Origin of the sequence: Sphingomonas sp. 3-13AW, assembly GCF_049311085.1 — a bacterium.
Taxonomy (GTDB): domain Bacteria; phylum Pseudomonadota; class Alphaproteobacteria; order Sphingomonadales; family Sphingomonadaceae; genus Sphingomonas.
Map to the genome: position 1 here is coordinate 1 of NZ_JASNVZ010000003.1, position 57,027 is coordinate 57,027.

General features: G+C 67.3%; 52 protein-coding genes and 3 tRNA genes (1 of these 55 only partly in view). 31 read left to right on the forward strand and 24 right to left on the reverse strand.

Features of this window, described 5'->3' with window-relative positions; translation table 11 throughout:
- Positions 1-242 precede the first annotated feature (242 nt).
- Positions 243-1,715 (forward strand): lipopolysaccharide biosynthesis protein, encoded by a 1,473-nt coding sequence (locus tag QP045_RS05040; protein ID WP_422513878.1) that lies wholly within the window; start codon positions 243-245, stop codon positions 1,713-1,715.
- Here QP045_RS05040 and QP045_RS05045 read toward each other — a convergent pair.
- Together QP045_RS05045 and QP045_RS05050 are read right to left on the reverse strand one after the other, a co-directional pair.
- Positions 1,712-2,650, reverse strand: a complete 939-nt coding sequence (locus tag QP045_RS05045; RefSeq protein ID WP_422513879.1) for a hypothetical protein — start codon at positions 2,648-2,650, stop codon at positions 1,712-1,714. The two genes, QP045_RS05040 and QP045_RS05045, sit on opposite strands and share 4 nt — an antisense overlap.
- 66 nt (positions 2,651-2,716) lie before the next feature.
- Positions 2,717-3,142, reverse strand: a complete 426-nt coding sequence (locus QP045_RS05050) for a CBS domain-containing protein (RefSeq protein ID WP_422513880.1) — start codon at positions 3,140-3,142, stop codon at positions 2,717-2,719.
- A gap of 72 nt (positions 3,143-3,214) precedes the next feature.
- Here QP045_RS05050 and QP045_RS05055 point away from each other — a divergent pair, with 72 nt between their 5' ends.
- Positions 3,215-3,544 (forward strand): hypothetical protein, encoded by a 330-nt coding sequence (locus tag QP045_RS05055; RefSeq protein WP_422513881.1) that lies wholly within the window; start codon positions 3,215-3,217, stop codon positions 3,542-3,544.
- Between the two features lie 56 nt (positions 3,545-3,600).
- Here QP045_RS05055 and QP045_RS05060 read toward each other — a convergent pair whose 3' ends face one another.
- The 7 genes from QP045_RS05060 to QP045_RS05090 all read right to left on the reverse strand — a co-directional run bounded on the left by QP045_RS05060 (position 3,601) and on the right by QP045_RS05090 (position 8,516).
- Positions 3,601-4,476, reverse strand: a complete 876-nt coding sequence (locus QP045_RS05060) for a DUF4167 domain-containing protein (protein WP_422513882.1) — start codon at positions 4,474-4,476, stop codon at positions 3,601-3,603.
- A gap of 246 nt (positions 4,477-4,722) precedes the next feature.
- Positions 4,723-5,547, reverse strand: coding sequence for a peptide chain release factor N(5)-glutamine methyltransferase (gene prmC, locus QP045_RS05065; RefSeq protein ID WP_422513883.1), 825 nt, complete (start codon positions 5,545-5,547; stop codon positions 4,723-4,725).
- A complete protein-coding gene (gene prfA, locus QP045_RS05070) occupies positions 5,544-6,620 on the reverse strand; it encodes a peptide chain release factor 1 (RefSeq protein ID WP_422513884.1) in 1,077 nt (358 codons plus the stop codon). The genes prmC and prfA overlap by 4 nt, the downstream gene beginning before the upstream one ends.
- Positions 6,617-7,840, reverse strand: coding sequence for a histidine--tRNA ligase (gene hisS, locus QP045_RS05075; RefSeq protein WP_422513885.1), 1,224 nt, complete (start codon positions 7,838-7,840; stop codon positions 6,617-6,619). The genes prfA and hisS overlap by 4 nt, the downstream gene beginning before the upstream one ends.
- Before the next feature lie 80 nt (positions 7,841-7,920).
- Positions 7,921-7,994: transfer RNA gene (locus QP045_RS05080), tRNA-Gly, on the reverse strand.
- Between the two features lie 67 nt (positions 7,995-8,061).
- Positions 8,062-8,382, reverse strand: a complete 321-nt coding sequence (locus QP045_RS05085) for a YnfA family protein (protein WP_422514132.1) — start codon at positions 8,380-8,382, stop codon at positions 8,062-8,064.
- Positions 8,383-8,430: 48 nt separating this feature from the next.
- Positions 8,431-8,516: transfer RNA gene (locus tag QP045_RS05090), tRNA-Tyr, on the reverse strand.
- Between the two features lie 133 nt (positions 8,517-8,649).
- Here QP045_RS05090 and QP045_RS05095 point away from each other — a divergent pair.
- The 4 genes from QP045_RS05095 to QP045_RS05110 all read left to right on the forward strand — a co-directional run bounded on the left by QP045_RS05095 (position 8,650) and on the right by QP045_RS05110 (position 14,685).
- A complete protein-coding gene (locus QP045_RS05095) occupies positions 8,650-10,257 on the forward strand; it encodes a M20/M25/M40 family metallo-hydrolase (protein WP_422513886.1) in 1,608 nt (535 codons plus the stop codon).
- 2 nt (positions 10,258-10,259) lie between these two features.
- The gene (gene rlmB, locus QP045_RS05100; RefSeq protein ID WP_422513887.1) at positions 10,260-11,009 is read left to right on the forward strand and encodes a 23S rRNA (guanosine(2251)-2'-O)-methyltransferase RlmB; all 750 of its coding nucleotides are present in this window, start codon (positions 10,260-10,262) and stop codon (positions 11,007-11,009) included.
- Between the two features lie 75 nt (positions 11,010-11,084).
- Positions 11,085-12,845 carry a gamma-glutamyltransferase gene (ggt, locus tag QP045_RS05105; RefSeq protein WP_422513888.1) on the forward strand — a complete coding sequence of 587 codons (1,761 nt, stop codon included), beginning with the start codon at positions 11,085-11,087 and terminating at the stop codon, positions 12,843-12,845.
- Positions 12,846-12,894: 49 nt separating this feature from the next.
- The gene (locus QP045_RS05110) at positions 12,895-14,685 is read left to right on the forward strand and encodes an AMP-dependent synthetase/ligase (RefSeq protein ID WP_422513889.1); all 1,791 of its coding nucleotides are present in this window, start codon (positions 12,895-12,897) and stop codon (positions 14,683-14,685) included.
- Between the two features lie 82 nt (positions 14,686-14,767).
- On the opposite strand, the gene QP045_RS05115 is transcribed toward QP045_RS05110, so the two are convergent.
- Complete coding sequence (locus QP045_RS05115) at positions 14,768-17,674, reverse strand: M16 family metallopeptidase (protein ID WP_422513890.1); 2,907 nt, start codon at positions 17,672-17,674, stop codon at positions 14,768-14,770.
- 152 nt (positions 17,675-17,826) lie between these two features.
- On the opposite strand from QP045_RS05115, the gene QP045_RS05120 reads away from it, so the two are divergent.
- From QP045_RS05120 to QP045_RS05185, 14 genes are all read left to right on the forward strand, one after another.
- Entirely contained in the window at positions 17,827-18,645 is an 819-nt protein-coding gene (locus QP045_RS05120; protein ID WP_422513891.1) for an aspartyl/asparaginyl beta-hydroxylase domain-containing protein, read from the forward strand.
- Positions 18,646-18,676: 31 nt separating this feature from the next.
- On the forward strand, positions 18,677-19,249 hold the full coding sequence (locus QP045_RS05125) for a NifU family protein (protein ID WP_422513892.1): 573 nt from the start codon (positions 18,677-18,679) through the stop codon (positions 19,247-19,249).
- Complete coding sequence (locus QP045_RS05130) at positions 19,249-19,839, forward strand: malonic semialdehyde reductase (protein ID WP_422513893.1); 591 nt, start codon at positions 19,249-19,251, stop codon at positions 19,837-19,839. The genes QP045_RS05125 and QP045_RS05130 overlap by 1 nt, the downstream gene beginning before the upstream one ends.
- Positions 19,840-19,844: 5 nt before the next feature.
- Positions 19,845-20,462: a tRNA (adenosine(37)-N6)-threonylcarbamoyltransferase complex dimerization subunit type 1 TsaB gene (gene tsaB, locus QP045_RS05135; RefSeq protein WP_422513894.1), complete on the forward strand. Its 618-nt coding sequence runs from the start codon at positions 19,845-19,847 to the stop codon at positions 20,460-20,462.
- Positions 20,459-20,935: a ribosomal protein S18-alanine N-acetyltransferase gene (gene rimI / locus QP045_RS05140; RefSeq protein ID WP_422513895.1), complete on the forward strand. Its 477-nt coding sequence runs from the start codon at positions 20,459-20,461 to the stop codon at positions 20,933-20,935. Before tsaB ends, rimI begins: the two co-directional genes overlap by 4 nt.
- A gap of 127 nt (positions 20,936-21,062) precedes the next feature.
- A complete protein-coding gene (locus QP045_RS05145; RefSeq protein ID WP_422513896.1) occupies positions 21,063-21,476 on the forward strand; it encodes a MucR family transcriptional regulator in 414 nt (137 codons plus the stop codon).
- Positions 21,477-21,603: 127 nt separating this feature from the next.
- Positions 21,604-22,026 carry a Fur family transcriptional regulator gene (locus QP045_RS05150; RefSeq protein WP_129343272.1) on the forward strand — a complete coding sequence of 141 codons (423 nt, stop codon included), beginning with the start codon at positions 21,604-21,606 and terminating at the stop codon, positions 22,024-22,026.
- Between the two features lie 13 nt (positions 22,027-22,039).
- Positions 22,040-22,780, forward strand: a complete 741-nt coding sequence (locus tag QP045_RS05155) for a lysophospholipid acyltransferase family protein (protein WP_422513897.1) — start codon at positions 22,040-22,042, stop codon at positions 22,778-22,780.
- Positions 22,781-22,790: 10 nt separating this feature from the next.
- Positions 22,791-24,116, forward strand: a complete 1,326-nt coding sequence (gene miaB / locus QP045_RS05160) for a tRNA (N6-isopentenyl adenosine(37)-C2)-methylthiotransferase MiaB (protein ID WP_422513898.1) — start codon at positions 22,791-22,793, stop codon at positions 24,114-24,116.
- 243 nt (positions 24,117-24,359) lie between these two features.
- Entirely contained in the window at positions 24,360-25,361 is a 1,002-nt protein-coding gene (locus QP045_RS05165) for a PhoH family protein (protein ID WP_422513899.1), read from the forward strand.
- A 54-nt stretch (positions 25,362-25,415) separates the two neighbouring features.
- The gene (gene ybeY / locus QP045_RS05170; RefSeq protein WP_422513900.1) at positions 25,416-25,928 is read left to right on the forward strand and encodes an rRNA maturation RNase YbeY; all 513 of its coding nucleotides are present in this window, start codon (positions 25,416-25,418) and stop codon (positions 25,926-25,928) included.
- Positions 25,929-25,938: 10 nt separating this feature from the next.
- Positions 25,939-26,862 (forward strand): hemolysin family protein, encoded by a 924-nt coding sequence (locus QP045_RS05175; protein ID WP_422513901.1) that lies wholly within the window; start codon positions 25,939-25,941, stop codon positions 26,860-26,862.
- Positions 26,863-27,000: 138 nt separating this feature from the next.
- Positions 27,001-28,542, forward strand: coding sequence for a catalase (locus QP045_RS05180; RefSeq protein WP_422513902.1), 1,542 nt, complete (start codon positions 27,001-27,003; stop codon positions 28,540-28,542).
- A gap of 167 nt (positions 28,543-28,709) precedes the next feature.
- Positions 28,710-30,044 (forward strand): PQQ-dependent sugar dehydrogenase, encoded by a 1,335-nt coding sequence (locus tag QP045_RS05185; RefSeq protein ID WP_422513903.1) that lies wholly within the window; start codon positions 28,710-28,712, stop codon positions 30,042-30,044.
- Positions 30,045-30,108: 64 nt separating this feature from the next.
- Here the strand turns inward: QP045_RS05185 and QP045_RS05190 are convergent, their stop codons facing one another.
- From QP045_RS05190 to QP045_RS05200, 3 genes are read right to left on the reverse strand one after another with little or no spacing between them, the layout of a single operon-like run.
- On the reverse strand, positions 30,109-30,564 hold the full coding sequence (locus tag QP045_RS05190; RefSeq protein WP_422513904.1) for a hypothetical protein: 456 nt from the start codon (positions 30,562-30,564) through the stop codon (positions 30,109-30,111).
- Between the two features lie 60 nt (positions 30,565-30,624).
- Positions 30,625-30,927, reverse strand: coding sequence for a polyhydroxyalkanoic acid system family protein (locus QP045_RS05195; RefSeq protein ID WP_422513905.1), 303 nt, complete (start codon positions 30,925-30,927; stop codon positions 30,625-30,627).
- Positions 30,928-30,938: 11 nt separating this feature from the next.
- On the reverse strand, positions 30,939-31,361 hold the full coding sequence (locus QP045_RS05200) for a VOC family protein (RefSeq protein ID WP_422513906.1): 423 nt from the start codon (positions 31,359-31,361) through the stop codon (positions 30,939-30,941).
- Positions 31,362-31,442: 81 nt separating this feature from the next.
- Between QP045_RS05200 and lnt the strand changes: the two genes are divergently transcribed.
- The 5 genes from lnt (at position 31,443) to QP045_RS05225 (ending at position 36,067) form a co-directional block, all read left to right on the forward strand.
- Positions 31,443-32,981, forward strand: coding sequence for an apolipoprotein N-acyltransferase (lnt, locus tag QP045_RS05205; RefSeq protein WP_422513907.1), 1,539 nt, complete (start codon positions 31,443-31,445; stop codon positions 32,979-32,981).
- 70 nt (positions 32,982-33,051) lie between these two features.
- Positions 33,052-34,236: a methionine adenosyltransferase gene (gene metK / locus QP045_RS05210; RefSeq protein WP_422513908.1), complete on the forward strand. Its 1,185-nt coding sequence runs from the start codon at positions 33,052-33,054 to the stop codon at positions 34,234-34,236.
- Positions 34,237-34,334: 98 nt separating this feature from the next.
- The gene (locus tag QP045_RS05215) at positions 34,335-35,441 is read left to right on the forward strand and encodes a hypothetical protein (protein ID WP_422513909.1); all 1,107 of its coding nucleotides are present in this window, start codon (positions 34,335-34,337) and stop codon (positions 35,439-35,441) included.
- Between the two features lie 104 nt (positions 35,442-35,545).
- A tRNA-Arg gene (locus tag QP045_RS05220) sits at positions 35,546-35,622 on the forward strand.
- A 58-nt stretch (positions 35,623-35,680) separates the two neighbouring features.
- Positions 35,681-36,067 (forward strand): ester cyclase, encoded by a 387-nt coding sequence (locus QP045_RS05225; RefSeq protein ID WP_422513910.1) that lies wholly within the window; start codon positions 35,681-35,683, stop codon positions 36,065-36,067.
- Here the strand turns inward: QP045_RS05225 and QP045_RS05230 are convergent.
- Positions 35,992-36,648, reverse strand: a complete 657-nt coding sequence (locus QP045_RS05230; protein WP_422513911.1) for a phosphatase PAP2 family protein — start codon at positions 36,646-36,648, stop codon at positions 35,992-35,994. The genes QP045_RS05225 and QP045_RS05230 overlap by 76 nt on opposite strands.
- Before the next feature lie 105 nt (positions 36,649-36,753).
- Between QP045_RS05230 and trmB the strand changes: the two genes are divergently transcribed.
- Both trmB and QP045_RS05240 read left to right on the forward strand, forming a co-directional pair.
- Entirely contained in the window at positions 36,754-37,434 is a 681-nt protein-coding gene (gene trmB, locus QP045_RS05235) for a tRNA (guanosine(46)-N7)-methyltransferase TrmB (RefSeq protein WP_422513912.1), read from the forward strand.
- Positions 37,435-37,441: 7 nt separating this feature from the next.
- Positions 37,442-37,672: a hypothetical protein gene (locus tag QP045_RS05240; RefSeq protein WP_422513913.1), complete on the forward strand. Its 231-nt coding sequence runs from the start codon at positions 37,442-37,444 to the stop codon at positions 37,670-37,672.
- 24 nt (positions 37,673-37,696) lie between these two features.
- On the opposite strand, the gene QP045_RS05245 is transcribed toward QP045_RS05240, so the two are convergent.
- The 5 genes from QP045_RS05245 to QP045_RS05265 all read right to left on the reverse strand — a co-directional run bounded on the left by QP045_RS05245 (position 37,697) and on the right by QP045_RS05265 (position 45,955).
- Positions 37,697-37,963, reverse strand: coding sequence for a hypothetical protein (locus QP045_RS05245; protein WP_422513914.1), 267 nt, complete (start codon positions 37,961-37,963; stop codon positions 37,697-37,699).
- A 57-nt stretch (positions 37,964-38,020) separates the two neighbouring features.
- The gene (locus tag QP045_RS05250) at positions 38,021-39,541 is read right to left on the reverse strand and encodes an efflux transporter outer membrane subunit (protein WP_422513915.1); all 1,521 of its coding nucleotides are present in this window, start codon (positions 39,539-39,541) and stop codon (positions 38,021-38,023) included.
- Positions 39,538-42,762 (reverse strand): efflux RND transporter permease subunit, encoded by a 3,225-nt coding sequence (locus QP045_RS05255; RefSeq protein ID WP_422513916.1) that lies wholly within the window; start codon positions 42,760-42,762, stop codon positions 39,538-39,540. The genes QP045_RS05250 and QP045_RS05255 overlap by 4 nt, the downstream gene beginning before the upstream one ends.
- Positions 42,763-42,768: 6 nt before the next feature.
- Positions 42,769-44,004, reverse strand: coding sequence for an efflux RND transporter periplasmic adaptor subunit (locus QP045_RS05260; protein ID WP_422513917.1), 1,236 nt, complete (start codon positions 44,002-44,004; stop codon positions 42,769-42,771).
- Between the two features lie 187 nt (positions 44,005-44,191).
- Complete coding sequence (locus QP045_RS05265; RefSeq protein WP_422513918.1) at positions 44,192-45,955, reverse strand: M28 family metallopeptidase; 1,764 nt, start codon at positions 45,953-45,955, stop codon at positions 44,192-44,194.
- Positions 45,956-46,060: 105 nt separating this feature from the next.
- Between QP045_RS05265 and pepN the strand changes: the two genes are divergently transcribed.
- Entirely contained in the window at positions 46,061-48,667 is a 2,607-nt protein-coding gene (pepN, locus tag QP045_RS05270; protein ID WP_422513919.1) for an aminopeptidase N, read from the forward strand.
- Positions 48,668-48,699: 32 nt separating this feature from the next.
- Positions 48,700-50,373: a dipeptidyl-peptidase 3 family protein gene (locus QP045_RS05275; protein ID WP_422513920.1), complete on the forward strand. Its 1,674-nt coding sequence runs from the start codon at positions 48,700-48,702 to the stop codon at positions 50,371-50,373.
- Positions 50,374-50,420: 47 nt separating this feature from the next.
- Here QP045_RS05275 and QP045_RS05280 read toward each other — a convergent pair whose 3' ends face one another.
- Genes QP045_RS05280 through pyrE form a run of 5 tightly spaced genes read right to left on the reverse strand, consistent with a single transcriptional unit; the run spans position 50,421 to position 54,100 of the window.
- Complete coding sequence (locus QP045_RS05280) at positions 50,421-51,512, reverse strand: AI-2E family transporter (RefSeq protein ID WP_422513921.1); 1,092 nt, start codon at positions 51,510-51,512, stop codon at positions 50,421-50,423.
- The gene (gene lepB, locus QP045_RS05285) at positions 51,509-52,378 is read right to left on the reverse strand and encodes a signal peptidase I (RefSeq protein WP_422513922.1); all 870 of its coding nucleotides are present in this window, start codon (positions 52,376-52,378) and stop codon (positions 51,509-51,511) included. Before lepB ends, QP045_RS05280 begins: the two co-directional genes overlap by 4 nt.
- Entirely contained in the window at positions 52,375-52,794 is a 420-nt protein-coding gene (gene acpS / locus QP045_RS05290; RefSeq protein ID WP_422513923.1) for a holo-ACP synthase, read from the reverse strand. Before acpS ends, lepB begins: the two co-directional genes overlap by 4 nt.
- Positions 52,791-53,519, reverse strand: coding sequence for a pyridoxine 5'-phosphate synthase (locus QP045_RS05295; RefSeq protein ID WP_422513924.1), 729 nt, complete (start codon positions 53,517-53,519; stop codon positions 52,791-52,793). The genes acpS and QP045_RS05295 overlap by 4 nt, the downstream gene beginning before the upstream one ends.
- Positions 53,516-54,100, reverse strand: a complete 585-nt coding sequence (gene pyrE, locus QP045_RS05300) for an orotate phosphoribosyltransferase (protein WP_422513925.1) — start codon at positions 54,098-54,100, stop codon at positions 53,516-53,518. The genes QP045_RS05295 and pyrE overlap by 4 nt, the downstream gene beginning before the upstream one ends.
- 170 nt (positions 54,101-54,270) lie before the next feature.
- Here pyrE and coxB point away from each other — a divergent pair, with 170 nt between their 5' ends.
- The gene (gene coxB / locus QP045_RS05305; protein ID WP_422513926.1) at positions 54,271-55,473 is read left to right on the forward strand and encodes a cytochrome c oxidase subunit II; all 1,203 of its coding nucleotides are present in this window, start codon (positions 54,271-54,273) and stop codon (positions 55,471-55,473) included.
- 3 nt (positions 55,474-55,476) lie between these two features.
- A protein-coding gene (ctaD, locus tag QP045_RS05310; RefSeq protein ID WP_422513927.1) for a cytochrome c oxidase subunit I crosses the window boundary here: on the forward strand, positions 55,477-57,027 show its 5' portion. The gene runs 114 nt beyond the window's last position; only the first 1,551 of its 1,665 coding nucleotides appear in the window; the start codon lies at positions 55,477-55,479; the stop codon falls past the right edge of the window.

Below are 57,027 nucleotides of genomic sequence, written 5' to 3' on the forward strand. Positions count from 1 at the left end.
GTGGCCCGGTGCCTCGCGTTTCAGAACCGTCCCTGGCAGGCCGTGAAGGCCGCCCCGTCCGGTGAACAGGCCTCTACGGAACACCCAACAAACCGTCAAGCGATTCGATGACAGTTTTCTGAAATTTCTGAACGAGGGGCTTAAACCGCTGGGGAGGCCACCCTGCCGGCATAGCCCCGGATCGGGACGCCACCGCCGTGGTTCTTGTGGCGCGCCGCGCCCGCCCGGCATAGGCGAACCGCATGGAAGCCCGCGTTCAGAAAGCAGAGCCACCCGGCGGATCGCTGCGGCAACAGGTCCGCTCCGCGGTGCTTTGGCGCTCGGGCACGCAGATCCTCGGCCAGTTGATCGCCTGGGCATCCACCTTCCTGGTGATCCGGGTGCTGACGCCTTCGGACTATGGGCTCGTCGCGATGACGGGGGTCGTGCTGCTGCTGCTGAGCATGCTCAACGGCTATGGCCTCGCCAATGCCGTGATCCAGCATGCCGACGTCGGCCGGCGAGAGATCGCGCAAGTCTTTGGCATGCTGCTGCTGCTCAACGGGGTGCTGGCGGTGCTTCAGCTCGCCGCAGCGCCGCTGGTGGCCGACTATTATCGCGAGCCGATGGTGGCGCGGCTGCTCCAGGTGCAGGCGCTGCTGTATCTCCCCACCCCCTTTGCCTCGCTTGCCTATGCGCTCCTCGCCCGAAAGATGGAGTTCCGTCGGCAGGCCCAGGTCAATCTCGCGTCCTCGGTCGCGGGCGCGATTGCGGCATTGGCGGGGGCCTATGGCGGGCTGGGCGTATGGACGCTGGTTCTGGCGCCGGCAGTGCTGTTCTATACGCGAGCGATCGGGCTCACCATCGCGGCGCGGTCACTGATATGGCCGAGCTTCCGCTTCGCCGGATCGGGGCATCTCGCACGGTTCGGCGGATTGGTCGCCGCATCGGGGCTCCTCAACTTCGCGCAGAGCCAGGCAGATGTGCTGATCGCGGGGCGCTGGTTCGATGCGCACCAGGTCGGGATCTACACCACGGCGCTGTTCCTGACGCAAGTCTTCGCCAACAAGGTCGTGCCCCCGCTCAACGAGGTCGCCTTCTCCGCCTATGCCCGCCTGCGGCAATCGGGCGGCGACATCGCTGGGGCCTTCCCGGGAGCGGTGCGGCTGGTGATGCTGGCCGCAATGCCGTTCTACTTCGGCATCGCCGTCATTGCCGAGCCGCTGGTCCATGTCGTGCTCGGGCCCAAGTGGCTGGAGACGGCACCGCTGATCCGCCTGCTCGCGATCGCCATGCCCTGCTGGACGCTGCAGACATTGTTCCAGCCGGCGATCGATTCAGCGGGCCGACCCGGCGTCACGGCGAGCACCACCGCAATCGGCGCGGTCCTGCTGCCCGTCACGTTCCTGATCGGGGTTCAATACGGCATCGCGGGCATCGCCGCGGCCTGGATCGTCGCGCATCCGCTCCTGCTGGCGATCGTCGCGACCCGCGCCTTGCCGGTGATCGGCGTCCCTGCTGGCACCTATCTACGGGCGATCGCGCCGCCTGTCGTAGCCGCAACCGCAATGGCGCTGGTGGTGGGAGCGGTGGACACTGGCCTGCCACCACTCGCGCCTATCGGACGCCTGGGCGTGCTCGTGCTGGTGGGGGCCGCGGCGTACCTCGGCGGATTGATGCTGTTCGCCCGGGCTACCCTGCGGGACGCAATCGCAATGGTTCGAGCGCGGGGCTAAGCCCTTCCGCCTCGTTCCAGCGATGCGATGCTCGCGCGGGTTGCATCCCGATAGGCGGTGCCATGAAACCGGCACGTCCCGATGAAATGCGCAAAGCGCACGTCCGGCGGCAGCGGCCGGTCCTCATGATTGCAATAGCGATCGTACGGCAGCAGCAGGGGATCGCGGCCATTGGCCACCACCACGTTCGAGGTCACCTGCTCGCTACCCCACCGATCCCAGCGCTCGCGCCCGATCAGACAATCCATCTCCAGCGAGAAGGCTTCGGCCAGGTCCCTTCCCGGCCCGCCAGGCGAGAACCCGGCAAAGCCGGCGCAGCCACGCACGTACCGATGAAGCCGATCGCCCATGCCCTGCACCTGGCCCAGGGCGGTCTCTGCCGCTTCCTGGACATGCAGGCCGGGGCGGCGCGGATCCGCCCCGGCGTATCGGGCGCGAAGCTCCGCAATGTCGACAAGCTCGGAGTTCGCCTCGCCGCGGAGGGTGAAGTCCCGAGCGGCGTCGATGGCCCCGGCCACTTCCGGCACGTCGCCGAGCGTCACCGTGTCCGAATCGACCTGCACCACATAGTGATCGCGACGCAGTTCGAGCAGGTGAAGCAACCGTTCCCAGGCGCCGCCGGTTGGCATCGCGCCCGTATCGACCGCGTCGATATGAGTGATGTCTGGATCCCCCAGATGATGCGCGAAGATTGCGCGATCTGCGTCCGTCAGGGTGCCGTCATCGAGCAACGCGACGCGTCCGCGTCCAAGATGCGCGTGGAGAGACTTGAGCGCGACCAGCGCGGGCAGGACCGCCGCTGTTCCCACCATCGAGAACAGGATGACCCCGTCGTCGCGTGGCTGGATCGGGGCGGTGGACAGCACTGCTGCCGCCACACGGCGGTGGTGCAACCGCTTGGCATGCCAGACCAGGCGGCTCGCAAAGGACTTCATGCGCTCCAAACGCCCGCGGCGGGGAGGAAAGTCAACTGCTCGCCACCGTCTCCGCGGCGCGCCGGCTCAACTGCTGATATAAGCACGCATCGCCTGGGCTTCCGCCTCGATCAGTTCGATGCGGTGCTTCACGAGGTCGCCGATCGAGACGATGCCGACAAGCCCCCCATCTTCCACGACGGGCAGGTGGCGGATCCGTCGGCGGGTCATCAGCGAGAGCGCGGCGAGCACCGGCTCTGCCGGCGAAACCGTGACCGCAGGCGCCGTCATCGCCGAGGTGACGAGACGATCCAGGATCGCAGCCCCTTCGTGGTGCAGGCAACCGATCACGTCGCGCTCGGAAAACACGCCCAGGATGGCGTCGCCATCGAGCACCGGCACCGCGCCGATCCGCTGTTCGGCGAGGAGGTGAACCGCGTCCCCCACCGTTCGCGTCGCATCGATCGAGACCACGTCATGGCCCTTGCCGCTCAGGATCACCGCGATGGTCATCGGACCCTCCTATGGCGCCGCTATTGTTCGGCGGGGGTTGAGCATCCCATGTTTCGGTGGGAATGCAAGGCGATGCTGCAGGATGAACCCGATCCACTCGACGATCCCACCTATGCGCCGTTCGCGTGGCGCCGGTTTCGTCGACTGTTGGGCTGGATGGCGGTGCTTGCCGCAGGCGCAGCCGGCGCGGCGGTGGCGCTGCTGTGGCATTTGCTGGGGCCGCTGCCGATCCACATGATCATCGCGACCGTGCTGGGGGTGGGCCTATCCGTCCTGATGGCCGCGGCGCTGATGGGCCTGATCTTCCTGAGTTCCGGCAGCGGGCATGACGCGGCGGTGGATCGCTTCACCAGCAAGGATCCGCCCGACGAATCCCGGGGCGCGAGTAAAGGCCCAGAATAAAAGAAGGGCCGGAACCGCGGATGCGGCACCGGCCCATTTCTTTGTTCCGTCAGACTTCAGGCTGCCGGCGGCATTGCCTCGTCGTCGGTGCGGACACGGCGCCGACGGCGCGGACGCTCCTCTCCCTGAACGTCGACTGAGCCCAGTGCGGGCGGCAGCCGATCGGCCTCGATGCCATGCATTTCGGGGGCAGCCTCGACCGGCTGTTCCTCGTCCCGGCGACGGGCACGCGTACGGGTGCGGGGCGCGCGGACCTCGACTTCGCCGGAAGGTGCTTCGCCACCGTTGGCCGCGACTGGCGTCATCGGCTCTTCCTGCTCGACTGCGGCACCGTTCACCTCGGTCTGGGTGAGCTGCGGACGTTCGCCGCGCGGGGCACGATCCATCCGGGGACGCGCGTCACGCTGTACGCGATCCTCGCGCTGCGGACGATCCTCGCGCCGGGGGCGATCTTCGCGCTGGGCGCGCTCTTCACGCTCGGGGCGATCCTCGCGTGCTTCGCGATCGTCACGCTGCGCTCGCTCTTCACGCTGCGGGCGGCCGTCGCGCTGCGGACGATCCTCACGCTGAGGACGATCCTCGCGCTGGGAGCGCTCGCCGTTGTTCTCACCGTCGAACTCGAACTCCTCGCCCTCATCTTCCGAGTTGAAGTCGCCGCGTTGACGCTGATTCTCTTCGACGCGCGCCTTGTTGTCGTTGAGGACGCGGAAATAATGATCGGCAAACTGGAAATAATATTCCGAATTCACCCGATCGCCCTGCATCTGCGCGTCGCGAGCAAGGTTCCTGTACTTCTCCAGCAGCTGCGCGGCATTGCCACGTGCGCGACTGTCGATGCGATTGCCGTTATCAGAACGGCCCGGGTTTCCGCCACCCTGAGGGCGTTGTCCACCACGACCGCGACGGCGGCCGACTTGCCGGTTGTTTATCAACGTGTGTGTGTCCCGTTCAAAACTGTCCGTCGATCCTGTCGATCCCGGATGCTGCCTGTCGCAGAGACGCGCCGCTGCGCGACCCCGTCTGCCATGGCCACCGGACCGCAGTGGCGCGCATGACGCTGGAGGGAGCGATGCCCCGTATTCACCCTAGCTTTGGCCGAAGGTGGCTTGCCCCGCCCCGGTATTAGCGGCTGCGCAGGCGATCTCCAAGGGGAAATGTGGGCACCACGCATCCTCAATTCAAGCTGCCACCACGGCACGCGGATGGCCGGCAAGATCCGCCCTGATGCTCGTCGACATTCCCTGCTCGCGAAGCAGTGCGGATACTGCCTCCGCCTGAGTAGATCCTATCTCCACCACCGCAACGCCGCCGGGCGCAAGCAACCGCGCCAACTGCGGCGCCAGCAGCCGATAGGCGTTGAGCCCGTCGGGTCCTGCGAACAGCGCGCCCGCGGGCTCATGCACGGCCACTTCGCGCGGCAGCACCTCCTCCGTCCCGATATAGGGCGGGTTCGTCAGCACCAGGTCGAAACTCCCGTCGAGCCCCGCTGCCCAGTCGCCGAGCGCGAAGTCCGCGCGATCCGCCATGCCCAGCCGGGCGGCATTGCGACGCGCATAGGCCAGCGCCTCTTCCGAGCGATCGATCCCGAGCCCATGCGCCTGCAGCCATTGGTCAAGCGCCGCCAGCAGCAGCGTTCCTGGCCCCGTGCCGAGGTCGAGGATCGTCGCCGGAGCGCGGCTGCCGAAGTGCGCAACGGCCGCCTCGATCAGGGTCTCGCTGTCGGCACGGGGAACCAGCGCGCCGGGGCCCACCTCCAGCTCGATGGTCCAGAATGCGCGGCGTCCCGTCAGATAGGCGATCGGCGTGTGCGCAAGCCGCGCCTCGACGAGCGCGGCGAAGCTATCCGGCACGGCATGGTCCAGGCGGGCCAGCAACAAGGTGTCGCGTTCGACGCCCATCGCATGGGCCATCAGCAGCTCGGCATCGAGCCGCGGCGTGTCCGACAGGGCCGCGATGCGCCCTGCGGCTTCGCCGATCGCCTGCCGGGCGGTCGCGGAGGTCACGCCCCGTCGAGCGTCGCCAGTCGCTCCGCTTCGTCCTGGGCGATCAGCGCGCCGATCAGCTCGTCCATCTCGCCCTCCAGGATTTCCGGCAGGCGGTGCAGGGTCAGGTTGATCCGGTGATCGGTCACGCGTCCCTGGGGGAAATTATAGGTCCGGATCCGCTCCGATCGGTCGCCGGACCCCACCATCGCCTTGCGCGTACCCGAACGTTCGGAGGCAAGCCGCTCGCGCTCTGCTTCATACAAACGCGTACGCAGCACCTTGAGCGCCTTGGCCTTGTTCTTGTGCTGCGACTTCTCATCCTGCTGGATCACCACCAGCCCGGTGGGCAGATGGGTGATGCGGACGGCGGAATCGGTCGTGTTGACGGACTGGCCGCCCGGCCCCGACGAACGATAGACGTCGATCCGCAGATCCTTGTCGTCGATCTGCACGTCGACTTCCTCGGCTTCGGGCAGCACCGCGACGGTCGCCGCCGACGTGTGGATGCGACCGCCGCTTTCCGTCACCGGCACGCGCTGGACACGGTGCACGCCGCTTTCGAACTTGAGCCGGGCGAACACGCCCTGCCCCGTTACCGAGGCGACGACTTCCTTGAACCCGCCGGCGTCCGAGGGACTGGCCGAAATCATCTCGACCTTCCAGCCGCGGCTGTCGGCATAGCGCTGGTACATGCGGAACAGGTCGCCTGCGAACAGCGCCGCCTCGTCCCCGCCGGTACCCGCACGGATTTCCAGCATCGCCGGGCGCTCGTCGGCGGCGTCGCGGGGAAGCAGCGCGAGCGCCAGCGCGCGCTCTGCCTCGGCCAGCTGTTCGCGATTCTCGTACAGCTCCTCGGTCGCCATCCGGCGCAGCTCTTCGTCGCCGTCACTGGTCATCTGTTCCAGCGATACGGATTCGGCCCGCAGCCGCCGGACCTCGCCGGCAGCTTTGGCGACCGGCTCGAGTTCGGCATATTCCTTCGACACCGCGACAAAGCGGTCGCCGGGCAATTCGCCCGTCGCCATCAGCGCCTGCAACTCGTCCAGACGCGCCTCGATCTGCGCGATGCGGTCGGGGGAAATGGCGGTCATGCCGTCTGCAAGACCTGCTCGGCGCGCGGTTCCCCGCGCAGCGTCCGGAACGCCGTCACCGGCGCGTCGCCCTCGAAGCGGAGCGACATCGTCTCCGCGGGCTCCAGCTTAAGGGCCTTGTCGTAGCGCTTGCGCGGTGATCCGGTCGCGACGAGATCGGCGACCAGCCCCGCCCTGCGCAGACGAGCGACCGCCGCGACGCCCTGCGCCAGCGCACGCTCGTCCTCGACCACCACGGCAACGCCGAGCTGCGGGGCCGGGGCGCCATCCAACAGCATCGCCAGCCGCTCGATGCCCGCAGCCCAGCCCACGCCCGGCGTTTCCGGGCCGCCGAGCGAGCCGATCAGGCCGTCGTAACGCCCGCCGGCAAGCACCGTGCCCTGCGCGCCCAGCCGGTCGGTCACGAACTCGAACGCGGTGTGGCGATAATAGTCCAGGCCGCGCACCAATCGGTCATTACGCGTCCAGCGCACACCGGCGGCGTCCAGTCCGGCGGTTACGGCAGCGAAGAAGTCCGCCGCTTCGGCGGTGAGATAGGCATCGATGCCGGGAGCCGCGTCGGCGATCGGCCGGTCGCGCGGGTCCTTGGAATCCAGAATGCGCAGCGGGTTCTTGCCGAGCCGCTCCAGGCTGTCTTCGCTCAACGCATCGCGATGGGCTTCGAAGTGCGCGACCAGGGCCGCGCGCCAGGCATCGCGCGTATCCGCGTCCCCCAGCGTGTTGAGCTGCAACGTCACGCCCTCGATGCCGAGTTCGCGCAGCAGCTGGTCGGCGAAGGCGAGCAGCTCGACGTCGGCGCCCGGCTCGGCCGCGCCGATCACCTCGGCGTCGAGCTGATGGAACTGGCGATAGCGCCCCTTCTGCGGCCGCTCGTAGCGGAACACCGGGCCATGGGTCGCGATCTTGAGCGGGGCGTACTGCTGCCAGCCGTCGGTCAGATAGGCGCGCGCGATGCCGGCGGTGAATTCCGGGCGCAGGGTGAGCGAATCACCGCCGCGATCCTCGAAGCTGTACATCTCCTTGGAGACAACGTCGGTGGTTTCACCCAGCGACCGCGCGAACACCGCGGTCGATTCGAACACCGGCAGCTCGACCCGGCTGAAGCAATAGAGCCGGCGGATGCGCTCGAACGCATCGACCACCCGGCCAAAGCGGCGCTGGTCTTCGCCAAAGATATCCTGGGTGCCACGAATGGGGCGGGGCGTTTCGATGCGGGCCATGGCGGCGCTCTCTAGGGCTGGTCCGCAGCTCCCGCAATCGCGCGGCCAATTGGCCATGGCGGTCGGAGGCGGAAAGAGGATGGAGCGGGTAACGGGAATCGAACCCGTGTATTCAGCTTGGAAGGCTGCTGCACTACCATTGTGCTATACCCGCCCGATGCGCCGGAGGTAGCGGCGCCTTGCGAACGACGCAAGAGGGCGGATGCGCGACCTGCCCGCCTTCAGCGTGGCCCGAACAGGATGGCGAGGCAGCCCGCCACGCACAGCCCGCCGCCGATCAGGTCCCAGCGATCCGGCCGCAGGCCCTCTACCAGCCACATCCAGCCGAGCGAGCTCGCGACATAGATGCCGCCATAGGCTGCATAGGCGCGCGCCGCCGCGGGCGTATCGGCAAAGGTGAGCGTCCAGGCGAAGCCTGCGAGCGCCACCATGCCGGGCAGCAGCCACAGCGGCGAGCCGTCGAGGCGGGCCCATTTCCAGAACGCAAAGCATCCGCCGATTTCGAGGGCGGCTGCGATGATGAAGATCAAGGGGGTCGGCAGCGCAGGTGTCCCTTTCGAGGGAGGACCGATCCGCCGCGCCGGGGCGGATGGTGGAAGGGGCTGGATTCGAACCAGCGTACACTTGCGTGGGCAGATTTACAGTCTGCTGCCTTTAACCACTCGGCCACCCTTCCACGGGGCCGCTTCGCTGAAGCGAGGTGGCCCATTGCCGTCCGATCCGCTCGGTGTCAACGGGTTGCGCGGCTTTCCTGGCCCGCATAGCGTCGACTTGAACGCTTTTTCTCTACCTCGAACGAACGGAACCCGATGCGCGCGCTCACCATTGCCTTGTTTGCAACCGTTGCTGCCACACCCCTTGCCGCTCAGTCGGTCGATCGTGAAGCGGTTGCCCGCATCATCGACGAAGGCACCAACCAGTCCGAGGTGATGCCGATCGCGCAGCACCTCACCGATGTGATCGGCCCCCGCCTGACCAACTCGCCCGGCATGCGCCAGGCCGAGGAGTGGACCCAGGCGAAGTTCCGCGAATTCGGCCTGAAGAACGTTCGCAAGGAAGGGTTCGAGTTCGGCCGCGGCTGGTCGATCGTGAGCTCCAGCGTGCGCATGGTGACGCCGCGCCCGATCCAGCTGACGGCAATCCCGATCGCGTGGACGCCCGGCACCAACGGCACGGTCACCGCGCCGGTGATCGTCGCGCCGATCAGCAAGGAAGCCGATTTCGCCCGCTATCGCGGCCAGCTCGCCGGCAAGATCGTGATGGTGACGCAGCCCGACACCGGCTCCGAGCCGGAACGTGCGCCGTTCCGTCGCCTCAGCCAGCAGGAGCTCAACGACCAGGATTTCTTCGAGGCTCCGGTCAATGACCCGGCCGCCGCGGACCGCCGGCTTAAGCGTCTCGACTTCTCGATGAAGCAGGACGCCTTCCTCAAGAGCGAGGGCGCGGTGGCGATGGCGACCATGTCGAACCGCGACGGCAAGCTGCTGCATGGCAGCGGCTACCTGTTCGGCCGCGACCAGACCCCGGCGGTGCCGGGCATTGAGATCGCAGCAGAAGATTATCGTCGCCTCGCCCGCCTCGCCCGCGTCGGCAAGGCGCCGACGCTGGAAGTCACCAGCAACGTCCAGTTCGATGACAGCGACGTGCAGGCATACAACGTGCTCGCCGAGATCCCGGGCACCGACCCCAAGGCGGGCTATGTCATGGCCGGCGCGCACTTCGACAGCTGGGCCGCCGGTGACGGTGCCGCAGATAATGCCGCCGGCACCGCGGTGGTGATGGAGGCCGCCCGCATTCTCTCCCAGATGGGCGTACGGCCAAAGCGCACGATTCGCTTCGCGCTGTGGAACGGTGAGGAACAGGGCCTGCTCGGTTCGCTCGCCTATATCGAACAGCATATCGCGACGCGCGCGCCGGCAGCGACTGCCCCGACGACCGGCCTTGCCCGCTTCTACGGCTGGTCCTCGCGCTGGCCGATCACGAAGAAGCCCGGCTACGACCAGCTTGCCGCCTATTTCAACCTCGACAACGGCTCGGGCAAAATCCGCGGCATCTATGCGGAAAACAACGTCGCGGCCGTGCCGATCTTCAAGGAGTGGCTTGCACCGTTCCAGTCGATGGGCGCCAGCACCGTTGCCATGCGCCGGACGTCGAGCACCGATCACTATTTCTTCCAGTCGGTCGGCCTGCAGGGCTTCCAGTTCATCCAGGATCCGCTCGACTATGGCAGCCGTCTCCACCACACCAACGCCGATACCTTCGATCATTTGAAGGGAGACGACCTGCGCCAGGCGTCGATCATCATGGCCTCGTTCCTGCTGAACGCTGCGAACGCCGACAAGCCGCTGCCCAAGCCGCCCTTGCCGCGTCAGCCCAAGGTGACCGACCCCTACGCCTGGCCTGTACAGGAGGACTAAGCATGGCACGTCGTGGTCATCGACCCAGCCAGGGTTCCCCGCAGCGCCCCCGATTCTGGGGGCGCCATGCGGTGCTCGCCGCCCTGGCCAATCCCGAACGCACGGTCCGCAAGCTGTGGGGCACGCACGAGGCGATCTCCCAGCTCGACATCCCGTCGACGCTCAACGTCACCTACGCCGAGGCGGCGGATCTCGGCCGGCTCGTCCCCAATGACGCGCCCCACCAGGGGCTCGTCGCAGAGGTCGACCCGCTGGAGGACATCTGGCTGGGCGACCTGATCGAGCGCGGGCGGGGCGACAGCCGCCCGCTGCTGGTGCTCGACCAGGTGACCGATCCGCACAATGTCGGCGCAATCCTGCGCTCGGCCGCCGCCTTCGACGCGCTCGGCATCGTCACCCAGGATAGGCATGCGCCGCCGGAGTCCGGAACGGTCGCCCGTACGGCGTCCGGCGCGCTGGAAATCGTACCCTGGGTGCGGGTGGTGAATCTCTCCCGCGCGCTCGATGAGATTTCGGAGGCCGGCTATTGGCGGATCGGCCTCACCGGCAACACCGACCTGACGCTCGACCAGGCGATGGGTTCGGACAAGGTCGCGCTGGTGCTGGGTGCCGAGGGTGAAGGCATGCGCCAGAACACCGAGGCGCATTGCGATGTCCTCGCGCGGCTGCCGATCAGCGATCAGGTGGAAAGCCTCAACGTCTCCAACGCTGCCGCGGTCGCGCTATACGCAGCGTCGTTGCGCCGCAGCTGAAATACCGGGGGGTGCGGTCGTCGGCCGCACCCCCTCACCTTTGCACCCGCGGCAATCCCCGCTACTCCTGCGGCCATGAAGCGTTTTCTCAGTTGTGCCGCATTGCTGCTCACCGTGAGCGGCACCGCCAATGCCCAGACATCCCGCCCCACGAAGTCGCCCAAGCCCGCAGCACAGGGCATGGTCAGTGCATCCGATCCCCGCGCCGCGGCCGCAGGGGTAGAGATGCTGCGCGCCGGCGGCAGTGCCACCGATGCCGCCATCGCGACGCTGCTCGCCCTCAATGTGGTCGAGCCGCAGAACTCTGGCATCGGCGGCGGCGGATTCTGGGTCGGGCACGATGCCAGGACCGGCAAGCTCCTCACCATCGACGGACGCGAAGCGGCACCTGCGGCCGCCGACCCGCACTGGTTTTACGCACCCGACGGCAATCCGCTGAGCCATTCCGCAGCGGTTCCGGGCGGGCGCAGCGTCGGCGTGCCCGGCAACCTGCGGAACTGGGCCCTGGCCCACCAGCGTGGAGGCAAGCTCCCCTGGGCCAAGCTGTTCGAGCCTGCGATTCGGCTTTCCCGCGACGGGTTCCGCATCACCCAACGGCTCAACACCGGCATCAACAACTTCGGCTCCCATGTCGATGCCTGGACGCGCGCGCACTATCGCGGGCCCGATGGCAAGGCGCTGCCCGTCGGCACGCTCCTCAAGAACCCGGAACAAGCGGCCCTTTTCGAGCGCCTCGCGCGGCTGGGTCCGGACAGCTTCTACGTCGGGCCGGACGCGCAGAAACTCGTCACCACCGTCAATACCGCCGCCCGCAACCCATCCAAGATGACCACTGGCGACCTCGCCAGCTACGACGCGAAGGAGCGGGAGCCGGTCTGCGGAAGCTACCGCGTGTACCGCATCTGCGGCATGGGCCCGCCTTCCTCGGGCGGCGTCGCCGTGCTCACGATCCTGAAGCAGCTCGAGCGGTTCGACATGGCGAAGCTCGGCAAGGATTCGCCGGTTGCTTGGCACCTGATCGCCGAGAGCCAGCGGCTCGCCTATGCCGATCGCGACATGTATCTCGCCGACCCCGACTATGTGACGGTGCCGGTAAAGGGCCTGCTCGACCCCAAATATATCGCGGCGCGGTCCGCCCTGATCTCGCCCGAGCGCACCATGGCGACCGTCTCCCCGGGCACTCCGGCCGGTGCCCCCGCGCGTATCCGCGTACAGGCGAGCGAAGTGCCCGGCACGACCCATGTCTCGGCCACCGACGCGCACGGAAACGCGGTTGCGGTCACCTCGACGATCGAAGGCTACTTCGGTTCGGGCCTGGCGGTGAACGGGACCATGCTCAACAACGAGCTGACCGACTTCGATATCGTGGCCGAGAAGAACGGCTATCTCGTCGCCAACCGGGTCCAGGGCGGCAAGCGGCCGCGCAGCTCGATGTCCCCGACGATCGTGTACGGTCCGGACGGGAAGGTGCGGATGGTGATCGGCGCCGCCGGCGGGTCTACGATCATCGCCCAGATCTCCAAGGCCTTGATCGCGGTGCTGGATTGGCAGATGTCAGCACAGGACGCGATCGGCCTGGGCCTCATCTACGCGCCGGGCAAGGTCGCAACGCTTGAGCAGGGCACGCAGCTCGACGCGATGGCCCCAGCCCTGGAGGCGCTGGGCGAACCGGTCCGGGTCGCGCCGCTGGGCCTGAAGGCAAATGCAGTGGAGCGGGTCAACGGCCGCTGGATCGGCGGCGCCGATCCGCGCAGCGAGGGCGTGGCCATGCGGCAGGACGGCAGCATCGTCGAAATCAACCGGGTCGGCGGTTTCGGCCCCCGTCCCCCGGAATAACCCACAGGCAAGACCCCGGCCTTCGGACGCCGGGGCGGCAGGAGAGGCCATGCGTACCCTCGAGCATTTCCCGAACCTCGTCTCGATATTCTTCGCCCGCGCCCGCGCGAATGGCGACAAGCCGTTCCTGTGGCACAAGGCCGGGGGCGAATGGCAGCCCACGAGCTGGGCAGAAGCCGCGCGCCAGGTCGCGAGCCTGGCCGCCGGCCTGAAGGCACTCGGGCTCAAGCGCGGCGACCGGGTCATGCTGGTGTCGGAGAACCGCCCCGAATGGTGCATCTCCGATCTCGCCATCATGGCTGCCGGCTGTGTCACGGTGCCGACCTATGTCACCAACACCCAGCGGGACCATCAGCACATCATGGAGAATTCCGGCGCCTGCGCCGCGATCGTCTCCACGGCCAAGCTCGCGCGCGCGCTGATTCCAGCCGCACTCCACGCCTCGACCCCGCAAAAGATCATCGGGATCGAGGACGTGCGCCTGCTCCAGCCGGGCAGCATCGAGATCCACAGCTGGCACCAGCTGATCGCCGACCATCCCACCAGCGCCGATGCGGCCGCAGGCGAGGCCAGCTTCCAGCGCGACGACCTTGCCTGCATCATCTACACCAGCGGCACCGGCGGCGCGCCGCGCGGGGTGATGCAGCACCACGGCGCGATCCTGCACAATGTCGCGGGCTGCTCGGCCGTCATCGCCGAGGATTTCGGCTGGGGCAACGAGGTGTTCCTGTCGTTCCTTCCGCTGAGCCACGCCTATGAACATACCGGAGGGCAGCACTTCGCCATCGGGCTGGGCGGGCAGATCTATTACGCCGAAGGGCTCGACAAGCTTGCCGCGAATATCGAGGAAGTGCGCCCCACGATCATGTTCGTCGTTCCGCGGCTGTTCGAGGTGCTGCGCACCCGGATCACCAAGGCGATCGAGAAGCAGGGCGGCATGGCGGCCTATATGCTCGGCAAGGCGATCGAGCTTGGCCTCAAGGAGAGCGAGGGCCGGCTGCGGCTGACCGACCGTCCCGCGCAGTTGGCGGTGAACAAGCTGTTCCGGCCCAAGATCGCCAGGCGCTTCGGCGGCCGGATGAAGGCGATGGTTTCCGGTGGCGCCCCGCTCAATCCAGAGGTGGGGCTGTTCTTCCAGGCGCTCGGCGTTACCTTCCTCCAGGGCTATGGCCAGACGGAAGCGGGACCGGTCATTTCCTGCAACCGGCCGTCGGCCGGGGTTCGGATGGACAGCGTCGGGCCGCCGCTCGCCAACACCGAGGTCCGCATCGCAGACGACGGGGAGATCCTGGTCCGCGGCGAACTGGTGATGCACGGCTATTGGCGCAACGAGGTCGAATCCGCGCGCGTGCTCAAGGACGGCTGGCTCCACACCGGGGACATCGGCCTCATCGATGAAGCCGGGCGAATCAAGATCACCGACCGCAAGAAGGACATCATCGTCAACGACAAGGGGGACAATGTCTCCCCGCAGAAGGTGGAGGGCATGCTCACCCTCCAGCCGGAGATCGCCCAGGCGATGATCGCCGGCGACCGGAGGCCCTATCTGGTCGCGGTGGTGGTGGTCGATCCGGAGTGGACGCAGCAATGGTGCGCCGCCAACCGCACCGCCTGCGACTTCAAGCGGCTGGGCGAGGACAGCGCCTACCGGGCGGCGCTCAGCGCAGCGGTCGAGCGGGTCAACCGCGAGCTTGCGATCCCGGAGCGGGTGCGGCGCTTCATCCTCGCCGACGCCCCGTTTACCATCGAAAACGAGCAGCTCACGCCCAGCCTCAAGATCCGCCGCCATGTGCTGCGCGAGGCGTACGGCGAACGCCTGGACGCCCTCTACAAGGGATAGCACGTCGCCCGCTGCTCCTCGCGAAGGGAGGAACCCGGGCCATCGCGAACAAGGGTGGCGGGGATTTCTCCCCGCCCCCTCATCACTCCGCCTTTTTCTCCGGCAGCACCACCAGCGACCAGTCCTTTTCGGGCCGCAGATACTTGGCTGCCAGCGCCTGGATATCCGCGGCCGTCGTGGTGCCGATATCGGACGCGATGGTGTTGATCGCGTCGATCCGCTTGGGATCGAACGTGCCGCCGGCGGTCTGCTGCATCCAGAACATGTTGCCGCTCGACACACGCGAAATGAACTGCAGCACCGGTGCCTGGGCGCGGCGAAGCTCATCCTCGGGAATCGGGTTCGCCACGAGATCGGCCGCGATCCCGCGCGCCAGCTCGAAGAAGAAGTCCGTCTTGTCCGGCGGCACCGCGCCGATGGCGAGGATCTTGCCGCCGCTCGGGAGGCCGACGGGCCAGTCATTGGCGACGTTGGGCGTATAGCTCACCCCGGCCTCCGAACGCAGCTTGTCGAGCAACCGGTCGCGGAACACCGCGGCGAGCAGTTCGAGCTTGCGGCTCTCCGTCAGCCCGGCGCTGCCCCCACCCGTCGGCCAGGCGATCACCGCCGCGGCCTGATTCGGCTGGCCGGTGTGGGTGCGCACGACCGGCGTGTTGACATGATCCGGGAAGCGGACGTTCGCATTGGCAACCGGGGCTGCCGGCCTCGGCTTCAGCGCGCCGAAGGTGCTGGCCACCGCCGCAATGGTCGCGTCAGCGGTCGTGTCGCCGAATACCTGGACTTCGATCGGGCCGCTTGCGAGCAGCGGCTCCCAAAAGGCGCGGAAGCTCTTTGCACCCAGCGCCTCGATGTCCTTGCGATCGGGCGAGGTCCAGCGCGCGTCGCCCGCGTGAAGCAGGCCTTCAAGGTCGCGCTGGAGCACGCCGACGGGCGACGACGACTGGCTGTCATAGCTCGCGAGCATCACCGCGCGGGCGCGGGCGACAGGCTTGGGGTCCCAGCCGGGCGCTGCCAGCTTGGTCGCGATCAGCCGCAGCTGGTCGTTGAGATCGGCGGCAGTGGTCGTACCGCCCAGCACGAACGCATCCTCCTGCATGCCGAACGACAGGCCGATCTGCCGGTCGCCGGTGAGCCGGTCGAGCTCCTCCTGGCCGAACTTGCCGACGCCGCCCGCGACCAGCGCGAGATCGGCGGCAAAGGCAGGGGTCCGCCGGTCGGACGGCAGTGCGCTCATCCCGCGGCCGAAGCGAACCTGGACATACACCTTGCCGGTTTCCGAATTGTTCGGGAACATCAGCAGGTTGACGCCGTTCGCGAAGGTCACCTTCTCGATCTGCGGGTCGGTCAGGACGACCGTGCGGCCGGTTACCTTCCCCGGGGTGCCGAGCTTGGGAAGTTCATTGAACTTGACCGTCCGCTGCGGCCCGCGCTTTTCCGCGGCGACGGTGACATCCGCCTGGATCGCGGCCGCCAGCTTGTTGACGGCGGTAGGATCCGGCGTCGGCGTGTTGACCAGCGCGCGCGTCTCGACGCCGTCGAAGACCTTGCGCGTGGCGGCCTGCACCTTGGCGGGGGTGAAGAACTTGCCGGCGACCGCACCGTCGAAGATGCGGAGCGAGGTTTCCGGTCCGGCGACGGTCTCGCGAATGTCGACCGCCTCGACCAGATTGTCGGCGAGCTTCGCGCCCGCGTCCACGCGCGAGGTCGCGACCGCATTCTCCATGGCAGCGCGGATCTCGCCGATTTCACGGTCGATTTCCTGCTGCGACGGCGGCGTGCGCAGTGCGCTTGCGATGGTCGCGCGCACGTCCCGCACCGCGGCTTCCCAGTCGTTGCCTACCGGCAGGATGGAAATCGCGGTGATATTGGCCGAGCGCGACACATCCTCGAGGTCGGCGCCCGCACTGATATAGCTGGCCCCTGCCCGCGCGCGGCTTTCCAGGCGGCGATTGATGATCCGGATCGCGATCTGGTCGACCATCCGCTCCTGGTTGAACAGGATCGTGTCGTCCCCGATGGTCCACGGACGCACCGTCGCCATCTGCACCAGCGTTGGAAGCGCCGGCTCGTTCACCACCGCACTCAGCTGGCCGCCGGGCTTGGGCTTGCCGAAATCGGGTGTCTTCGGCGCCGGGCCTTTCGCCTGCCAGCCGGAGAAATGCTTGATTACCGCGGCTTCGAGCACCTTGGGGTCCGCGTCACCCGCAATCACCACAACCGCCCGGTCGGGGCGGTACCAGCGTTCGTGGAACGCGCGCACCATGTCGGCGCTCGCGGCCTGCAGGGTCTCGACATTGCCGATCGGCGAGCGATCGGCCAGCGGCTGGCCGGTGAAGAACAACGCCCGTGTGGCGTCGCCCAGGCGCATCTGCGGGCCCGGCTGTTCGCGCTGTTCGGCAAGCACGACGGGTCGCTCGGCATTGAGCGAAGCCGGCGTAATCGTCGGCTCGGCCATCATGCCGGCAAGGATCTTCATGCTCTCGTCCAGCCCGGCCTGAGTCGCGCTGGGAAGATCGAGCTTGTAGACGGTCTGGGTAAAGCTGGTGGCGGCATTGCTGTCCGACCCGAAGGTCACGCCCAGCCGCTGCCACACGCGCTTCGATTCGCCATCCGGCACGTGCGCGGATCCGCGGAAGGACAGATGCTCCAGCAAGTGCGCGAAACCGCGCTCCTGCTCCGTCTCCATCAGAGAGCCCGCATCGATCGCAACTCGGATCGCGATCTGCCCCGGCGGGACGCCATTGTGGCGGACCGCATAGCGCAGGCCGTTCGGCAGCACGCCATAGGTCCATGACCGGTCCGGCGGGATATCGCTGCCCTTGAACAGCCATGGCGTATCCGGGCCTTGGGGCACGGGCTGCAGCGGCGGCAGCTGCCGGCTCTGCTGCTGGGGAGCCGCCGGCGGCGCAGTCTGCGCAATCAGCGGCGTAGTGGCGATCAGGGCCAGAAGCGGTAGTGCGATCCGGCGTACGCGTACAGGGAATGCCATGACGCAAGCGTAGCGGTCTTTTCCCGCCGCCGCCAGCGTAGCCGCGCGCCAAGTGGCGGAAACCACGGCAAACCCCGTTGGACATGATCTTCCACGCCACCGCCACCTTTTCGCCTTTTCTCCAGCGCAGCCTCGGTCGGCAGGGAGATGTAATGAACGTCGCAACACGACCGACGGCGAACGAGACACGCGCCGGCGCTTCAAGGGCAGAAGCACAGCATTCGCTGGTGGTTCGCGCCGGCAAGCGGCTGCGTCACGTCTTCGACGGGCTGATCCGCGCCTCTTCGCTGGTGTCGACCGCGCCGGTCCTGGATGTCCGCGCCTTTCCCTGGACGCGCGAGCTACGCGGACATTGGGAGGCGATCCGGGAGGAAGCGGTGCGGGTCGCGCTTCCGGAAGGCGCGGCGCCCTCGGTAGCGGAAATCTCACCCGATCCCTGCACCATTGCTGCGGTCGACCAATGGCGATCGTTCATCCTGTGCGGCTATGGCTATGACATCCACGCCAACCTCGATCGCTGCCCGGCCACGGCCAGGGCGCTCCAGGACGTCCCGGGGCTGAGCAGTGCGATGTTCTCGATCCTGGCGCCCGGTACCCACATCCCGGCGCACCGCGGGGTCACCAAGGGCCTGATCACCTGCCACCTGGGCCTGGTGGTTCCGCGCGACGGGGACGTGCGGATGCGTGTCGACAACCGCATGCTGCGCTGGGCCGAGGGCGAGACGCTGGTGTTCGACGACACCTATGAGCACGAAGTGTGGAACGACACCGGCAGTACCCGCGTGGTCCTGCTGCTCCAGTTCAAGCGCCCGCTTCGCCAGCCGGGGCGCTGGCTCGCCGACCTGATGCTCGACCTCGTCCGCCGGTCCGCTTTCGTGCAGGAGGCGCGGCGCAACCTGCTGGCCTTGCACCCCAGCGCGCAGGCGGACCCGGCGGCCGGGCCGAACGGATCGTTTCCCGCCTCGGCTTGATCCTGCCCGCCCGGCACGCCAAATGGCAGTCATGTTGATCGAGACCGAACTGACGCCCAACCCTGCAACCCTGAAGTTCCTTCCGGGTCGGGTCGTGATGGAAACCGGGACCCGCGACTTCGCGGCCCCGGAAGAAGCGGAGGTCTCGCCACTCGCCGAAGCGATCTTCGCGCTTGGTGACGTGACGGGCGTATTCTTCGGACGCGATTTCGTGTCGGTCACCGCAGCGCCCGGCGTCGAATGGGCAAGCCTGAAGCCGGACGTGATCGCGATCCTGCTCGACCATTTCTCGGCGGCGATGCCGCTGTTCCGCCAGGGCAGCGCCGGCTTCTCCGTGCCGCCGGCCGAAAGCGGCATCGTCGACAATCCGGAGGACGCGGACATCGTCGCGCAGATCCGGGAGCTGATCGAGACCCGCGTCCGCCCGGCCGTCGCCAATGACGGCGGCGACATCGTCTATCGCGGCTTCGACAAGGGCAAGGTCTACCTGCAGATGCAGGGTGCCTGCTCGGGCTGCCCGTCCTCGAGCGCCACGCTCAAGAACGGCATCGAGCAGCTGCTCAAATATTATGTTCCCGAAGTCACCGAGGTACGAGCGGTCTGATGACGATGCTGGACGATAGCGCACTCGACACGATCTTTCGCACCGCCCGCAGCCACACCCACTTCACCGACCAGCCCGTCACCCAGGCGGAGCTGGAAGCGATCTGGGACCTGCTGAAGATGGGGCCCACTTCCGCCAACCAGCTCCCTGCCCGCTTCGTCTGGTGCCTGTCCCCGGAAGCGCGCGAGAAGCTCGCCGTCTGCTGCAGCGACAGCAATGCGGACAAGGTCCGTCAGGCGCCGGTCGCCGTGATCGTCGGCATGGATACCGAGTTCCACGAGTATCTGCCGGAACTCTTCCCGCACACGGACGCGAAGTCCTGGTTCGTCGGCAACGCCGAGCTGCGGCAGGTGTCGGCCATGCGCAACTCGACGCTGCAGGGCGCCTATCTGATCGTCGCCGCCCGCGCGGTCGGGCTCGATGTCGGTCCGATGTCGGGCTTCGACAATGGTGCCGTCGACAAGGCGTTCTTCAGCGAAACGCCGTCGGTACGCTCGAACTTCATCGCGGTGCTGGGGCACGGCGATCCGTCCCGGCTGCACGAGCGGCTGCCGCGGCCGGCGTTCGACCGGTTCAACACGATCGCCTGACCGCCTTGCGCACGCTGGTCATCGAAACCGCGACCGCCGCATGCTCGGTCGCGCTGCTGGAGGGTGACGCCATCCTCGATTCGCGGCACGTCGTCGTAGGTCGCGGCCACGCCGAGCGGCTGGTGCCGATGATCGCAGAGCTGACGGACGGCGGTCGCGCAGATCGGATCCTTGTGGATTGCGGCCCCGGCAGCTTCACCGGCGTCCGGGTCGGCCTTGCCGCCGCCCGCGGCCTGGCGATCGGCTGGGGGGCCGAGGTGCAGGGCTATTCCTCCCTTGCCCTGGTCGCGGCAGGCGCCTTCGCCGGCTCGCCGTCACTCGAGACCCTGGCCGTCGTCCTCGAAGGCGGGCACGGCGAAGTGTTCATGCAGGAGTTCTCTGCGCAGCCGCTGGCGGAACTGGCGCCCTTTGCCTCCTTGCGCCCCGATGCCGCCCTTGCCCGGCTTGGCGACCGCGGCGCGGTGGGCAACGGCGTTCACCGCCTGCTCGCCCTTGGCGCGGTCGCAGCGGTCGAGGCGCTTCCGGACGCGCGCGATGCCCGGCTGCTGCCGCCAGCCCTCGCGACGCTGCCGCCCCGGCCGATCTACGGCCGGGCGCCCGACGCCAAGCCGCCGCAGACGTGAGCTCCGCCGCCGGACCCATCGTGCTGCGCAGCGGCTCGACCGCCGACCTCGACTCCGTCTCGGCCGTGATGCGGGAGGCGTTCGACCCGCGTTATGGCGAAGCGTGGACCCCGGCCCAGTGCCTCGGGATGCTGTCGCTGCCGGGAGTGTGGCTGACCCTCGCCGAATGCGACGGCGAAGTGCTGGGATTCGCGCTTTCGCGCTCGGTCGTCGACGAGGGCGAGTTGCTGCTGATCGCCACCCGGCCGGCGGCACAGGGCCGGGGCATCGGCGGAATGCTGCTGCGCTCCGTCATCGACGAGGCGCGCCGGAGATCCCTCTCCCACTTGCATCTTGAGGTCCGCGCGGGCAATGGCGCCGTAGAGCTCTACAAGCGCGAAAGTTTCGCCAAAGTAGGCGAGCGACCCCGGTACTACCGAGGTCGGGCGGGAGAGGCCTTTGATGCGCACAGCTATGCGCGCGCCATCCCCTGAAAAGCTCCGCAACAATTCGTCGCAAAAATTTTGCGGACTCAGTGTTGCGATTCTGTCACAGTGAGCCGATAGGCAAAGTCACGAACGGCGGTGTGTTGCCGTTCTAGTTGAAAGGGTACGAAGAAAGATGGAACTCCAACAGCGGCCTCCCGACGATACGCTGATCGCGTACACAGCCGATATCGTCGCAGCCCATGTCAGCAACAACAGCGTGTCGCTCGCCGACCTGCCATCGCTGATCCAGAACGTCCACGGCGCGCTCATCACCCTCGGCGGCGCGAACGCCGAACCCGAGGTGAAGCAGGAGCCGGCGGTGCCGATCCGAGCATCCGTCAAGCCGGACTACATCGTCTGCCTTGAAGACGGCAAAAAACTCAAGATGCTCAAGCGTCACCTGATGACCCACTATCAGATGACCCCGGACCAGTACCGGGCCAAGTGGGGCCTGCCGCTCGACTATCCCATGGTCGCGCCCAATTACGCGGAGCAGCGCCGCACTCTGGCCAAGGCCATCGGCCTCGGGACCAACCGCAAGCGCTGATCGCGGCACCGGCAACGGCGTCGTGCCGTCCGGCCGCCCCCGACGGGCGACCGGGCGGCCAAGCCCGCTTCCCGAAGTGGGCGCCATCCGCTAGATAACCGGCTGCACTAAAGAACACGGAGAAGGAATGCCGCGCAGGATCGACCTCGAGGCGCTGTGCCAGGAAAAGGGGCTGCGCATCACCGAGCAGCGCCGCGTGATCGCGCGCGTGCTGTCGGAGGCAGAAGACCATCCGGACGTCGAAAAAGTCTATGAGCGGGCTTCCGCAATCGATCCCGGCATCTCGATCGCGACCGTCTATCGCACCGTCCGGTTGTTCGAAGAGGCCGGCATCCTCGACCGCCATGATTTCGGCGACGGACGCGCCCGGTACGAGCCTTCGCCCGAATCCCATCACGATCACCTGATCGACGTCGAGACCGGCAAGGTCATCGAATTCGTCGATCCCGAACTCGAGCTCCTGCAGAAGCAGATCGCCGAACGGCTGGGCTTCCGCCTCGTCGATCACCGCATGGAGCTCTATGGCGTCAGCCTCGAACGCAAGGGCTGATCTGGCGCCCGGCGTGTCGGGGTATTTTCGTCTCGCCGGACGGCTGACGGCGATCCTCGCCTGCCTCCTGGGGGCCCTGGCGCTGCACGGGATCTGGCGGCTGTTTCGCCGCCCCTCCCCGTGGCCGCCGCGATTCCTCGGCGCAGTGGCGTGGCTCGCCGGAGCCCGCATCCGCGTCGTCGGCCAGCCATTGAAGCAGAACGTCCTGCTGCTTGCCAATCACCAGAGCTGGCTCGACATCCTCGCCATCGCGGGCGCTTCCGGCAGCACCTTTGTGGCAAAGGGCGAACTCCGCACGGCGCCACTGGTCGGGTGGCTGTGCGGCCTCAACGACACGCTGTTCGTGGAGCGCGGGGACCGGCTCGGCGTCGCCGCCCAGGTCGAGGCACTGCGCAGCGCCCTTGGCGGACGCCCCGTCACCATTTTTCCGGAAGGCACCACGGGCGACGGCACGGCGCTGCTGCCGTTCAAGGCGTCGCTCCTCGCCGTCGCGGACCCGCCACCGCCGGGCCTGATGATCCAGCCGGTGCTGCTCGACTATGGCAGCGCCACCCCTGAGATCGGGTGGATCGGCGGGGAATCGGGGGCGAGCAACGCCATCCGCCTGGTGTCGCGCGCCGGCACTATCCCGCTGACGATCCGCTTTCTGGAGCCGTTCGATCCCGCCGGGCTCGGCCGCAAGGGCGTCGCTGCCGAGACGCGGCGGCGGATGGAGGCTGCCCAAGCTGGCAGCGCAGGCCAAAGCGGCGTATAGGCCCGCCCCCATGAGCACGCCTCCAAAAAGCTTCCACGTCAAATCCTTCGGCTGCCAGATGAACGCCTATGACGGCGAACGCATGGCCGAACTGATGGCCGCGCAGGGCATGACGGCGGCGAGCGACGCGGGTTCGGCCGACCTCGTCGTCCTCAACACCTGCCACATCCGCGAGCGCGCCACCGAGAAGGTCTATTCGGAGATCGGCCGCTTGCGCCGCGAGGATGGATCGCGCCCGATGGTGGCGGTTGCCGGCTGCGTCGCCCAGGCGGAAGGCGCCGAGATCGCGCGCCGTGCGAAGGTCGATGTCGTCGTGGGACCGCAGGCCTATCACAACTTGCCTGCACTCATCGCGGAAGCCGCCGGGGGACGTCTGGCAATCGACACCGACATGCCGCCGGCTTCCAAATTCGGTGCGCTGGCGCCGCGCCGCCGCTCGGGACCGACCGCGTTCCTCACCGTGCAGGAAGGCTGCGACAAATTCTGCACCTACTGCGTTGTGCCCTACACCCGCGGCGCCGAAGTCAGCCGCCCCTGGGGTCCGTTGCTCGACGAGGCGCGCGCGCTGGTGGACGCTGGCGCTCGGGAGATCACCCTGCTGGGCCAGAACGTCAACGCCTGGACCGGCGTGGACGAGGCAGGGCGTACGCAGGGGCTCGACGGCCTGATCCGCGCGCTTGACCGCCTGCCCGGCCTGGCGCGGATCCGCTACACCACCAGCCATCCCAACGACATGACCCAGGGGCTGATCGACGCGCACGGCGATATCGAGAAGCTGATGCCCTATCTCCACCTGCCGGTGCAGTCGGGCAGCGACCGGGTGCTGAAGGCGATGAACCGCAGCCACACGCGCGACAGCTATCTGCGCCTGCTGGACCGGGTTCGCGCGGTGCGGCCGGACATCGCGCTGTCGGGCGACTTCATCGTCGGCTTCCCGGGTGAGACCGACGAGGAGTTTTCAGACACGCTGCGGCTGGTCGACGCGGTCGGCTATTCGCAGGCGTTCAGCTTCAAATACAGCCCGCGTCCCGGCACGCCGGCGGCGGACTATGCCGGTGCCGTGCCCGCCGAGGTGATGGATGCGCGGCTTCAGCAGCTTCAGGCAGCACTGCTGCGTGATCAACAGGCGTTCAACGCCGCCGCTGTCGGCCGCCGCACCAGCGTGCTGATCGAACGGCGCGGCAAGCTGCCTGGGCAGATGCTGGGCAAGTCGCCCTGGCTGCAGTCGGTCCACCTGATCACCGACGCGCGCATGGGCGATCTGGTGGAGGTCGACCTGGTTGCCGCCGGGCCGGTATCACTTTCGGGCGTGGAACGCGTGTCCGAGGCCGCCTGAAACCCGCATCGCGGGCGCCGCGACAGGAAAAAGCCGGCGGTCTGGCGTTTGGCCGATCCGGGGCCATATTTCCCCTGTCGCGCGTCGTCCGGCTCTGCCACATTCGCGCGAGATGCAGTCCGGTCGCCCCCGCCCGCTCCGCTTGCGCGCAACCAATTCCCGGCTGCGCTCGTTCGTGCCGGTCGACGCCTGCACGATGGCCCCAGGTGATATTCCCGGCCGATTTCCGCACGAAAGGATCGCATGAGTCGCAAGCCTGCTCCCGCCCGTTCCGGGGATCGCAGCCGCGTCGAGGTCAGCTTCGACAAGCCGCAGATGCTGCCCCGCCTGTTCGGCGAGTTCGACAGCAACCTGCTCGCGTTGGAGGAGCGCCTGGGCGTCTATATCACGGCGCGCGGTGATCGCGTCGGGATCGAGGGTTCGGCCGAAGCCGTCGCCCATGCGCGCGAGGTGCTGCAGGAACTGCACCACCGCATCCTGCGTGGCGAGGAAATCGATCCGGGCCTGATCGATGCGGTCATCGCGATGGCGGACCAGCCGACGCTGGACGGCATCGTCCGTGCCGATGGCGGCGGTCCGGGCGCATCGATCATGATCCGGACCCGCAAGAAGACGATCGTGCCGCGCACCGCCGCGCAGGCATCGTACATGCGCCAGCTCATCGCGCACGACATCATCTTCGCACTGGGCCCGGCAGGAACCGGCAAGACCTATATCGCCGTGGCACAGGCGGTGGCGCAGCTCATCACCGGCAGCGTCCAGCGGCTCATCCTCTCCCGCCCCGCGGTCGAGGCGGGCGAGAAGCTGGGCTTCCTCCCGGGCGACATGAAGGAGAAGGTCGATCCCTATCTCCGTCCGCTCTACGACGCGCTCCACGATTGCCTGCCGGCCGAGCAGGTCGAGCGGCGGATCGCGAGTGGCGAGATCGAGATCGCGCCCATTGCCTTCATGCGCGGGCGCACGCTCGCCGACGCCTTCGTGATCCTGGACGAGGCGCAGAATACCACACCCGCGCAGATGAAGATGTTCCTCACCCGATTCGGCCAGAACAGCCGGATGGTGGTGTGCGGCGACCCCAACCAGACCGACCTTCCCGGCGGCGTGGGTGCCAGTGGCCTTGCCGATGCGACCATGCGCCTGGAAGGGGTCGAGGGCATCGCCTTTGCCCGCTTCGGCGCTGCCGACGTGGTCCGCCACCCGATCGTGGGGCGGATCGTCGAGGCCTATGAAGGGGTGGACGCTTGACCGCGCGCGCCGGGCGGCTACCCGTCCCCCCTCCCGTCAGCAAGAAGACGACCGATGCTTGATATAGCCGTGCAACGCGAGGGCGAGTGGCCCGCGGACATCGACTGGGAGGCGCTCGCCGCCCGTGCGGCCGACGCGGCGTTCGCGCGCACGCCCTATGCCGACTGGTCGAGCGACCCAGCCGTGATCGAAGTGGCGATCCGGCTCACCTCGGATGAGGAAGTGCATGGCCTCAACCGGCAGTATCGCGGCAAGGACAAGCCCACCAATGTGCTGTCCTTCCCCATGGTGCAGCCCGACCTGCTGGACACGGTGACGCAGAACTCCGACGACGGCGAGGTGCTGCTGGGCGACATCGTGCTCGCGCATGGCGTGTGCGAAGCGGAAGCCGCCGAGCGCGGGATTCCGGTCGTCGATCATGCGACCCATCTGATTGTCCACGGCTGCCTGCACCTGCTAGGCTATGACCATCAGGACGACGCCGAGGCGGAGGCAATGGAGGAGATCGAACGCCTCTCGCTCCGCCAGCTCGGCCTGCACGACCCCTATCACGTTCGCGAGGATTGACGAGACTTCGATGGCAGAAGGTTCCAGTAGCGCCGCCCCGGGGGGCGACAGTAGCCAGGCCGCCGGTGAGGGCGGCATATGGCGGGGCATCCGCGCCCTGCTGTTTGGCGAGGAACACAACGAGACGCTGCGCGGGCGGATCGAAGAAGTCATTACCGAGCATGAGGAGGAGGAGGCCCGGCCCGTAGCCGGCGACCTTTCCCCGATCGAGCGGCAGATGGTCCGCAACATTCTCCACTTCGGCGAGCGCGACGCCGGCGACATGGGGGTGCCCCGCGCGGACATCACCGCGGTGGAGGAATCCACGAGCTTCGCGGAGCTGGTGCGGATCTTCGCCGAGGCCGGCCATAGCCGCCTGCCCGTCTATCGCGAACGGCTCGACCACGTCATCGGCATGATCCACATCAAGGACGTGTTCGCGATCCTGGCGCGCGAGGATGCGCCGCCGGAGAGCATCACCGACCTGATGCGCCAGCCGCTCTATGTGCCCCAGTCCATGGGCACGCTCGACCTGCTCGCGCAGATGCGCTCGAGCCGGACCCATCTGGCGGTGGTGCTGGACGAATATTCCGGGACCGACGGGCTGATCACGATCGAGGACCTGATCGAGGAGATCGTCGGCGAAATCGAAGACGAGCACGACGAGACCCCGGCGGCGCTGCTGGTCCCGATCGAGGGCGGCGGCTGGGATGCCGATGCGCGCGCCGAGCTGGAGGACGCAGCCAAGCTGATCGACCCGCGCCTGGGCGAAGTGGAAGAGGATGTCGAAACCCTCGGCGGCCTCGCCTTCGTTCTTGCCGGCCATGTTCCCAAGCCCGGCGAGCGGCTCGAACATCCGAGCGGCTGGGTGCTGGAAATCGTCGATGGCGACGATCGCCGCGTCACCCGGCTGCGCCTGCACCCGCCCGTCGAGCAGGAGCTCGCGGAGGAATAACGCCTTCCGCGGCCATGGCGCGGCGCGCGTGAAAATCCCAGCTACATCGGTAATTTCGATCACCTTGGGCACTTCTATGCGTTTGAGTCATTCGATCCACTGCGGCACCAACGTGCCCACAGGATCAGGAGACGTGCCATGGCCGATGCCGAAAAGAAGCGCCCGACGCTTACCACCTCCGCCGGTGCGCCGGTTGGGGACAACCAGCATTCTCTGACGGTGGGCCGCTTCGGCCCGCTGCTGCTCCAAGATTATCAGCTGATCGAGAAGCTTTCGCACCAGAACCGCGAGCGCATCCCCGAGCGGGTCGTGCACGCCAAGGGCTGGGGCGCCTTCGGGACGCTCACCATCACGGGTGACATCACCAAATACACCAACGCCAAGGTGTTCTCGGAAATCGGCAAGCAGACCGACATGCTGCTTCGCTTCTCCACCGTGGCCGGCGAGCAGGGTGCGGCCGATGCCGAGCGTGACGTGCGCGGCTTCAGCTTCAAATTCTATACCGAGGAGGGCAATTGGGACCTCGTCGGTAACAACACGCCGGTGTTCTTCGTACGCGATCCGCGCAAGTTCCCCGACTTCATCCGCACGCAGAAGCGCCATCCGCGCACCAACATGCGGTCGCCGACCGCCATGTGGGACTTCTGGAGCCTTGAGCCCCAGTCCATGCACCAGCTGCTGATCCTCATGTCCGACCGTGGCCTGCCGCAGGGCCCGCAGTACATGAACGGCTATGGCAGCCACACCTATTCCTTCTGGAACGACGCGGGCGAGCGCTATTGGGTGAAGTTCCACTTCAAGACCCAGCAGGGCCACAAGTTCTACACGAACAAGGAAGCCAGCGAAGTCATCGCCAAGAGCCGGGAGAGCTTCCAGGAGGAACTCTACGGCACGATCCATCGCGGCGAGTTCCCGAAGTGGAAGATGTTCGTCCAGATCATGCCTGAGGATGATGTCCACAAGCACTGGTACAACCCGTTCGACCTTACCAAGGTATGGCCGCACAGCGACTATCCGCTGATCGAGGTCGGCGAGATCGAGCTGAACCGCAATCCGGAAAACTATTTCGCACAGATCGAACAGGCGGCGTTCAGCCCGTCGAACGTCGTGCGTGGGATCAGCTTCTCGCCGGACAAGATGCTGCAGGCGCGAATCTTTTCCTATGCGGATGCGCATCGGCACCGGCTCGGCACCCATTACGAGGCGCTTCCGGTCAACCGGCCCAAGGCCCCCGTCCACACCTACAACAAGGACGGCCTGCTCCGCTTCATGGAGGACAAGAACCAGGATTATCCGGACGCCTATTACGAGCCGAACTCCTTTGGCGGGCCGGTAGAGGACCCGCGCTACAAGGAGCCGCCGCTGAAGGTCGAGGGCGTCGCCTGGCACTGGGACCATAGCGAGGGCAATGACGATTTCCGCCAGCCGCGCGACCTGTGGAACCTGTTCGATGAAGGTCAGAAGGACCGGACGGCCAGCAACATTGCCGAGGCGATGCACGGCATCCCGCAGTTCATCATCGACCGCCAGATGGCGCACTTCGAGGCCGTCGACGCGAACCTGGCGGAACGCGTGCGCGAACGGCTCGCGACGATGAGCAAGTCCGAAGAGGACCGTGAGACGCAGAAGGACATGGACCGGATGGCGCTGGCCGATGCGGCCGAGGCTACTGCGAAATAATTGCGAGCTCCCGGGCGGCGGTCCCCCCGATCCCCGCCGCCCGAGGGTGACGCTGCCGCCGGCAACCGGCGCGACAGCGTGACCCGCGCCGCCGACGCATCCCCGGCCGTCGGCGGCGCCCCCTTTTTTCCGTTTGCGAGATTGCGGCGGCACCCTAATCCAGTGTCATGCGCAAACACCTGATCCGCCTAGCGGCCATTGCCCTTGTCCTGCTGATCGCCCTCGCATGGTGGCTGATGCGGCCGGACAAGGCCCGGCTGCCTGAAAACGCCGTCACCGGCGCCCAGCCGCAGTTGAGCCGCGCGCGCAAGCAGACCGTTCCGACCGTGAAGATCGCCAAGCCCGTGGGCTGGAGCGGCAACGCCATGCCGACGCCGGCGGAGGGCCTGCAGGTCCAGCCGTTCGCGCGCGGGCTCGATCACCCGCGCTGGCTCTATCGCCTGCCCAATGGCGACGTGCTGGTCGCCGAAAGCAATTCGCCTCCCCGCGAGGGCGGCGGGATCAAGGGCTGGTTCATGCGGCACTTCATGGGCCGCGCGGGAGCAGGCGTGCCCTCCGCGAATCGGATCACGCTGCTGCGCGACGCAAATGGTGACGGGGTGGCCGAGCAGCGATCGACCCTGCTCGAAGGCCTCAACTCGCCCTTCGGCATGGCCGTGACAGGCGACTGGCTCTATGTCGCGAATACCGACGCGCTGGTGCGTTTCCCGTTCCGCGTCGGCCAGACCCGGATCACGGCAGCACCCGAGAAGGTCGTGGACCTGCCGGCCGGCGGAAACCACTGGACGCGCAATGTCGTCGTGAACCCGGACAGCCCGACGCTGTTCGTCTCGGTGGGATCTGCCTCGAACATCGCCGAAAACGGCCTCGACGTCGAAAAGAACCGGGCCACGATCCTAGAGGTCGATCCGCTCGTGAAGAAGTTCCGCATCTACGCCAGCGGCCTTCGCAACGCCAACGGCATGGCGTTCGAACCGCGCACCGGCGCGCTGTGGACCGTCGTGAACGAGCGCGACATGATCGGCTCGGACATGCCGCCCGATTACCTCACCAAGGTGGAATTCGGCGGCTTCTACGGCTGGCCCTGGCATTACTGGGGCGGCTATGTCGACGACCGCGTCGAGCCGCAGCGGCCGGACCTGCGCGAATATACCGCCCGGCCCGACTATGCGATCGGCGCCCATACCGCCCCGCTCGGCCTTGCCTTTGCCGGCGACGCAAAGCTTGGACCGCGCTTCTCCAACGGTGCCTTCATCGGCCTGCACGGTTCGTGGAACCGCGTGCCGCCATCGGGCTACAAGGTCGTGTACGTCCCCTTCGGCGACAATGGCTTCCCGGTGAAGGGCGCGAAGCCCGTCGACGTGCTGACCGGCTTCCTCAACAAGGATGGTCAGGCACAGGGCAGGCCGGTGGGCGTCATCACCGATCGCAACGGGGGCCTGCTCGTCGCGGACGACGTCGGCAACGTGATCTGGCGGGTGAGCGAGGCACCTGCCCGCTGATCCAGCCGCGGGAGAGGGGCGGCAGGCGCCCTCTCCCCGCCCGGGCGGTGTCAGCCGCCCCTTCCTATCGGCCGGTGCGCTTGACCTCTGGCAAGGCCAGCAGCCGTTCGCGGGTGAGCTCGTTCCCACGCAGATGCCACACGCCGGCGATCGCGACCGGCTCCAGACCTGTTAGCGGCAACAGCACCTCACGATCCTCAGGCTCGGCGTCGATCTCGACAACCACACCGTTCACGTTGCCTTGCGCGTCGGTGGTGACGCGCTCGATCTCCGCGATCTTGACGTTGCCGGCCCCATAAAGGTCCGCGTCCTCCAGCTGCTCCGTGGTGAGGCCGAAGGCGGTGCCCCGCCCGGTCGCAGCCGGAATCGTCGGGGCGCTGCCGCTGGGCGGAGCCTGCACCACACCATTGTCTGCAATCTGCGTGCCCACGGGGAGCGCGACCTGGTTCTTTTCCGGTGAATCGTCGGCACATGCCGCCAGGGCCGATGCTGCCATCAGAACGAACAGCGGTGCTTTCATGTGCGCCCTCCTAACAATACGAAAACGGACGGGCAGGATCGCCCCCCCAATACGGTACGGTCACTTCAACAGCGCGGGGCCATCCTTTTGCAGCTTGCCCCGGATCTTGTCGGCGAACATACGCAGGAACGGCGGCAGATCGAGCTCTGCATGGACGCGATCCTCGAACAGCTCCAGCCGGCTTGCCACCTTCTGGCCCATCGCCTGGACGGTGAACGACAGGGAGTCGCCTTCCCAGTGCTGCTCGACCACGGTGCCGCCGGGGAACATGCCGGCGAGCTTACCCACGCCATTCTCGATCCGAGCGCGCGCGCCCTCGAGGCCGAGCTTGTGAGGAATGTCGACGGTAACGGGATCAGCCACGCATAGGTCCTTCAGGTTGCAAAGAGCATCGAATCATCGGCGAACGCCTTGAACTCCAAAGCGTTGCCGGACGGGTCACGAAAGAACATGGTCGCCTGCTCTCCCGGCTGGCCCGGAAAACGGATGTGCGGCGCGATGCCGAAGGGGACTCCCGCCGCCTCCACGCGGGCAGCGAGCGCTTTCCAGTCGGCCATGCGCAACACTACGCCAAAGTGCGGCACCGGCACCTGATGGCCATCGACCGCATTGCTGCTTGCCGGCGGGCGCGCGTCGGGGTCCAGATGCGCGACGATCTGATGGCCGCCCAGGTCGAAGTCGATCCAGTGGTCGCTGCTCCTCCCCTCGCCACAGCCCAGCACATCGCGGTAGAAGGCACGCGCCGCTGCCAGGTCGTGAACCGGAAAGGCGAGGTGAAAGGGACGAAGCTCGGCCATGTGGCCAGCCTAGCGGATCGCGACCGGCCGTACACGCGCGAACTGCTTGCCCGCGCCGCCAAACCGCACGATATCGCCCCCGTGCGTTTCCCTCCTGTCTTGCTCGTCCTTGTCGCCGGCGCGGTGTCCGCGCTAGGCTTTGCGCCGCTCCAATGGTGGCCGCTGACCCTCGCCGCCTTCGCGGTGTGGCTGCAGTGCGTGTACGCTGCACCGACCCTGAAGGCGGCGCTATGGCGTTCCTGGCTGTTCGGCGTCGCCCATTTCACGATCGGCAACAACTGGATCCAGCACGCTTTCGACTATCAGGACCGGATGCCGCCGGTGCTGGGCTATTTCGCGGTCGTCGGCCTGGCGCTCTATCTCGCCATCTACCCGATGCTCGCCGGGGGGCTCGCGTGGCGGCTGGGCCGCAGCGGAGAGCGGCCGGACGCGGGCTTCGTGCTCATCGCGGGCGCTGCCTGGATCGCTACGGAATGGCTGCGGGCGGTGATGTTCACCGGCTATGCCTGGAACCCGATCGGCGTCATCTGGCTGCCGGTGCCGGGCATTGCCCATCTGGCATCCTGGATCGGCACCTACGCGCTGTCGGGGCTCACGGTGGTTGCGGCAGGCGCGCTGTTGCTGGCCCTCCACCGGCGCTGGCCTTTGCCGGCCGGCATCGCGGTGGCGGGACTCGCCCTTGCGATCGGCTGGCCGATGCTGCGCGCGCCCGATCCGGTGTCGCCGCCGGGGGCGCCCAGGGTTCGCGTCGTCCAGCCCAACATCGGCCAGGAACATGTCGCGACGGATGGCTACGCCGCTGCCGTGTTCGACCGGCTGCTGCGGCTGAGCGGCAGTCCCGGCGACGCACCCCGGCTCGTGGTCTGGCCCGAGGGAACGCTCAACTATTACGTCGAGGACGGTTATCCGCGCCAATGGTACGACGCCAATCCGGCGCAGGTCCGCGCGATGATCGCAGCCCGGCTTGGCCCGCGCGACGCGGCGCTGGTCGGTGGCACCGCGCTGTTCTTCGATCGCGGCGGCCAGGTCGAAGGCGCCGGCAACTCGGTGTTCGCGGTTTTGCCGGACGGGCGTCTCGGCGGCCGGTACGACAAGGCGCACCTGGTGCCCTATGGCGAGTACCTGCCCATGCGCACCCTCCTCCAGCCGCTCGGTCTGTCGCGGCTGGTGATGGGGGACATCGACTTCGCGCCCGGCCCCGGCCCGCAGTCCGTCACCGTGCCCGGATTCGGCGCAGTCGGCATGCAGGTTTGCTATGAGATCATCTTCTCAGGCCAGGTGGTCGATCGCGCGAATCGCCCGCGCCTGCTGTTCAATCCGTCCAACGATGCCTGGTTCGGAGCCTGGGGACCGCCGCAGCACCTCGCACAGGCCCGGATGCGCGCGATCGAGGAGGGTTTGCCGATCCTGCGGTCCACCCCGACCGGTATTTCCGCGATCATCGCTGCCGATGGGCGGTTGCTCGCCACCGTGCCCCACGGACAGGCAGGCGCGATCGAACTCCCCCTGCCGCTCGCCTACCCGCCGACGCTGTTCGCGCGGTTCGGCAACCTAATCGCCGCGATTGTGGCGCTTTTCCTGGCAGGTGCGGCCGTTGCTATCCGCCGTCGCACCCGCTAGGAAGGATATAAGGAAAGCTTTATATCCCGGCATGGCAACGGCCGCGCTTTCCCGTAGAAAAGGGAAATCCATGCGTTCCAACTATCTCTTCACCTCCGAATCGGTTTCCGAGGGTCATCCCGACAAGGTCGCCGACCAGATTTCCGATGCCGTCGTCGACCTGTTCCTGTCGCGCGATCCCGTCGCCCGCGTCGCCTGCGAGACGATGGTCACTACCCAGCGCATCGTGCTGGCCGGCGAAGTACGCTGCGATCAGGACGTGTTCCCGACCCTCGACGAAATCGAGAAGGTCGCACGCGATACGGTGAAGAAGATCGGCTACGAACAGCACGGCTTCCACTGGCAGACCGCCGAGTTCGCCTGCCATCTCCACGGTCAGTCCGCGCACATCGCGCAGGGCGTCGACGAGAGCGGCAACAAGGACGAAGGCGCCGGTGACCAGGGCATCATGTTCGGCTTCGCCTGCGACGAGACGCCCGATCTGATGCCGGCGACGCTCTATTACTCGCACCGCATCCTCGAAAAAATGGCGCAGGACCGCCACGCCGACGTGGTCGATTTCCTCGAGCCGGACGCCAAGAGCCAGGTCACGCTTCGCTACGAGAACGGCCGCCCCACCGGCGCGACCGCGCTCGTCGTGTCGACCCAGCACAGCAAGGCATTGTCCAACGACGCCGGCCAGAAGCGGCTGCGCGACTATGTGATGACGGTGTTCGAGGAAGTGCTGCCGCAGGGCTGGCTCCCGGCCAACCAGTCGCAGATCTACGTCAACCCGACCGGCCTGTTCGAAATCGGCGGACCGGACGGCGACGCGGGCCTGACCGGCCGCAAGATCATCGTCGACACCTATGGTGGCGCCTCGCCGCACGGTGGCGGTGCCTTCTCGGGCAAGGACCCCACCAAGGTGGACCGTTCGGCCGCCTATATCAGCCGCTACCTCGCCAAGAACATCGTGGCGGCCGGGCTCGCCAAGCGCTGCACGATCCAGCTGAGCTACGCGATCGGCGTTGCCGAGCCGCTGTCGCTCTATGTCGACACGCACGGCACCGGCACCGTCGAGGAGTCGAAGATCGAGGCCGTGCTGCCCAAGCTCGTGCGCCTGACGCCCAAGGGCATCCGCACCCACCTGGGCATGAACAAGGCGATTTACCTGCCGACCGCCGCCTATGGCCACTTCGGCCGCAAGGCAGAGGGTGATTTCTTCACCTGGGAAAAGACTGACCTCGTCGACGCGCTCAAGGCTGAACTGGCCTGAGCCTTAAAGCCGGGGCGGCCGACGCGCCGCCCCGATTCTTTGCGCTTGTTCCCTACCCCGGCCGGTGTCAGCCTCACCGGAGATAAGGGGAAGAGGATATGAAGCGCCCTATTGCAGGCACGCTGGCGATTGCCGCAGCCGTATCGCTTTCGAGCCCGGCCGCTGCCCAGCGGGCGCACGAACTGAAGGTTTCGGCCGGCAAGCCGTACAAGCACAAACTCAGCAAACTCAGCTTCCCCGCCACGCTTGCGGGCGCCCCGCGCCTGCAGGTCCAGAGCATCGATCCGGACCTGCTCGACGTCTTCGCCCGCTATGAAACGGCCGATGGTGCCGAGTTCCTAACCCTCTACGTCTATCGGAGCGTAACCGGCGCGATTCCTGTCTGGTTCGACCGCTCTCAATGGGCGATCGAGAATCGCCCGGATGTGTACGGCACGCCCATGCTTGCAGTGGGCGCCCCGAGCTTTGTGCCGCCCGGCCAGCAGGCGGCAAGCGGGCTGATCGCCACCTACACGCTCAACAAGCCACCGTATCGCAGCACGGGCGTCGCGATCCTCCCATTCGGCGAGTGGCTGGTGAAGCTGCGCTACTCGTCGAAGACCCTGGAGGGCGCGAGCCTCGCTACCGCAATGCGCAAGGCGTTGGCAGAACTGGACTGGCCTCGCGGGGTCGCCGCGGCCCCTGCCGTCAGCCCCGTGGGGGACTGCCCGACGCCGCTGGCGCTATCCGGCGAGTCGAAGCCCGCCCCGGCGAACGGCGCCGCCGCATTGCTCACGGCGATCTTGGGCGCAGCCGCGGCAAATGTGCCCGCGGACAAAAGGCAGAAGACGGACCAGCCCCCGGTTACCTGGTGCCGCGATACGACGGTTCTGAAGGCAGGCGGCGTCTATCGCCCCGATGCCGCGGTTGACAGCTATCTCATCGCCCTGTCCGATGCCGGCCGTGGCATCTTCGTCGGCCCCGACACCGCAACGGGTCTACTTGGTGGGGCCGAGCCCTCGCCCCCCCGTTGGTCGGTGGCGCTCCGGGACCTCAACGCCGACACCTACTTCCCGGCTCAGGACCGGCTCCCTCCCCCATCCCAGGTGGTGGAACGCATCCTCAGCGGCCCTGCCGATTCGCGGATCAACACCTGGGGCAAGAAACGAAACATGACCGTGAGCGCCGGCGCGCTTGCGGACGACAGCGGCAGCGGGCGGAAATAGGAACGCCCGCCGTTTTCGGGCGGCCCGATCGAGAAAAAAGCGGGAAACCGGGGTCGAAGAGGCTTGCGCTCCCCCGCGTCGGCGGATAGTGGACCGCCTCCCAAGCGCCCGTAGCTCAGCTGGATAGAGCATCAGACTACGAATCTGAGGGTCGGACGTTCGAATCGTTCCGGGCGCACCATTCTCCCCCACTGGCGGATCGAGCCGCAACGAACCCTTGACGACGGGGTTCTCTGGGGGTGGCTATCGTCGATCTTCCCGCCCTCTACCGCGCCTACACCGCCTGCCTGAATGCGCAGGCGTGGGATGCGCTAGCCCGCTTCGTGGCGGCAGATGTGGTCCATAACGGGCGCACGCTGGGGTTCGCGGGCTACCGCAACCTGATCCGGGGCAATTACCGCGACATTCAGGATCTTCGGTTCGACGTCGCGCTGGTGACCGCCGACCCGCCGCACCTCGCAGCCCGCCTCCGCTTCGACTGCACGCCCAAGGCCAGCTTTCTCGGCCTGCCGGTCAACGGCAAGCGGGTGCAGTTCTTCGAACACGCTTTCTACCGGTTCGAAGGCGGCCGCATCGCGGAGGTCTGGTCCGTGATCGACAAGGCCGCGATCGAATCGCAGCTCTGATCGGTCTGCGCATCCGGGAATATCCACGCGACCGTCGCCTCGGCTACGGCGCCGATCAGCGCGCCGGCGGCAACGTCGATGGGAAAGTGCGCGCCGGTCGGAAGCTGGACGCCGCCCGACACGGCTGCCCCCAGATACGCCGGAACCCGCGCGCGGGGATATTCGCGGACGATCGCGCGGCTAACCGCCATTGCGCCCGCGGTGTGGCCTGAGGGAAAGCTGTTGTGCGGTCCCTCGTTGCGGTCACCCCGGGTCAGGCGATGGTCGCGCTCCGTGCTGAACAGCTTTGGCCGCGCGCGATCGACCTTGCTCTTGATGAGCGCCTTGATCGCGGTGGCGAGCAGGTGGCTCGCCAGCATGCGCGCACCGGTCCGAGCCAGCCGCCGGTCGCCGCGCAGTGCGCCGACCGCCGCAGTCGCCACCGACAGCGCAATCAGGGGCGGCTGATCTGCGAGCTCGCGTACGGCCTTTAGCCCGCGGGTCGCCTGATGATTGCGCCATTCGGCCGCGGCATGTCCTGCCTTGATATCGGCGCGCTCCACCTCGTGCGCCAGCGCCTTGCCCTTCCCGCCCGTAGTCATTCCCGTCCGCTGCCTCTCGCCAATGTTGTCCTTGAACCCGTGGCCAAGCGTTCCGGGTCCATCGGTGCTTGGAGGCGGGGCGATCGGCGGCTACAGCCCCGCGCCATGACTGAACCGACCTCGATCCGCCGCCTCTACGGCCGCCGCCAGGGACATAAGCTGCGCCAGGGCCAGGCCGCGCTGGTGGAGGAACTGCTGCCCGTCGTCAGCATCCCCGACGAAGGCCCGCTGGATGCGCAAACCCTGTTCGGCGACGCCCGTCCGCTGGAGTTCGAGATCGGCTTCGGCGGGGGCGAACATCTCGCGGGTCAGGCGGCGATGCGGCCCGATCACGGCTTCATCGGCTGCGAGCCGTTCCTGAACGGCGTCGTCGGCGCGCTCAATTACATCCGCGACGACGGGCTGGAGAATGTGCGCCTCCACATGGGCGACGCGCTGGAGGCACTGGAGCGGCTCCCCGACGCCAGCCTGGAGCGGGTCTACCTCCTCCACCCCGATCCCTGGCGCAAAGCGCGCCATGCCAAGCGGCGGATGGTCAATGACGGTCCGCTCGACCTGATCGCCGCCAAGCTGAAGCCCGGCGGCGAGTTTCGACTGGGCACGGACGATCCCACCTATTGCCGCTGGGCGATGATGGTGATGCGGGGCCGCCACGACTTCGCGTGGCAGCTCGAAACCGCGAAGGACTTCCTCACCCGTCCGACCGACTGGCCGGAAACCCGCTATGAGCGCAAGGCCCGGCGGCAGGGGCACGAGGTCTGGTACTTCCGCTACCTCAGGGTATGAGCCGACGATGACCGCTGCCGATCTGCTCGACCTGTTCGTCGCCACGCTCGTCCGCGACGCCGGTGGAACGCGTCGTCACTGGCGCCTGGTGATCGGCAAGGTCACCGTTCACAGCCTCGAAACGCACACGCACTGCAACTGGTCGATCCAGCCGTCGGGGAACGGCGCCGCGGTCGAGGCAGTGGAGCGCGTCGCGGATGATCTGCGCGCGCGCCACCCCATCGTGCAGGGGGGCTAGCCCCCTCGCCGCCCGGCGGTATCGTCAGTCCGTCTTGGAGCCGGTGGCGCCGTTCACATTGGTGCCGGTATCACCCTCACCACCGCCCGGACCGCTATAGTCGATCTCGGTCTGGCCACCGTGTCCGAAGAAGCCGCTCTGCTTCTTGTCCTTGCCAGTGTGCGGGTTGGGATAGGCGCGGCCGCCGCTCTCGCCGCCGGCATTGCGGCTGTTCACCCGCTCCTGATCAACGCCGTCCTTGCCCTCTGCCACGCCCTTGCCGGCTGCCTGCATCGGCTGCTTGTCGCTCATCGTCCGTCTCCTCGGAATCCTGTCATTCCGAACCAGCGCGACGAACGAGGGTTCCGCTCAATCCGCGGGCGTGAGCGGCACCGGCCCCTGTTCCGTCACCTCCAGCAGCGTGTCGCCGCCCAGGGTGCGGTAGAGCGTCACGCGATTGCTCGCCTCAACGAAGCGGGTTTGCACCAGCGTACGCTGCGCCTGGTAGAGCGAGCGCTGCGCGTCAAGGCTGGCCAGGAACGGGTCGATCCCGCCGCGGTATCGCGCCTCCGTCAGCGTGAACGTATCCGCCGCGGCCGCGGTCTGGGCCTCGGTCGCGCGCAGCTGCTCTCCGATCGTCCCCTGCCGGGCAAGCGCGTCGGACACCTCGCGGAACGCGATCTGGATGGTGCGCTCATATTGCGCCAGCAGCGCCTCGCGCTGCGCCTCGGTCAGACGCACATTGGCGCGCGCCGCCCCGGCCTGGAAGATCGGGTAGGCGATCGACGGCCCGGCCGAATAGGTGAAGGCACCATTGTCGAACAGTGACCCGAGCGCGTTGCTCGCAAGCCCCAGCACTGCCGTCAGCGAAATGCGCGGGAACAGCGCCGCGCGCGCCGCCCCGATTTCCGCATTGGCTGCACGCAGCTGATATTCCGCCTGAACCACGTCCGGCCGGCGCAACAGCACGCCCGAATCGAGGCCCGCGGGAAGCGGCGTCACGGCCGGCGCGGCCTGCTCGATCGTGTCCGGCAGGAGGGCGCGGTCAAACGGCGCGCCGACCAGCAGTTGCAGCGCGTTGACGTCCTGCGCCAGCTGGGTGCGCTGCTGCGCGACATCGGCCTGGGCGGCGGTAAGCACCTGCTCGGCCTGGCGGACGTCGGTGCGGGGCGCCACCCCGCCCCGCAGCCGGGCGCGGGTGAGCGTCACGCTCCGCTCCGCACTGGCGGCCGTTTGCTCGGCAATGCGCAGCAGGCTCGTGTCCGCGGCATAGGTGAGCCAGGCATCGGCGATGTCGGCGACCAGCGTCAGCCGTGTTGCACGCGCCGCCGCCTCGGTTGCGAAATACTGGTTCTGCTGTGCCTCGGTGAGCGAACGGATACGCCCGAACAGGTCGAGCTCGAACGAGGTCAGGCCGACGTTGGTCGTAAAGCGGTCGAATGTCGTTGCGCCACCGCCGCCCTGGATGCCGGCGCCCGGGTTCGTGGTCCCGTCGCCCGGGATGCCGGTGCCCCCGCCCGGAATGGCATTGTTGCCGTTGCCGGACGTTCGCGCGCCGCTGCGCGTACGCGTAAATCCACCGGTCGCGTCGATCTGCGGGAACAGCTCCGAACGCTGGATCCGATACTGCGCGCGGGCGACCACGATGTTGGCGGCGGCGATCCGCAGGTCACGGTTGTTGCTCAGCGCTTGGCCGATCAGCGCCTGCAAGCGCGGATCGACGAACACATCGCGATAGCTCACCACCGGCAACGTCGCTTCGCTCTGGCGGAGATAGGCGTCGCCCACCGGCCAGGATGCCGGCACCGGCGACGGCGGGCGCACGTCCTTGGGGGCCATCGAACAGCCTGCCAGCAGCAGCGGCAGCAGGGCGGTCAGCCGGGCGTTCATGCCGCGGGCTCCTCCTTGAGCTGGTCCTTGGGCTGGTGCCCGGTCGGACGTCCACGCAGCTTGGCAAAGCCGTCGCGCACGCCGCGGCGTACCAGCACGAAGAACAGCGGGATGTAGAAGATCGCGAGGATGGTCGCGGTCAGCATGCCCCCGATCACCGAGGTACCGATCGCGATGCGGCTGTTCGCGCCGGCACCCGTCGACAGCGCCAGCGGCAACACGCCGAAGATGAAGGCGAGGCTGGTCATAAGGATCGGGCGCAGACGGATGCGTGCGGCTTCCATTGCAGCGTCGATCACGCGGGCGCCCTTGCGCTCTGCCTGTTCGGCGAACTCGATCATCAGGATCGCGTTCTTCGCGGCCAGGCCCATTGTCGTGAGCAGCCCGATCTGCAGATAGACGTCGTTCTCCAGCCCGCGCAACGTCACGAAGAACACCGCCCCGATGAGGCCGAGCGGGATCACCAGCAGCACCGCAATCGGGATGGACCAGCTCTCATAGAGCGCGGCCAGACACAGGAACACGACCAGCAGCGACAGCCCGTAGAGCAGCGGCGCCTGGCCAGAGGAGAGCCGCTCCTGGAACGACAGCCCTGCCCAGGCAACGCCCACCCCCGGAATCTCGCCGGCAAGCGCTGCGATCGTGTCCATCGCCTCGCCCGAGCTGGTGCCCGGGGCCGCGTCGCCCTGGAACTCGTAGGAGGGCAGACCCTGGAACCGCGACAGCGTCGTGGGCGCCACGCCCCAGGATGTCTGCGCGAACGAGGTGAAGGGCGCCATGCTGCCGTCCTGCGAGCGGACGAACCATTGGGCGAGGTCCGACGGCTTCTCCCGATAGGGGGCGTCGCCCTGGACGTAGACGCGCTTCACGCGGCCCCTGTCGATGAAGTCGTTGACGTAGCGCCCACCCCAGGCGGTTGAGAGGGTGGTGTTCACGTCATTCTGCGACAGCCCCAGCGCCGACAGCTTTTCCTGATCGAAGTCTACCCGCAACGTCGCCACGTCCGGCAGCTCCGTCAGGCGCACGCCGGTAAGCTTGGGGTTGGCGGTCGCGGCCGCCAGCAACTTGTCGCGAGCCTGGGCGAATTGCTCAGCCGTCATGCCGCTCGTGTTCTGCAGCTCCATGGTGAAGCCGCTCGACTGGCCAAGACCGCGGATCGCGGGCGGGATCAGGGCAAAGACCTGGGCGTCGCGCAGGCCGCTGAAGGCGGCAGAGGCGCGCGCGACGATCGCGGAGGCGCTGTCCTCCTTGTTCTTGCGCTCGGACCAGTCGACGAAGTTCATGAAGCCCTGGCCGGTGTTCTGGCCGGCAGCGCCGCCACCGCCGCCGCCGCTGACGGTCAGCAGCGTGCGCACGTTCTTGCCTTCGTAGGTCATGAGATATTTCTCGACCGCGCGCTGGACCTCCTCGGTACGGCCACGGGTCGCGCCGGCCGGCAGCTGATAGCGGATCAGCGCCGCGCCCTGGTCCTCGGACGGCAGGAAGCTGGTGGGCAACCGCACGAACAGCAGCACCAGGAGCGCCAGCGTGCCCGCATAGATGAGCAGGAACAGCCACTTGCGGTTGATGACCCGCTTCACCCCGCCCTCGTAGCTCGCGACCATCCGGTCGAAGCGGCTGTTGAAGCCGTCGCGCGCACGATCGCCGAAGCGCACGACTCCGGGGAAGCGGCGCGGGAACCAGCCATCGCGGATGTGCACGCCGTCGGCATCCCGCTTCTTCTGCTTGAGCAGCGTCGCGGTGAGCGCGGGGGACAGGATCAACGCGACCAGAACCGACAGCACCATCGCGGCGACGATCGTCACCGAGAACTGTCGATAGATGACGCCCGTCGACCCGCCAAAGAACGCCATCGGCAGGAACACCGCCGACAGGACGATACCGATCGCGATCAGCGCGACCTGAATCTCCTTCATCGATTCGATGGTCGCCTCGTACGGCGTCATGTCGGGATTTTCCTCGAGCAGGCGCTCGACGTTCTCCACGACCACGATCGCATCATCGACCAGCAGACCGATCGCCAGCACGAGCCCGAACAGGGTGAGCGTGTTGATCGAGAATCCGGCAAGGTAGAAGACGGCAAAGGTACCCAGCAGCACCACCGGCACCGCGATCGTCGGGATCAGCGTCGCGCGCCAGCTCTGCAGGAACACGAACATGACGATGACGACCAGGATCACGGCCTCGATCAGCGTCTTCACCACTTCGTGGATCGACAGCTGGATGAAGGCGGTGGTGTCGTTGGCGTAATCGTAGGTGAAGCCTTCCGGGAAGTCGGCAGCGCGGCGCGCGACCTCCGCCTTCACCAGCCGCGCCGTCTTGAGCGCGTCGGCACCTGGCGCGAGCGAGATCGCGACCCCGGCCCCCGGGTGCCCGTTCACCCGGCTGAGCGAGCTGTAATTGTCCTGGCCGAGCTCCACGCGCGCCACGTCGCCCAGCTGGACGCTCGCACCGCTGGTCAGGGTCTTCAGGATGATCTTGCGGAACTGCTCGGGCGTCCGCAGCCGCCCCTGCGCCGTGACGGTCGCGTTGAGCAGCTGTGTGCTGGGCTGCGGCTGGCCGCCCAGCTCGCCCGCGGCAATCTCGGTATTCTGATTCTGGACGGCGGTGATCACGTCGCCGGGCACCAGGCTGTAGCTGGCGAGCTTGGCCGGATCGAGCCAGATGCGCATCGCATATTGCGATCCGAACACGTTGGTCTCGCCCACGCCCTCGATGCGGCCCAGCGGCTCGACGAGGTTGGATTCGAGATAGTCGGAAACGTCAGCGTTCGTCCGGCGATCGGTCTCGTCATAGACGCCGACGATCATCAGGAAGTCCGGGTTCGACTTGGTGACCCGAAGCCCCTGTTGCTGCACCTGCTGAGGAAGTCGCGGCAGCGCCTGCTGGACCTGGTTCTGGACCTGGACCTGGGCGATGTCGGGATCGGTGCCCTTTTCGAACGTCGCGCTGATCGTCACCTGCCCGCGCGAGCTGGACGTCGAGCTGAAATAGAGCAGGCCGTCGATGCCGGTCAGCTGCTGCTCGATGATCTGGGTGACGCTGTTCTGGATCGTCTGTGCGTTCGCACCCGGATAGGTCGCGCGGATGTTCACCTGCGGCGGCGCCACGTCGGGATATTGGGCGATCGGCAGGCTGAAGATCGCGCCCACGCCGGCCAGCATGATGATGATGGCGATCACCCATGCGAAGATCGGGCGATCGATGAAAATCCGGGACATGCTGGCTCAGCCCCCCTTGGCGGGGGATGTCGCGCCCGACGTTGCGCCCTGTTTGCCCTGGCCGCCCTGCTTCTCCTGCGGCGGCGCCACGCGCTGTGGCGAATCCGCCGGCACTGGCCGCAGTTCGGCGTCGGGCCGGAGGTTGCCCGTGCCCTGGACGATCACCTTGTCGCCGGGCTGCAGCCCGTCGGTCACGACCCAGTTGGTGCCCTGGGTCACGTTGGCGACGACCTTGCGCTGGACGGCCCGGTTGTTGGGGCCGACCACGAACAGCGTCGCCTTACCTGCAGGGTCGCGCGTGATGGCTGGCTGGGGCACCAGGAATGCACGGGTGTTGATCGCCTGGGCGAAGACGGCGCGGGTGAACATGCCGGGCAACAGCAACCCGTCGGGGTTGGGGAAGCGGGCGCGCAGCGTCACCGTCCCGGTGTTGGGATCGACCAGCGACTCCGCGAATTCGACGACACCGGTCCGGCCATATTCGGTGCCGTCCTCCAGCTTCAGCCGCACGACGGCGCGCGTGGGGACCACGCCGCCCGACGACAAGGCCTGGCGCAACGCGAGCAGGGCCGTGCTCGACTGCTGGATATCGACATAGATCGGGTCGAGCCGCTGGATCACCGCCAGCGGATTGGCCTGGTTGGCCGTCACCAGCGCACCCACCGTGAAGAGCGAGCGACCGATCCGGCCGCTGATCGGCGCCGGCACGGTCGTGAAGCGCAGGTTGATGCGCGCCGTCTCCAGCTGCGCCTGGTTCTGCGCCACGGCGGCCTGGGCCTGGCGCGCGGCGGCGGCGGCGTTGGTATATTCCTGCTGCGAGACCGCCTCCATCTGCGCGAGCGGCCGCAGCCGCTCGGCATTGACGCGGGTCGCCTCGGCATTGGCGCGGGCGCTCTGGAGATTGGCCTGCGCTTCGGAAACCGCCGCACTGTAGAGGCGCGGGTCGATCTCGTAGAGCGGCTCGCCCTGCCGGACGATCGATCCTTCCTTGAAGAACCGCTGCCGGATCAGGCCGGCGACCTGCGGCCGCACCTCTGACTGTTCATAGGCGGTGACGCGCGCGTTGAGTTCCACGGTCTCGGGAACGCTGGTGGGCTGGACCACCACGAAGCCCACCTGCGCTGGCCCCCGGTTTCCGCCGCGCCGGCCACCCTTGCCCTGCTCTTCCTCGTGCGAACATCCGGCGAGCACCAGAGCCGCGGCAAGCAGGGGAAGGGTCGCGCGAGGAAGAGCCGAGTGCATACCGACAGCCTGATCGTTGCACGACACCGCGGCCAAAGCCACGACGACGCGCCGGGATTACGGACAGCCTCGGCGGAGCGGGCCAACGCAAACCAACGACTTTCGTCTCAGGCATCGTCGGCCCCTCGCCAAGGCGCTGGGTAAGAAGAGGGCCTTGTTAGACGCCGCCCTCTCGGACTGGCAATCGCTACTTTGTAACTGATTGTCGCAGTTTAGCCTTACCCTTCGGCGCCTCCTCCTTCGTCTTTTCAACCGGCGCGACCGCGCCAATCCCGCCGTACAGCGTGCCGAAGAAGTCGCCCGGGTTCCAGGTCGGCCGTTCCGGCGCGTCGGCGATGTCACGCGCGATCTGATAGTTCACGTTGATGAAGCGGACGCCGGACTCCCAGTCGATGACCGGGTCCTGCACCACCTCGTCCGACGGCTTGTGATAATGTTCGGCAAAGAACTTATCGACCGCCGCCTTGCCCGCGCCCGCGGTGCCCGGCCACAGGAAGACCGACGGGATGCCCTGCTGCACGAAGCGATAGTGGTCGGAGCGCACGAAAAGCCCCTGCTCCGGCATCGGATCGGGCGAGAAGCTGGCCCCCGCCATCGCCGCTGCACGCCGCACGATCGGCCCGAGCGTCGAACGATCGGCGCCAAAGGCGATCACGTCCGTGAACTTGTAGGTGATGATCGGCATGTCGAGGTTGACGTTGGCGACCAGCGCCGACTTCGCGATCGTGGGGTTGTTGGCGAAATAATCGGAGCCGACGAGCCCCTTCTCCTCCGCGGTCACCGCCAGGAACAGCACGCTGCGACGCGGCGGCTTGCCCGATGCCTGGAAGCGCTTGGCCTCCTCGATCAGCGATGCAACGCCCACGGCATTGTCCATCGCACCGTTGTAGATGCTGTCGCCCTTCACTGCGGTGCCGACGCCGACATGGTCCAGATGCGCGCTCAGCACGACCACCTCGCCGCCGACCTGCGGGTCGCTGCCGACGAGCAGGCCCGCGACATTATAGCTGGCGAACGGGGTGCTGGTGGTGCTCATCCGCACCGACAGGTTCTTGTGCAGGGCGATCGGCTCGAACCGCTCGGCGCCCTTCAGCGCGGCGACGGCCTGTTCCCAGGTCATCGAGCTCCCCGCAAACAACTTGGTCGCGGCTGCCTGGCTCAGCATACCCAGCGACGGCGTCGACGGGGCCGGCACATTGGCGATGCCCTTCTGGTTCACCCAGGCGACGCGCGGCTGGTCCCAGCCTTCGGCGAGCTTGGCGAACGGCCGCTGCTTGGCCGCTTCCGGCGTTTCCAGCGTCACGATCCCGATCGCGCCCTTGGACATCGCGATCGTCGCCTTGGTCGCGGCACTGCCGAAGTGCGCGCGCTCCTCGCCATTCAGGCCCTCGGGCGTGCCCGGCACGATCGCGACGATCTTGCCCTTCACGTCCACGCCCGCATAATCGTCACGGCCGATGCTCGGCGCGACCAGCCCATAGCCGACGAACACCACCGGGGCGTCCACGGCGAGCTGGGGCGTCGCCGGATTGCCGGCCGGGATATAATCCTCGCCGAACACCAGCGGCTCCCCTGCGATCGCGACGCCGCCCTTGTCGGCCGGCTTGTAGCTGAGCAGCGGCACCTTCTGCAGGTAGCTGCCCTGGTCGCCTGCCGGCCGCAGTCCGGCCGCATAGAATTGCGACGCCACATAATTGGCGGCGATGTCATATTCCGGCGATCCCGCTTCGCGCCCGCGCATCGCGTCCGACGCCAGGAACAGCACATGCGCCTTCATCGCCGCCTGGTCGGCCGGCAGCGGCGCATTGGCGACAGCATTACGCTGCGCCACGTCGGCGCCGGGAGCCGGTGCAGCCGGCGCGGCCGCTGCGGGCTTCGCCTTCTGGGCATAGGTGACGGGCGCCGGGAGGATCGCGACGGCGATTGCGAACGGCAGTGCGGTACGCAGCATTGGAATCCTTGACGTCGAGTGCATATGGGACGGCTATGCAGCCGGTCGCGCGTCGACGCAATCACGCGCACACCCCGGCTGGGTTCGATCTGCAAGGGTTTCCTCATGGCTGACGCACTCCGCTCCCCCGACCAGCCTCCCGCGCCCGTCCTGCGCAGCGACTATCGCGCCCCGGACTGGCAGGTGTCGGAGATTGCGCTCGATTTCGACCTCGACCCGGCCCGCACGGTTGTCCGGGCGAAGCTGACGGTGCAGCGCAACGGCCACCACCGCCGGCCGCTGCGCCTGGACGGCGACGGGCTCGAGCCGCTGTCGGTGGGAATCGACGGTGTTGCCGGCAGCAACGATCGCTGGCGCATGGACGGCGACGCGCTGGTCATCGACCTCGATGGCGACGCCCATGTGGTCGAGACCGAGGTGGCGATCGCCCCGGAGCGCAACACCCAGCTGATGGGCCTCTATGCCTCTGGCGGGAACCTGTGCACCCAGTGCGAGGCTGAGGGCTTCCGTCGCATCACCTTCTTCCCGGACCGGCCCGACGTGCTCGCGCGCTATTCCGTGCGGATGACCGCCGACAAGGCGCGCTTCCCGGTGCTGCTCGCCAATGGCGATCCGGTCGCGCACGGAGATCTGGAAGACGGCCGTCACTGGGCGGAATGGCACGACCCCTTTCCCAAGCCGTCGTACCTTTTCGCGCTGGTTGCCGGCGACCTGGTCGCCAACCGCGGGACCTTCGTCACTGGCAGCGGCCGCGAGGTGCAGCTCGCCATCTGGGTGCGGGAAAAGGACCTGCCCAAGACCGGCCACGCGCTGGAAGCGCTCAAGACCTCCATGTTGTGGGACGAGCGGGTCTATGGCCGCGAGTATGACCTGGACGTGTTCAACATCGTCGCCGTCGACGACTTCAACTTCGGCGCGATGGAGAACAAGGGCCTCAACATCTTCAACTCGCGCTACATCCTCGCGGACCCGGATACCGCGACGGACCATGACTATGACGCGATCGCGGCCGTCGTCGCCCATGAATATTTCCACAACTGGTCGGGCAATCGCGTCACCTGCCGCGACTGGTTCCAGCTTTCCCTGAAGGAAGGCTTCACCGTGTTCCGCGACCAGGGCTTCTCAGCCGACCAGGGCTCGGCCGCGGTCAAGCGGATCGAGGACGTGCGCAGCCTGCGCGCGGCACAGTTCCCGGAGGATGCCGGGCCGCTGGCGCACCCGATCCGCCCGGACAGCTATCTGGAGATCTCCAACTTCTACACGGCTACCATCTACAACAAGGGCGCCGAGGTGGTGCGGATGCTCCACACGATGCTGGGACCGCAGCGGTTCCGCGCCGGCACCGACCTCTATTTCGAGCGGTTCGACGGGACCGCGGCCACCTGCGAGGACTTCGTCGCCTCGATGGAAGACGCCAATGGTGTCGACCTCGCCCAGTTCCGCCTCTGGTATTCGCAGGCCGGCACCCCGCGCGTGACCGCAACCCTCGAGCACAAGCCGGGCGGCGGCATCGCGACGCTGCACCTGCACCAGAGCATTCCGCCCACGCCGGGCCAGCCGACCAAGGAGCCGATGGTGCTGCCGCTTCGGCTGCGGCTGTTCGGTGCCGACACCGGCCGGCCGCTCGGCGAGGAACAGGTCGTGGTGCTGTCGGATGCGGGAGCGACGGTGCGCTTCGCCGCAGTCACCGAACGCCCGGTGCTGTCGATCAACCGCGGGTTTTCCGCACCGGTCATCGTCGACACCAACCGCACGGCCGCCGACCTTGCCTTCCTGTCGGCGCACGACGACGATCCCTTCGCCCGCTATGAGGCGATGCAGCAGCTGATGCTCGACACGCTGGTCCTCGCCGTCACCCGCGGACGCGGCGATCATGGCGCGGTGGTGGATGCGGTGCGCGAGACGCTGCGCAATCCCGACCTCGACCGCGCCTTCGTGGCCGAGGCGGTGCTGCTCCCTTCCGACAACTTCATCGGCGACCAGCTCGCCGTGGTGGACCCCGACGCCATCTTCCGCGCCCGCGAAGCACTGCGGCGGGACATCGGCCGCGCCCTCGAGCGCGACTGGCGGGAAGCCTATGAGGGGACGCTGGGCGATGCCTTCGAATATACGCCGGAAGCCAAGGGGAAGCGCCGCCTGAAGACGGTGGCGCTGGGCTATCTCGCCGCCTCCGGTGCGCCGGATATCGGCGACCTCGCCTTCGCCCAGTTCGAACAGGCGGATAATATGACCGACCGCCAGGGCGCGCTGATGACGCTGGTGAACGGCCCGTGGGATCAGCGGGTCGCCGCGCTCGATATCTTCTACAACCGGTATCGCGACAATCCGCTGGTGCTCGACAAGTGGTTCTCGACCCAGGCGCTCTCGTCGCGCGACGATACGCCGGAACGGGTGGAGGAACTTGCCCGTCACCGCGATTTCACCCTCACCAACCCGAACCGCGCCCGTGCGCTGGTGGGAGCGTTCGGGGTCAACCAGCGCGCGTTCCACACCGCTGGTGGCCGGGGCTACCGCTTCTTCGTCGACCAGCTGATCGCACTCGACCGGCTGAATCCGCAGACCGCGGCCAAGATGATACCGCCGCTCGGCCGCTGGCGCCGCTTCGACCCGACCCGCCAGCAGGCAATGCGCGAGGCGCTGGAACGCATTCTCGCAACGCCCGGCTTGTCCAAGGACATGCTCGAACAGGTCAGCAAGAGCCTCGCCGCCTGATCTTCGAAGCTGAACACCAAGGTTTTCTGCCCATGCGCCTACCGCTTCTCGCCGTCCTTCTAGCTACCACTGCCTGTGCCGAGACGCAGACCGCCCCGGCCGAGCAGGCGAGCGCGCCACGGCAGGAGGCGGAGTATTCGCTCGAGGCACAGCGTGCCAAGATCGCGCGCATCGACATCACCCCCGACACCAGCTTCCTGTCGCCCGAGGAGCGCCAGGTCGTGAACCTGCTGATCCAGGCGTCGGATCTGATGACGCCGATCTACCTGCGCCAGCGCGACGTGCTGAACCCCGCGACCCGGACCGCAATCGAGCGCAGCCGCCGTGGGGACCAGGCGCTGCTGCTCGACTGGTTCGATGCCAATCTGGGCCCGTGGGACGAGTTCGCGGAGCTCCAGCCCTTCTGGGGAACCCGAGCGATGCCCGAGGGAGCCGGATTCTATCCCGACGACATGACCCGGGAGGAGTTCGAGGCGTATCTCGCGCGGAATCCCGATCAGAAGGCGGCGCTGACCAGCCCCTATACGGTGGTCCGGCGAGAGGGCACGAAACTGAAGGCGGTGCCCTATTCCGTCGAGTATCGCGAATGGCTGGAGCCGGCCGCCAAGCTGCTGGAGCGCGCCGCCGCCATCACCACCAACCCCAGCCTCAAGCGCTTCCTGACGCTGCGGGCAAAGGCGTTCCGCACCGACGATTATTACGAGTCCGAGCTGGCGTGGATGGACCTGAAGGACACGCCGATCGAAATCGCGATCGGCCCGTACGAGGTCTACACCGACCGCCTGTTCGGCGCGAAGACCGCGTTCGAGAGCTTCGTGACCCTGAAGGATCCGGCGGACTCGGCAGCCCTCGACAAGTACAAGCAGTATCTGCGCGACATGGAAGCGAACCTGCCGGTCGACGAACGCTACAAGAACTTCGCGCGGGGCTTTGAATCGCCGATCGCAGTGGCCGAGCAGGTCCGCGGCGGTGGCGACAATGAACATGGCGGCCGCACCATCGCGTTCAACCTGCCCAATGACGAGCGGGTGCGCGAGGCCAAGGGCGCCAAGAAGGTGATCCTCTCCAACATCCTGGGCGCCAAGTACGACCGCATCCTGGCGCCGATGGCACCGCTGGTGCTGGTGCCCGAACAGGCCGCACTGGTCGCCAAGAAGTACATGCAGCTCGAAACGCTGTTCCACGAGCTTTCGCACAGCCTCGGCCCGGGCAACATCACGGTGGACGGCCGCAAGACCAGCGTGAACGAGGAGCTGAAGGAGCAGGCATCCGCGCTTGAGGAGGCCAAGGCCGACGTCATGGGCGTCTTGAACATCCTGTTCATGATGAACAAGGGCGAGCTCCCGATTGCAGAGAAGCCGCAGGCGTTCGCGACCTATCTTGCGGGGATCTTCCGCGCGATGCGCTCCGGAACTGCCGAGGCGCACGGCCGGGGCGCGGCGATGCAGTACGGCTATCTGCGCGACAAGGGTGCGTTCACCTGGGACCCGAGCGCCGGCCGCTATCGCATCGACAATGTGAAGATGGAGGCGGGCCTGCGCGACCTGCTGCGCGACATCATCGTCGTGCAGGGCAACGGCGACTATGCCGGGGCCAAGACGATGCTCTCGCGCTGGCAGAAGCTTGACGGCAACGCACAGACGCTCGTGGACTCAATGGTGGGAATCCCGGTCGACATCCAGCCGATCTACCCGGCAAAGATCTGAACCCGTCCGGGAGGGAAGCGCCTGCGCCTCCCTCCCGATGGTACCGCCTAGGCGGCTTCCTCGTCTTCCTCGGTCATCCGGACGCCGGCCTTGGCCGCGCGTTCGGATTCGCGTTCCAGCGCGACCTTGATCATCGCCACCATCGGGTCGGCTAGTGCCAGGCCCAGGATGCCGAACAGGGTGGAAGCCAGGATCTGCGACGACAGGGTAAGCGCCGGCGGAAGGTCGACGGTCCGCCGCGCGACGATCGGCAGCAGCACATAGCCGTCGAACGTCTGCACCACGAAATAGATGACGATCGCCCAGATCCCGGTGTCGACACCGGCGCTGAACCCCACCGCGACCATCAGCACGCCGCTGATGAACGCGCCGATGTTCGGGATGAACGCGAGCAGGCCGGTGATGATGCCGAGCAGCAGCGCCATCGGCACCCCGGCGACCCACAGGAGCAGCCAGGTCAGGAGGCCCTCGAACAACATCCCGGCCAGGCGCCCGGCCAGAAGCCGGCGGAGCGTCGTCGCCATGCGGTTGATGGTGACCGCGAACTCGGCGCGGTTGCCGACCGGCACCATCCACTGCAGTCCGCGATCGTAGATCCGGGGCTCCATCGCCACGAACAGGCCGATGACCATGATCATGAACAGGCTGGTGAAGGCCCCGAACACGCTGCCCACGGCGGAGGTCAGGCGTCCGACGGAGCCCATCGCCTGGCGCACGATCTCGCTCATGTCGGAGCGGCCCGGCATCAGGCCCATGGCGTTCGCCCAGGCGATCAGGCGGTTGCCCTGCACCTCAAGCGTGGCACGCAGTTGCTCCGCCTGCGCCGCGATCTGGACGCCGGTCAGGTAGAAGGTGCCGAGGATGAAGGCGAGCGCCAGCACGACCACGATGATGAGCCGGAGCCCGCGGCCGATCGGAAGCACCCGGCCCAGCAACCGCACGCCCCCGTCGAGCATGGCTGCGAACACCAGCCCGCCAAAGATGATCAGCAGCGGCTGCACCAGCAGCACGATCAGCCCGGCGGCAATGGCGAGGCCGAACCACACGGACGCCCGGCGCAGTTCCGCCCGGACGAGCGGATCGCGCATCTCGTTGGGACCTGGTGCGTGTTCGAGCTCTACCCGCCCGCCCTTGCTCACTTGCTCTTTTCCGGATGGAGGGAGGTGCCCGCCCGGTCGCCCCGCAGCGACGACCACCAGCTCAGCGGATTGAGGCTGGTCGTCCCGTCGAGCGAGAAGGTGATGAACTCGGCCCGGCCGCCGATATTCTCCCAGGGCACCGGCCCGCCCAGACCCTGCTCGGAAAGCGGGAAGCGGCTGTCGGCGCTATTGTCGCGATTGTCGCCCATCAGGAAGACGTGGTTGGCCGGCACCGTGATCGGTCCGAAATTGTCGCCGATCGAGCCCTGCACGGCATCGATCGTGTCATAGGAGCGGCCGTTGGGCAGCGTCTCGCGATAGATCGGCAAGCGGCAGAACTGCTGCCCCGCCGCGTCGCGGACCTGCGCGTCCGGATATTGCCAGGCCGGGCAGACGGTATTGGCGTCAACCGGGATCATCCGCTCCCCCATGTCACGCCGCTCGACCGGCGTGCCATTCAGATAGAGCATGCCCCGCGATACCTGCACCCGATCGCCAGGCAGGCCGACGACGCGCTTGATATAGTCGGTCTTGGTGCCGGGCGGCGTCACGATCACCACGTCGCCGCGCTCCGGCAGGCTTCCGAACAACCGGCCCTCGAAGGGAGGCAACAGGTGGAAGGCCGGCGTCACGTAGGAATAGCCGTACGGGAACTTCGTCACCACCAGCCGGTCGCCGACCAGAAGCCCCGGCATCATCGATTCCGATGGAATGTAGAACGGCTTGGCGATCAGGCTGTGGAAGCCGAGAACCGCCAGGACGAGCACCACCAGGTTGCGGATTTCCGCTCCCCAGTCCGTGGACCGGCGCTTGGTGGTGGACGGCTCGGGGTTTTGGGACGGCAGGGCCAGGTCCTCTCCGGTCATCGAACTTCCTGTTGGGCGCCGGGACGCGCCTCTATGATAACGAACGCCTGGGCCCATGGATGGTCGTCGGTGAGCGTCAGGTGTATTCTGGGAATGTGCCCCGGCGGTATCAACGCCTCAAGCGCAGTCTTGGCTCCGCCGGAAAGCGCCAGTGTCGGCGCGCCGGAAGGGGCGTTGACGACGCCGATGTCGCGCATGAAGACGCCGCGGTTGAAACCGGTGCCGACCGCCTTGGAGAACGCCTCCTTGGCGGCGAACCGCTTGGCAAAGGTGCCGGCGCGGGTGAAAGGCCGGCGCGCGGCCTTGGCCTGCTCCACCTCGGTAAAGACGCGGTGGATGAAACGCTCGCCGAACCGGTCGAGCGAGTTCTGGATGCGCTCGATGTTGCAGAGGTCCGAGCCGAGCCCGACGATCACCGCGCCGCATCCATCAGCGCGCGCATCCGCCGCACGACCGGGGCAAGCCCGTCGAAGATCGCCTCTCCGATCAGGAAATGCCCGATGTTGAGCTCGCGCAGCTGCGGGATTGCGGCGATCGGGACGACGTTGTCGAACGTCAGGCCGTGACCGGCATGCACCTCGATCCCATTCTTGGCCGCCAGCGCCGCCGCGTCCGAAAGCCGCTTGAGCTCTACCTCGCGCGCGTCCTCGCCAAGCTCTGCATAATGTCCGGTGTGAAGCTCGACCACCGGGGCGCGGAGGCGCACGGCGGCATCGATCTGCGCCGCGTCGGCCTCGATGAACAGCGACACGCGGATCCCGGCATCGCCGAGTGCCGCGACCATCGGTGCGAGCAGGTCGAACTGCCCGGCCGCGTCCAGCCCGCCCTCGGTCGTGCGCTCCTCGCGCTTCTCGGGGACGATGCAGGCGGCGTGCGGCCGGTGGCGGAGCGCGATGCCCAGCATCTCCTCGGTCGCTGCCATCTCAAGGTTAAGGGGCACCGGCAGTTCGGCCGAAAGGCGCGCAATGTCGTCGTCGGTGATGTGGCGCCGGTCTTCGCGCAGGTGCGCGGTGATGCCCTGCGCTCCGGCCTCGGCCGCGAGCAGCGCCGCCCGCACGGGATCGGGATAGCCGCTGCCGCGCGCGTTGCGGACGGTCGCGACATGGTCGATGTTGACGCCGAGGCGGAGGGGCTCGGTCACGCCGCAGCGCGGCTCCCGGGCTTGGCAGCCGGAATCGCCGCCAGTTCGGGCGGCAGTTCATCGGGCGCGTAGCTCGGCACTTCCAGGCGGATCAGCGGATAGAAGGGCACGCCCAGGTCGGCCGTGCCGTTCGAGCGATCGACCAGCGCCGCGGCGGCAACCACCTGGCCGCCTGCAGCGCGAATCGCCGCGATCGCCTCACGCGACGAAAGGCCCGTGGTGACCACGTCCTCCATCATCAGGACGCGGGTGCCGGGATCGAGGCGAAAGCCGCGACGCAGTTCGAAGGTGCCGGTCGGCCGCTCCAGGAACATCGCCGGGCGTCCCAGCGCGCGGCCCATTTCGTGCCCTGCAATCACGCCGCCCATCGCGGGCGAAACCACCGCGTCGATCGCTCCGCGCACGTCGCTGGGCAAACGAGAGGCCAGTTCATCCGCCAGCCGCGCGCCACGGCGCGGGTCCATCAACACCCGCGCGCACTGCAGGTAGCGCGCGCTGTGGCGTCCCGAAGAAAGGATGAAATGGCCCTCCAAAAGGGCCTCTGCTGCGCGGAATTCCGCCAGGATATCGTCGTCGGTCATGGTCGAGGCTCTCTCTAGGCGCAGCCGGGCGGCGCGGCAATCGCTCGGGTAAAAAGAGCGGCCTTGCGCTTGAGGCACAGCGAAACGCCGCCTATAGCCCTGAACTGGGCCTATTCCGGGGTTCCGGATGCGCAAGCCCGCGCGAAGAAAACGGGTGGATGGGGATGCGAATGGCTGGAATGGGGCTGTCCGGACTGAAGCTGGCGTTACTGGGGGCAGGATTAGCGATTGCGGGGGTGGGCCACGCGGCCGCGCCTGCTACACCGCCGAATGTCGGCACGCAGGCCGCGGCACCGCAGGTGGGGGCACCGCCCCCGGGCTCTGCGGAAGCCAAGCCTGACGGCACCGTGACACCGCCCGCCACCGCCGGCGCAGCCCAGCCTGACGCTGCCGCCGCCGACCCGACCCTCAACGCGGACGGTACGCCCCGGCTCCTCCCTGCCGAGAACCAGGGCCAGCCGAGCCCGCGCGTGATCGGACTTCAGGAGCAGGTGACCCCCAATGGGCAGGAAGCGGCGCGCTTCCACAACCACCTGCTGATGCCGGTCCTCACCGCGATCGTCCTGCTGGTGCTTGCACTGCTGATCTGGGTCGTGATCCGCTATCGGGCGGCTGCGCACCCCAACCCTTCGCGCACCTCGCACAACACCATGATCGAGATCCTGTGGACCGCGGTCCCGGTGCTGATCCTGGCGGTGTTCGCGGTGCCGTCGATCCGGCTGCTCGCCCATCAGTACAAGCCGGCACCCGAGAATGCGGTGACGCTCAAGGCGATCGGCAACCAGTGGTTCTGGACCTACGAATATCCGGACAACGGCGGTGTGTCGGTGACGGCCAACATGCTCAAGGAGCGTGACCAGGTCGCCCCCGGCCAGCGGTATCGCACCGATGCCGACGGCCCGCGCCTGCTCGCGACCGACAACCGCATCGTCCTGCCGGTGGGCGTGCCGATCCGCCTGATCACCACCGCCAACGACGTGATCCACAGCTGGGCGATCCCGAGCTTCTGGATCAAGCTCGATGCGATCCCCGGCCGCCTCAACGAAACCAGCTTCACCATCGAGAAGCCGGGCGTCTATTTCGGCCAGTGTTCGGAACTGTGTGGCGCGCGCCACGCCTATATGCCGATCGCGATCGACGCGGTGCCGCCGGCGGAATTCGCCGCATGGATCCGCGCCAAGGGCGGCACGATGCCGGGCGAGGCCCAGCCCTCGGCCGCAGCGCCGGCGCAGCCGTCGTCCGACGCGGCCGACGACACGTCGACCCCGGCAGCGGGTGGAGACGGCCCCACGGTCAACGCCACTGCGGCCGCGACCCCGATCACTCAGGGCGCCACGGGCAATCCGGCCGGCGCCGGCAACGCGGATCAGTAAGCCATGACCGACACCGCCCTGCAGCCCTCGGCGTTCGAAGCGCCGCGCCACGACGCGCACGACCATCATGAGGACCACCGCCCGAGCTTTTTCGCGCGCTGGTTCCTGTCGACCAACCACAAGGACATCGGCACCCTCTACCTGATCTTCGCCATCTTCATGGGCGTGATCGGCGGCGCGATTTCCGGCCTGATGCGCTGGGAGCTGGCAGAGCCCGGCATCCAGCACCTGGGCAGCTGGGCGACCTGGCTCGCCGGGTCCGAGCAGAGCCTCGACGAATCGCTGCACCTCTGGAACGTGATGATCACCGCCCACGGCCTGATCATGGTGTTCTTCATGGTGATGCCGGCGATGATCGGCGGCTTTGGCAACTGGTTCGTGCCGCTCATGATCGGCGCGCCGGACATGGCGTTCCCGCGCATGAACAACGTGTCCTTCTGGCTGCTGGTGCCGTCGGGCATCCTGCTGCTGGCCTCGCCCTTCTTCGGGGGCGCTGGCACCGGCTGGACGATCTATGCGCCGCTCTCGACCTATGGCGAACCCTCGCCGTCCGTCGACATGGCGATCCTGTCGCTCCACCTTTCGGGCGCCGCCTCGATCCTGGGTGCGATCAACTTCATCACCACCATCTTCAACATGCGCGCACCGGGCATGACGCTGCACAAGATGCCGCTGTTCGCCTGGTCGGTGCTGGTCACGGCATTCCTGCTGCTGCTGTCGCTGCCGGTGCTCGCGGCCGCGATCACCATGCTGCTGACCGATCGTAACTTCGGCACGACCTTCTTCGATCCGGCCGGCGGTGGCGATCCGGTGCTGTTCCAGCACCTGTTCTGGTTCTTCGGCCATCCCGAGGTGTACATCATGATCCTGCCGGGCTTCGGCATGATCAGCCATGTGGTCGCGACCTTCAGCCGCAAGCCGGTGTTCGGCTACCTCGGCATGGCCTATGCCATGGTCGCGATCGGCGCGGTCGGCTTCATCGTGTGGGCCCACCACATGTTTGCGACCGGCCTCAGCGTGAACACCAAGATGTACTTCACCGCCGCCACGATGATCATCGCGGTCCCGACCGGCATCAAGATCTTCTCGTGGATCGCGACGATGTGGGGCGGCTCGCTGCGCTTCCCCACGCCGATGCTGTGGGCGCTCGGGTTCATCTTCATGTTCACGGTCGGGGGCGTCACCGGCGTCATCCTCGCGAACGGCGGTGTCGACGACTATATGCACGACACCTATTATGTGGTCGCGCACTTCCACTATGTGCTGTCGCTCGGCGCCGTGTTCGCGCTGTTCGCGGGCTTCTATTACTGGTTCCCGAAGATGTCCGGGAAGATGTACAACGAGCTGCTCGGCAAGCTGCACTTCTGGGTGTTCTTCGTCGGCGTGAACCTGTTGTTCTTCCCGATGCACTTCCTGGGTGCCAACGGCATGCCGCGCCGTATTCCGGACTATCCCGACGCCTATACCTACTGGAACCACATGGCGACGGCGGGCTATGTGATCATGGCGATCGGCATGGGCTTCTTCTTCGTGAACCTGTTCCTTTCGCTGGCG

Coding starts and splice junctions, on each gene's coding strand:
- QP045_RS05040 (WP_422513878.1), top strand. CDS start 243: ATGGAAGCCCGCGTTCAGAAAGCAGAGCCACCCGGCGGATCGCTGCGG.
- QP045_RS05045 (WP_422513879.1), bottom strand. CDS start 2,650: ATGAAGTCCTTTGCGAGCCGCCTGGTCTGGCATGCCAAGCGGTTGCAC.
- QP045_RS05050 (WP_422513880.1), bottom strand. CDS start 3,142: ATGACCATCGCGGTGATCCTGAGCGGCAAGGGCCATGACGTGGTCTCG.
- QP045_RS05055 (WP_422513881.1), top strand. CDS start 3,215: ATGCTGCAGGATGAACCCGATCCACTCGACGATCCCACCTATGCGCCG.
- prfA (WP_422513884.1), bottom strand. CDS start 6,620: ATGACCGCCATTTCCCCCGACCGCATCGCGCAGATCGAGGCGCGTCTG.
- hisS (WP_422513885.1), bottom strand. CDS start 7,840: ATGGCCCGCATCGAAACGCCCCGCCCCATTCGTGGCACCCAGGATATC.
- QP045_RS05095 (WP_422513886.1), top strand. CDS start 8,650: ATGCGCGCGCTCACCATTGCCTTGTTTGCAACCGTTGCTGCCACACCC.
- rlmB (WP_422513887.1), top strand. CDS start 10,260: ATGGCACGTCGTGGTCATCGACCCAGCCAGGGTTCCCCGCAGCGCCCC.
- ggt (WP_422513888.1), top strand. CDS start 11,085: ATGAAGCGTTTTCTCAGTTGTGCCGCATTGCTGCTCACCGTGAGCGGC.
- QP045_RS05110 (WP_422513889.1), top strand. CDS start 12,895: ATGCGTACCCTCGAGCATTTCCCGAACCTCGTCTCGATATTCTTCGCC.
- QP045_RS05115 (WP_422513890.1), bottom strand. CDS start 17,674: ATGGCATTCCCTGTACGCGTACGCCGGATCGCACTACCGCTTCTGGCC.
- QP045_RS05120 (WP_422513891.1), top strand. CDS start 17,827: ATGAACGTCGCAACACGACCGACGGCGAACGAGACACGCGCCGGCGCT.
- QP045_RS05125 (WP_422513892.1), top strand. CDS start 18,677: ATGTTGATCGAGACCGAACTGACGCCCAACCCTGCAACCCTGAAGTTC.
- QP045_RS05130 (WP_422513893.1), top strand. CDS start 19,249: ATGACGATGCTGGACGATAGCGCACTCGACACGATCTTTCGCACCGCC.
- QP045_RS05145 (WP_422513896.1), top strand. CDS start 21,063: ATGGAACTCCAACAGCGGCCTCCCGACGATACGCTGATCGCGTACACA.
- QP045_RS05150 (WP_129343272.1), top strand. CDS start 21,604: ATGCCGCGCAGGATCGACCTCGAGGCGCTGTGCCAGGAAAAGGGGCTG.
- miaB (WP_422513898.1), top strand. CDS start 22,791: ATGAGCACGCCTCCAAAAAGCTTCCACGTCAAATCCTTCGGCTGCCAG.
- QP045_RS05165 (WP_422513899.1), top strand. CDS start 24,360: ATGAGTCGCAAGCCTGCTCCCGCCCGTTCCGGGGATCGCAGCCGCGTC.
- ybeY (WP_422513900.1), top strand. CDS start 25,416: ATGCTTGATATAGCCGTGCAACGCGAGGGCGAGTGGCCCGCGGACATC.
- QP045_RS05175 (WP_422513901.1), top strand. CDS start 25,939: ATGGCAGAAGGTTCCAGTAGCGCCGCCCCGGGGGGCGACAGTAGCCAG.
- QP045_RS05180 (WP_422513902.1), top strand. CDS start 27,001: ATGGCCGATGCCGAAAAGAAGCGCCCGACGCTTACCACCTCCGCCGGT.
- QP045_RS05185 (WP_422513903.1), top strand. CDS start 28,710: ATGCGCAAACACCTGATCCGCCTAGCGGCCATTGCCCTTGTCCTGCTG.
- QP045_RS05190 (WP_422513904.1), bottom strand. CDS start 30,564: ATGAAAGCACCGCTGTTCGTTCTGATGGCAGCATCGGCCCTGGCGGCA.
- QP045_RS05200 (WP_422513906.1), bottom strand. CDS start 31,361: ATGGCCGAGCTTCGTCCCTTTCACCTCGCCTTTCCGGTTCACGACCTG.
- metK (WP_422513908.1), top strand. CDS start 33,052: ATGCGTTCCAACTATCTCTTCACCTCCGAATCGGTTTCCGAGGGTCAT.
- QP045_RS05215 (WP_422513909.1), top strand. CDS start 34,335: ATGAAGCGCCCTATTGCAGGCACGCTGGCGATTGCCGCAGCCGTATCG.
- QP045_RS05230 (WP_422513911.1), bottom strand. CDS start 36,648: ATGACTACGGGCGGGAAGGGCAAGGCGCTGGCGCACGAGGTGGAGCGC.
- trmB (WP_422513912.1), top strand. CDS start 36,754: ATGACTGAACCGACCTCGATCCGCCGCCTCTACGGCCGCCGCCAGGGA.
- QP045_RS05240 (WP_422513913.1), top strand. CDS start 37,442: ATGACCGCTGCCGATCTGCTCGACCTGTTCGTCGCCACGCTCGTCCGC.
- QP045_RS05245 (WP_422513914.1), bottom strand. CDS start 37,963: ATGAGCGACAAGCAGCCGATGCAGGCAGCCGGCAAGGGCGTGGCAGAG.
- QP045_RS05250 (WP_422513915.1), bottom strand. CDS start 39,541: ATGAACGCCCGGCTGACCGCCCTGCTGCCGCTGCTGCTGGCAGGCTGT.
- QP045_RS05255 (WP_422513916.1), bottom strand. CDS start 42,762: ATGTCCCGGATTTTCATCGATCGCCCGATCTTCGCATGGGTGATCGCC.
- QP045_RS05260 (WP_422513917.1), bottom strand. CDS start 44,004: ATGCACTCGGCTCTTCCTCGCGCGACCCTTCCCCTGCTTGCCGCGGCT.
- QP045_RS05265 (WP_422513918.1), bottom strand. CDS start 45,955: ATGCTGCGTACCGCACTGCCGTTCGCAATCGCCGTCGCGATCCTCCCG.
- pepN (WP_422513919.1), top strand. CDS start 46,061: ATGGCTGACGCACTCCGCTCCCCCGACCAGCCTCCCGCGCCCGTCCTG.
- QP045_RS05275 (WP_422513920.1), top strand. CDS start 48,700: ATGCGCCTACCGCTTCTCGCCGTCCTTCTAGCTACCACTGCCTGTGCC.
- lepB (WP_422513922.1), bottom strand. CDS start 52,378: ATGACCGGAGAGGACCTGGCCCTGCCGTCCCAAAACCCCGAGCCGTCC.
- pyrE (WP_422513925.1), bottom strand. CDS start 54,100: ATGACCGACGACGATATCCTGGCGGAATTCCGCGCAGCAGAGGCCCTT.
- coxB (WP_422513926.1), top strand. CDS start 54,271: ATGGCTGGAATGGGGCTGTCCGGACTGAAGCTGGCGTTACTGGGGGCA.